At 57.7% G+C, this 49,655-nt stretch carries 44 protein-coding genes, 1 pseudogene and 1 riboswitch (1 of these 46 only partly in view); of the genes and pseudogenes, 16 read left to right on the forward strand and 29 right to left on the reverse strand.

The genetic code is table 11. The annotated features are described in order from the left end of the window. The 3 genes in view from DTF_RS0104900 to DTF_RS0104910 are tightly spaced (each overlapping or abutting the next) and all read left to right on the forward strand, a layout consistent with a single transcriptional unit that may run on beyond the window. A protein-coding gene (locus DTF_RS0104900; RefSeq protein WP_027714411.1) for an ABC transporter substrate-binding protein crosses the window boundary here: on the forward strand, nt 1-1,193 show its 3' portion. 451 nt of this gene lie to the left of the window's left edge; 1,193 of the gene's 1,644 nt are visible here — the last part of the coding sequence; the start codon falls outside the window, past its left edge; the stop codon is at nt 1,191-1,193. After that, a complete protein-coding gene (locus DTF_RS0104905; protein WP_027714412.1) occupies nt 1,190-3,016 on the forward strand; it encodes a HAMP domain-containing histidine kinase in 1,827 nt (608 codons plus the stop codon). The genes DTF_RS0104900 and DTF_RS0104905 overlap by 4 nt, the downstream gene beginning before the upstream one ends. Continuing rightward, on the forward strand, nt 3,013-4,389 hold the full coding sequence (locus tag DTF_RS0104910) for a sigma-54 dependent transcriptional regulator (protein WP_027714413.1): 1,377 nt from the start codon (nt 3,013-3,015) through the stop codon (nt 4,387-4,389). The genes DTF_RS0104905 and DTF_RS0104910 overlap by 4 nt, the downstream gene beginning before the upstream one ends. Nucleotides 4,390-4,853: 464 nt before the next feature. Here the strand turns inward: DTF_RS0104910 and DTF_RS0104920 are convergent, their stop codons facing one another. From DTF_RS0104920 to DTF_RS0104965, 10 genes are all read right to left on the reverse strand, one after another. After that, complete coding sequence (locus DTF_RS0104920) at nt 4,854-5,147, reverse strand: type II toxin-antitoxin system RelE/ParE family toxin (RefSeq protein WP_027714414.1); 294 nt, start codon at nt 5,145-5,147, stop codon at nt 4,854-4,856. Further along, nucleotides 5,147-5,386, reverse strand: a complete 240-nt coding sequence (locus tag DTF_RS0104925; protein WP_027714415.1) for a type II toxin-antitoxin system ParD family antitoxin — start codon at nt 5,384-5,386, stop codon at nt 5,147-5,149. Before DTF_RS0104925 ends, DTF_RS0104920 begins: the two co-directional genes overlap by 1 nt. 195 nt (nt 5,387-5,581) lie before the next feature. After that, nucleotides 5,582-5,983 (reverse strand): thioesterase family protein, encoded by a 402-nt coding sequence (locus tag DTF_RS0104930; RefSeq protein ID WP_027714416.1) that lies wholly within the window; start codon nt 5,981-5,983, stop codon nt 5,582-5,584. A 15-nt stretch (nt 5,984-5,998) separates the two neighbouring features. Continuing rightward, nucleotides 5,999-6,205 (reverse strand): hypothetical protein, encoded by a 207-nt coding sequence (locus DTF_RS0104935; RefSeq protein WP_027714417.1) that lies wholly within the window; start codon nt 6,203-6,205, stop codon nt 5,999-6,001. A gap of 62 nt (nt 6,206-6,267) precedes the next feature. Further along, on the reverse strand, nt 6,268-6,564 hold the full coding sequence (locus DTF_RS0104940; RefSeq protein ID WP_027714418.1) for a hypothetical protein: 297 nt from the start codon (nt 6,562-6,564) through the stop codon (nt 6,268-6,270). Nucleotides 6,565-6,669: 105 nt separating this feature from the next. After that, nucleotides 6,670-9,327, reverse strand: coding sequence for a valine--tRNA ligase (locus tag DTF_RS0104945; protein WP_027714419.1), 2,658 nt, complete (start codon nt 9,325-9,327; stop codon nt 6,670-6,672). A 111-nt stretch (nt 9,328-9,438) separates the two neighbouring features. Then, nucleotides 9,439-10,911 carry a response regulator gene (locus tag DTF_RS0104950; protein ID WP_027714420.1) on the reverse strand — a complete coding sequence of 491 codons (1,473 nt, stop codon included), beginning with the start codon at nt 10,909-10,911 and terminating at the stop codon, nt 9,439-9,441. Then, nucleotides 10,912-11,373, reverse strand: a complete 462-nt coding sequence (locus DTF_RS0104955) for a chemotaxis protein CheW (RefSeq protein ID WP_027714421.1) — start codon at nt 11,371-11,373, stop codon at nt 10,912-10,914. Next, nucleotides 11,363-11,812: a chemotaxis protein CheW gene (locus DTF_RS0104960; RefSeq protein ID WP_027714422.1), complete on the reverse strand. Its 450-nt coding sequence runs from the start codon at nt 11,810-11,812 to the stop codon at nt 11,363-11,365. The genes DTF_RS0104955 and DTF_RS0104960 overlap by 11 nt, the downstream gene beginning before the upstream one ends. A gap of 118 nt (nt 11,813-11,930) precedes the next feature. Further along, complete coding sequence (locus DTF_RS0104965) at nt 11,931-12,965, reverse strand: deoxyguanosinetriphosphate triphosphohydrolase (RefSeq protein ID WP_027714423.1); 1,035 nt, start codon at nt 12,963-12,965, stop codon at nt 11,931-11,933. A gap of 371 nt (nt 12,966-13,336) precedes the next feature. Here DTF_RS0104965 and DTF_RS21975 point away from each other — a divergent pair, with 371 nt between their 5' ends. Together DTF_RS21975 and DTF_RS0104975 are read left to right on the forward strand one after the other, a co-directional pair. Then, nucleotides 13,337-13,777 carry a MucR family transcriptional regulator gene (locus tag DTF_RS21975; protein WP_035055643.1) on the forward strand — a complete coding sequence of 147 codons (441 nt, stop codon included), beginning with the start codon at nt 13,337-13,339 and terminating at the stop codon, nt 13,775-13,777. A gap of 177 nt (nt 13,778-13,954) precedes the next feature. After that, complete coding sequence (locus tag DTF_RS0104975) at nt 13,955-14,767, forward strand: PilZ domain-containing protein (RefSeq protein ID WP_027714424.1); 813 nt, start codon at nt 13,955-13,957, stop codon at nt 14,765-14,767. Nucleotides 14,768-14,778: 11 nt separating this feature from the next. On the opposite strand, the gene DTF_RS0104980 is transcribed toward DTF_RS0104975, so the two are convergent. The 8 genes from DTF_RS0104980 to DTF_RS0105015 all read right to left on the reverse strand — a co-directional run bounded on the left by DTF_RS0104980 (nt 14,779) and on the right by DTF_RS0105015 (nt 24,990). Further along, complete coding sequence (locus tag DTF_RS0104980; protein WP_027714425.1) at nt 14,779-15,954, reverse strand: phosphopentomutase; 1,176 nt, start codon at nt 15,952-15,954, stop codon at nt 14,779-14,781. Continuing rightward, nucleotides 15,951-16,619: a deoxyribose-phosphate aldolase gene (deoC, locus tag DTF_RS0104985; RefSeq protein WP_027714426.1), complete on the reverse strand. Its 669-nt coding sequence runs from the start codon at nt 16,617-16,619 to the stop codon at nt 15,951-15,953. The genes DTF_RS0104980 and deoC overlap by 4 nt, the downstream gene beginning before the upstream one ends. Continuing rightward, entirely contained in the window at nt 16,616-17,797 is a 1,182-nt protein-coding gene (argJ, locus tag DTF_RS0104990; RefSeq protein WP_027714427.1) for a bifunctional glutamate N-acetyltransferase/amino-acid acetyltransferase ArgJ, read from the reverse strand. The genes deoC and argJ overlap by 4 nt, the downstream gene beginning before the upstream one ends. 126 nt (nt 17,798-17,923) lie before the next feature. Next, on the reverse strand, nt 17,924-20,617 hold the full coding sequence (gene secA / locus DTF_RS0104995; RefSeq protein WP_027714428.1) for a preprotein translocase subunit SecA: 2,694 nt from the start codon (nt 20,615-20,617) through the stop codon (nt 17,924-17,926). Nucleotides 20,618-20,813: 196 nt separating this feature from the next. Next, on the reverse strand, nt 20,814-21,683 hold the full coding sequence (locus DTF_RS25195; RefSeq protein ID WP_027714429.1) for a M23 family metallopeptidase: 870 nt from the start codon (nt 21,681-21,683) through the stop codon (nt 20,814-20,816). Between the two features lie 258 nt (nt 21,684-21,941). Then, complete coding sequence (locus DTF_RS0105005) at nt 21,942-22,391, reverse strand: N-acetyltransferase (RefSeq protein ID WP_027714430.1); 450 nt, start codon at nt 22,389-22,391, stop codon at nt 21,942-21,944. After that, nucleotides 22,388-24,076 (reverse strand): DNA repair protein RecN, encoded by a 1,689-nt coding sequence (gene recN, locus DTF_RS0105010; protein WP_027714431.1) that lies wholly within the window; start codon nt 24,074-24,076, stop codon nt 22,388-22,390. Before recN ends, DTF_RS0105005 begins: the two co-directional genes overlap by 4 nt. A 59-nt stretch (nt 24,077-24,135) precedes the next feature. Further along, nucleotides 24,136-24,990 (reverse strand): NAD(+)/NADH kinase, encoded by an 855-nt coding sequence (locus DTF_RS0105015; protein ID WP_027714432.1) that lies wholly within the window; start codon nt 24,988-24,990, stop codon nt 24,136-24,138. A 351-nt stretch (nt 24,991-25,341) separates the two neighbouring features. Between DTF_RS0105015 and DTF_RS21985 the strand changes: the two genes are divergently transcribed. The 4 genes from DTF_RS21985 (at nt 25,342) to DTF_RS0105035 (ending at nt 30,298) form a co-directional block, all read left to right on the forward strand. Further along, nucleotides 25,342-26,685, forward strand: coding sequence for a replication-associated recombination protein A (locus DTF_RS21985; protein WP_051360936.1), 1,344 nt, complete (start codon nt 25,342-25,344; stop codon nt 26,683-26,685). Nucleotides 26,686-26,777: 92 nt separating this feature from the next. After that, entirely contained in the window at nt 26,778-28,751 is a 1,974-nt protein-coding gene (locus tag DTF_RS0105025; RefSeq protein WP_027714433.1) for a monovalent cation:proton antiporter family protein, read from the forward strand. 48 nt (nt 28,752-28,799) lie between these two features. Beyond that, entirely contained in the window at nt 28,800-29,432 is a 633-nt protein-coding gene (locus DTF_RS0105030; RefSeq protein ID WP_162148593.1) for a peptidoglycan-binding protein, read from the forward strand. A gap of 296 nt (nt 29,433-29,728) precedes the next feature. Next, the gene (locus DTF_RS0105035; protein ID WP_027714435.1) at nt 29,729-30,298 is read left to right on the forward strand and encodes a PRC-barrel domain-containing protein; all 570 of its coding nucleotides are present in this window, start codon (nt 29,729-29,731) and stop codon (nt 30,296-30,298) included. Nucleotides 30,299-30,411: 113 nt separating this feature from the next. Here DTF_RS0105035 and DTF_RS0105040 read toward each other — a convergent pair whose 3' ends face one another. After that, complete coding sequence (locus DTF_RS0105040) at nt 30,412-31,314, reverse strand: hypothetical protein (protein ID WP_027714436.1); 903 nt, start codon at nt 31,312-31,314, stop codon at nt 30,412-30,414. Nucleotides 31,315-31,386: 72 nt separating this feature from the next. Further along, nucleotides 31,387-31,474, reverse strand: a riboswitch (cyclic di-GMP riboswitch). 240 nt (nt 31,475-31,714) lie between these two features. Between DTF_RS0105040 and DTF_RS0105045 the strand changes: the two genes are divergently transcribed. Both DTF_RS0105045 and DTF_RS25200 read left to right on the forward strand, forming a co-directional pair. Next, nucleotides 31,715-32,629 (forward strand): lipid kinase, encoded by a 915-nt coding sequence (locus DTF_RS0105045; RefSeq protein WP_027714437.1) that lies wholly within the window; start codon nt 31,715-31,717, stop codon nt 32,627-32,629. Further along, entirely contained in the window at nt 32,616-33,053 is a 438-nt protein-coding gene (locus DTF_RS25200) for a DUF2383 domain-containing protein (protein ID WP_051360914.1), read from the forward strand. The genes DTF_RS0105045 and DTF_RS25200 overlap by 14 nt, the downstream gene beginning before the upstream one ends. Nucleotides 33,054-33,135: 82 nt before the next feature. On the opposite strand, the gene DTF_RS0105055 is transcribed toward DTF_RS25200, so the two are convergent. Both DTF_RS0105055 and DTF_RS0105060 read right to left on the reverse strand, forming a co-directional pair. Then, nucleotides 33,136-34,389, reverse strand: coding sequence for an App1 family protein (locus DTF_RS0105055; RefSeq protein WP_027714438.1), 1,254 nt, complete (start codon nt 34,387-34,389; stop codon nt 33,136-33,138). Nucleotides 34,390-34,580: 191 nt separating this feature from the next. After that, on the reverse strand, nt 34,581-34,817 hold the full coding sequence (locus tag DTF_RS0105060) for a hypothetical protein (RefSeq protein WP_027714439.1): 237 nt from the start codon (nt 34,815-34,817) through the stop codon (nt 34,581-34,583). Nucleotides 34,818-35,050: 233 nt separating this feature from the next. Here DTF_RS0105060 and DTF_RS27735 point away from each other — a divergent pair. After that, nucleotides 35,051-35,134: pseudogene (locus tag DTF_RS27735) on the forward strand (NAD(P)-dependent oxidoreductase); the annotation flags it as partial. A 16-nt stretch (nt 35,135-35,150) separates the two neighbouring features. Further along, nucleotides 35,151-35,411 carry a Rho termination factor N-terminal domain-containing protein gene (locus tag DTF_RS0105070; RefSeq protein WP_027714440.1) on the forward strand — a complete coding sequence of 87 codons (261 nt, stop codon included), beginning with the start codon at nt 35,151-35,153 and terminating at the stop codon, nt 35,409-35,411. A gap of 115 nt (nt 35,412-35,526) precedes the next feature. On the opposite strand, the gene ligD is transcribed toward DTF_RS0105070, so the two are convergent. The 8 genes from ligD to DTF_RS0105110 all read right to left on the reverse strand — a co-directional run bounded on the left by ligD (nt 35,527) and on the right by DTF_RS0105110 (nt 45,899). After that, nucleotides 35,527-38,151, reverse strand: coding sequence for a DNA ligase D (ligD, locus tag DTF_RS0105075; RefSeq protein ID WP_027714441.1), 2,625 nt, complete (start codon nt 38,149-38,151; stop codon nt 35,527-35,529). A gap of 43 nt (nt 38,152-38,194) precedes the next feature. After that, nucleotides 38,195-39,112: a Ku protein gene (locus tag DTF_RS0105080; protein WP_027714442.1), complete on the reverse strand. Its 918-nt coding sequence runs from the start codon at nt 39,110-39,112 to the stop codon at nt 38,195-38,197. A gap of 113 nt (nt 39,113-39,225) precedes the next feature. Continuing rightward, entirely contained in the window at nt 39,226-40,239 is a 1,014-nt protein-coding gene (gene amrS / locus DTF_RS0105085) for an AmmeMemoRadiSam system radical SAM enzyme (protein WP_027714443.1), read from the reverse strand. A gap of 203 nt (nt 40,240-40,442) precedes the next feature. Continuing rightward, a complete protein-coding gene (gene rodA, locus DTF_RS0105090) occupies nt 40,443-41,537 on the reverse strand; it encodes a rod shape-determining protein RodA (RefSeq protein ID WP_027714444.1) in 1,095 nt (364 codons plus the stop codon). 6 nt (nt 41,538-41,543) lie between these two features. Further along, entirely contained in the window at nt 41,544-43,412 is a 1,869-nt protein-coding gene (gene mrdA / locus DTF_RS21995) for a penicillin-binding protein 2 (RefSeq protein ID WP_051360921.1), read from the reverse strand. After that, complete coding sequence (gene mreD / locus DTF_RS25205; protein WP_051360923.1) at nt 43,402-43,938, reverse strand: rod shape-determining protein MreD; 537 nt, start codon at nt 43,936-43,938, stop codon at nt 43,402-43,404. The genes mrdA and mreD overlap by 11 nt, the downstream gene beginning before the upstream one ends. Next, a complete protein-coding gene (gene mreC, locus DTF_RS0105105; protein ID WP_027714445.1) occupies nt 43,935-44,753 on the reverse strand; it encodes a rod shape-determining protein MreC in 819 nt (272 codons plus the stop codon). The genes mreD and mreC overlap by 4 nt, the downstream gene beginning before the upstream one ends. 96 nt (nt 44,754-44,849) lie before the next feature. Beyond that, nucleotides 44,850-45,899: a rod shape-determining protein gene (locus tag DTF_RS0105110; RefSeq protein ID WP_027714446.1), complete on the reverse strand. Its 1,050-nt coding sequence runs from the start codon at nt 45,897-45,899 to the stop codon at nt 44,850-44,852. Nucleotides 45,900-46,092: 193 nt separating this feature from the next. Between DTF_RS0105110 and DTF_RS0105115 the strand changes: the two genes are divergently transcribed. From DTF_RS0105115 to DTF_RS0105125, 3 genes are all read left to right on the forward strand, one after another. Further along, complete coding sequence (locus DTF_RS0105115) at nt 46,093-48,033, forward strand: SurA N-terminal domain-containing protein (protein WP_027714447.1); 1,941 nt, start codon at nt 46,093-46,095, stop codon at nt 48,031-48,033. A 3-nt stretch (nt 48,034-48,036) separates the two neighbouring features. Continuing rightward, a complete protein-coding gene (locus DTF_RS0105120) occupies nt 48,037-48,927 on the forward strand; it encodes a phosphoribosylaminoimidazolesuccinocarboxamide synthase (protein ID WP_027714448.1) in 891 nt (296 codons plus the stop codon). Nucleotides 48,928-49,156: 229 nt separating this feature from the next. Then, entirely contained in the window at nt 49,157-49,606 is a 450-nt protein-coding gene (locus tag DTF_RS0105125; RefSeq protein ID WP_027714449.1) for a hypothetical protein, read from the forward strand. Nucleotides 49,607-49,655 lie beyond the last annotated feature (49 nt).

The raw sequence follows: 49,655 nt of genomic DNA on the forward strand, positions 1-49,655 counted from the left end.
CGGACCTCCGCGCTGAAATCATCGATCCCTATACTGTTGATCTTGTGACGGGCCGGCCCGATGCTCGCCTGCCGTCGACTCTTCCCATGTTTCTGATGATCCTTCCGCCTAAATACCTTACGGATGTAGGCGACGACGGCCTGGAACATCACCCCATCGGGACGGGTCCCTACCGCTATCGTGATCGAAAGCGAGGCCATTGGATTCGTTTGACGGCAAATCCGGATTACTGGCAACCGGATCTTCCTCATATCAAAGATGTGACCTTTCTGTTCGTTCCTCGAAACCAGCAATTTGACGCGCTCATGCAAGGAAAGTCCGATCTAGTGACGAAACTCAGAGGTACGGACTGTCTGCACGTGATGACGGGCCCAAATACCCGCGTTACAAAAAGACATGAAGCCGTAGCTCTTTGGATTTCTCTCAAAAACACGGATGGCCCATTCGCAGACCGGCGGGTGAGGCAAGCCGTGGGATATGCCATCAACAGGGAACATCTCATCGAGTACGTGGACAAGGGGAGTTCCGCAAGCGTATCCATCCCCTCCAATTCGATTGAATACGGCTACAACCCGGACCTTCGGCCTTACCCCTTTGATCTGGATCGAGCCCGTCGACTTCTTTCCGATGCAGGTTACCCGCAGGGCTTCACAGTCCGTGCGTTGGTCTCGGAGGATACGGCAGACATGGTCCGAGCCATACAGGCACAGCTGAAGATGGTGGGAGTGGAAATGGACCTGACCATCGTCCCCTGGGAGAAATTTCTGCGGCTCATTTCCGACACGAAGATCCTGCCGGAACAGACTACCCCCGCTTGGGACATGACCGCCTGGATAACGGCCAATCCGACTCTGCATGCCTTCTTTATGCCCATGGCTCTGTTTTATTCAAAGTCACCCTACGCCATTGTCTCCGATCCCCTATTCGACCGGACCTATCTCTCCTACGTCACCGAAGAGAATCCTGAGTTGCGTCAGGAGTTTTTAAACGATCTCCAGGCCAGGGCATTTAGCGAAGCTTACGGCATTTATATCGCTCAAAGGGTCCAGATCTACGGTCTCCACTGGGATTTGAGAATCGAAAACAGTCCGACGGGAATGTTGACGGGTCGCACGTTAGCTGAGGCTTACTGGATGGATAAGCCGAAATCCCTCTGGGATGAGCGTTCCCAGGCCAAAAGGAATCCAAGATGAAGATTGGGATCACCGGCAAGCTCATAATCATGATCCTTCCCGTTGTCATCGTTCCTTTATTCATCACCGGTCTGATGGCCAATAACCTAACCGAAGAGATTGTTACTGATTTGCTCGACCATGTTCAAATGAACTTGGCCAAGGAAATCGCTGAAAAGACCAACCAGGATTTCAAGACCGCCAAGTCCGATATTCGGATGCTTTCCGCACTTCCTGCTTTGAAAGACTTCTACTATAACAGGTTTTACGGCTTGGAATCCGAAGCGGAAATATCAAGGAAACAGGTAGAAAAATTTTTCCAGAACCTAGCTCAAAAGAACAAACTCTATTCCCGCATATCCTACGTCGACTTTGACGGTCTGGAAGTCGCGTCGGTCTTAAATGGCGAGCCGGCCATACTTCGGGGACAAGGAGTCGACGTATCATTGACAGAAAGCGAGCTGTTGTCTGGCAAGGAGGATCTGAGGGTTTCCAGCGTCATTTCCCTTGAGGACTCTGGGCAGCGTGTCGTGCGCCTCAGTTATTCTCTGTTCGATGTATGGTCCCGACTGGCAGGGGTTGTGATGCTGGAATTAAACTTCGATGAACTGTCCCACCAGGTTTTGTCTCAAAAAGTCAGTCAGCACGGATACGCTCTGGTACTCGACGAGAACGGCAGGGTTGTGATTCACCCTGAAGCCCGTATCCTCGGCAAAGCCCCCGATGAACTTCCCCTTCCGTCCCTGACGAAAGCCACAAAGGAGATGATACAAAGGCGCGAAGGGTCTATCTCCTATCTATATCAGGGTACGCAGGTCGCGGCATTTACCCCGGTCGAGGACAACGGTTGGACAGTGGTCGTCACTTTGCCTCTGAGGGAGTACAAGGCGAAGATGTCGGCCATGCAGAACCGGATTCATATCATCGCCTTCGGTTCAGCCATCCTGGCTATGGGAGCGGGAATCATTTTCTCCTGGCGTTTTGTGAGGCCGATCAAAAGCCTTGCCCAAGCGGCAACGGCCATCTCCAAGGGGCAACTCCCCTCGCTGGTGACTCCGGAGTCCAGCGATGAACTGGGCGCCCTCACCCGCTCCTTCAATGAGATGTCCCAAAACCTCCGCAGCGTTCAGACCGAACTCGTCAAATCGGAAAAACTCGTTTCCTTGGGACGCTTGGCGGCCGGAGTCGCCCATGAGATTCGCAACCCCCTGAATGCAATCAACATGGCTTCCCAGTATCTGCGCTCCAGAATGGCGGACGATCCCGGAGCTCGTGAATCCATCGAATTGATCACGGATGAAATCTGCCATTTAAATAAATTCGTGACCGATTTCCTTAACTATGCCTTGCATCCGCCACTGAACCTGACGCCGATGAACATCAACGAGCTTGTCACCGACGTCCTGGAAACCCATGCGACCCTGACCAGAGAGAAGAAGGTTTTTGTCCAGCGAAGCCTCTACGATCACATGCCCGATATCTTGATGGATGCCTTCCAGATCGAGCGCGTCCTTGTAAACCTGGTGGCGAACGCGATGGATGCCATGCCTGAGGGAGGAGTCCTTCGCGTCGATACATCGTTGCAGCCAGCTGAAAAAGAGGAGTTCACAATAGCGGTTCGGATTCAAGACACCGGGGTGGGCATCAGCGAAGAGAACCTCGAACGAGTCTTCGACCCGTTTTTCTCCACCAAGGAAAACGGCACCGGCATAGGACTCGCTCTGACTCAGAGCATCGTGGAGAATCATGGCGGCAAGCTCTTGGTCGAGTCCGAACTGGACAAGGGGACCGCCATGACCGTATTGCTTTCGAATATTCCGGCCGCGAGCAAGGAGGAAGAATGACAGGCAAAAGAGTGCTCATAGTAGATGATAGTGTCGGCAGTCTGAGGGCGTTGCGACAGGTTTTGGGGGCTGAGGGATACGAGGTGGTCACTGCCTCCCGCGGGCAGGAGGCCCTTCAACTATTCGAAGCAGGCCCCCCTTTCGACGCTGTTCTTGCGGACCTGAAAATGCCGGGCATGGATGGCCTGCAATTATACCGCCACCTGGTCTCGCTCGATCCCATGGTCCAATTCATTGTCATGACCGCCCACGGCACGATCGGGTCAAGCGTGGAGGCGATGAAGGAGGGGGTCTACGACTATCTGGTAAAGCCCCTGAACACGGACGAACTTTCGCTCATCCTGGCGAAGGCGATCCGCGCTCGCCAGCAGATGTCCGAACTTCAAGGACTGCGAGCCGAGGTTTCAGGAAGGTACGACTTCCACAACATCGTGGGTCAGAGTCTGGCCCTGCGAAAACTTTTCGACATGGTTAAAGCCGCAGCGCCCACGGACGCCACGATCCTGATTACTGGGGAAACGGGCACCGGCAAGGAGCTATTCGCAAAAGCCATCCACTTCAACAGCCAGCGCGGGCAGAACACCCTGGTTTCCATCAACTGCGCAGCACTTTCCGAATCACTCCTGGAAGCCGAGCTGTTCGGCCATGTCAAAGGCGCATTCACCGGTGCGGCCTCCAGCCGCGTCGGACGTCTCGAAGCCGCCGACCAAGGTACCCTTTTTCTCGACGAGATCGGGCAGATGAGCCTGAGCCTGCAGGCCAAGCTCCTGCGGTTCCTGCAGGAACGCACGTTCGAGCCTGTTGGTTCGAGCACAACCCGTACCGTCAACACTCGCATCATTGCCGCCACCAACCGCGACATGGAAGATGAGGTCAAAGCCCAACGTTTCCTTCCGGACTTGTATTACCGCCTTCAGGTGATCCAACTGACCATTCCACCACTGCGGGAGCGCAAGGAGGACATTCCGCTGCTCGCGATGCACTTCATCAAGGAAGCGGCTGCCGAGCACGCACAAACGATGAGGGAAATGAGCAACGAAATTATCACGGCCCTGAGGGCCTACTCCTGGCCCGGTAATATACGGGAGTTGAAAAATACGATCGATAGATTGATGATTTTAGGAAAAGGACAGAAGATCCTTCTTAATGAACTGCCCCCCCATATGATCGAGCAGTCAAACCTCTCCCCGGAACCTTCGGACGGGTTGCTCAAGGAACTCCCACCGGGAGGCGTCACTCTGAAGGAAATCCAGAGAGAATTGCTTTACAAAACTCTTCAACTCTTCGATGGCAACCGCACCTTCGCTGCGAAAGCCTTGGGTATTTCCCGCAAGTCCCTCTGGGAAAGGATCGAGCGGTTCGGATTATCATGATTTAGCAATGCGCCTCCAAATCACTGGAAAGGAGCCCCCCTCCTGTCTTTATTTCGACTCCAGTAATCCCAAGAAAAAACCTCTTTCCGGGATTCCGGATTCCGCTTATCGCTCGCTGAGCCTTCACCTTCTAAGCAACCTGCATTCCTAACATATGGGGATTCTGGCAATCACCCAAGCCGGACTCGAACTTCCAAGTCAGCTGAATTTTAACAAGTTTATACAGGTGATTTTTCCAGGGCGAAACACAGAAATAGCAAAGCGGCCGATTTCACCAAGGAAAACGGTCTCCTGATTTGCTGGTCTAAAGTTGGACGAAATTCGAACTTTTTTCACGCTATTTTTCTAATATGTTGTCCTGCATTGTACAGACCCATCTATAAGACCCAAAACAGCGGGTGTCTTGGTTTCCCTGGCTCATGGGAAATTTTGAAGTTTCAGGGAAGAGATTAAGCGCCGGAAGCTCAAAGATGGATTTCCACATCCATTCTTTCGTGCAGCACGCGGACGATCTCGATGGCACCGGTCTCCAGCAAGCGATAGAAAATAACATGTCGGCCTGAAGGGAATTTGCGGTACCCAGTGCGAATCTCGTCGCATCTCTGGCCTTGGCTCGGATTCTCCGCCAAAGCATGGAAATGACAGTCAAGCTGGGAAAGATAGTTGCGTCGCTGATCGCGCCCCCAGCGCTCTTGCGTGTAACGGCCAATCTCGCGAAGATCCTCAAGAGCCCGTTTTGTCAGTGAGAAGGTCGGCATCAGCCGAGGTCCTCATCAAGCTCACGGTTGAGAGCATCCAAGGAGTAATCCACCGTACCGCTCTGCTCACCTTGGACCAATGCCCGGCGAAGAATCCCCAGCTTGGTTTCACGCTCCTCGAGCAGACGCAGGCCGGCGCGGATTGCTTCGCTGGTCGAGCCGTAGCGGCCATCCTCGATTGCCCGTGAAATGAATTTCTCGTAGTGGTCACCCAGGGTGACGCTTGTATTTTTCCCCATGTTCGCCTCCTCTTTGCAAGTAATATCATTTTATAATATTTGTTGGTACTCTTTCAAGGCTTTGAGAAATTCAACTCCAGATCGATAAATTTCCATGATCTCTCCCATTCCCGCGGAATTTTTTTTCAAGCGAAGAAGGAGGTCATCATGGGAATGAGAGTTGGGGGCTTATTTCTCCTCAATCAGAGAAAAGCCTTACCGGCTCAGAATCCTCTGAATCTCCTCCGGCACCCTGGGCCGCCCCCTCTCATTCAGCGCCGTGCCGATGATCTTTCCTGACAGCATCAGCCGGTCATCCGGCTTGCGGAAGATATCCTGGAAAAAACCGAAACGAACCGGGGAGATCTTCTCCAGCCGGGTGCCGATCCAGAATCGGTCCCCGCTGATCAAGGACCCCTTGTAGTCGAGCTCGGCTCGCACCACGACCAGATTGATCCGGCGGCGGGTCAATTCGGCGAAATCGAGTCCGAGCTGCTTGATGAATTCATGCCGGGCGTGCTCAAGGTAGTTCTGGTACACGGAGTTGTTGACCACCCCCTGCATGTCGCATTCGTAATCGCGAACCTCCAGGTCGAGTCTGAAATCGTAATCGGACATTGCTTCCAATTCCCCCTATACCCCTTCCAATGTCTCCGAACAGGCCGTGCAGACAAGTTTCAACTCGGGATTGCCGAATTTTTCGCTCTTCAGGGCCAAAAGCTTCAGGTGGGCGTCACAGGCAATCTTGAAACAGAGAGAACAGGCCTTTCCCGGGCCGGTGGATGATTTCTTTCCGCAGACATGGCAGATCCAAGGGACGCTCTTATCTTCCTCGTTCATTCTTCCCCAGACCCTCTCAGGCACTCAGCCGATTCTCTTTCCCAAAGCCCTATGCACGGGCATCAGTTTTCGTCTTCGGAATAAAACTCCAGACCCGATTCAGATTTTTTCAACATGAATTTCAAGCTGTTGACTTCCTTTATTTCCAGAACATCGATGATCGGTCGATCCACGCCTTCGTACATCACGGATTCCTGGAGAATACGGTGCTGATGAATCCGAATGATGGCAATTTTTGAAGCCTCTTCGGGCGTTTCCGCCTTAACGTACCTCGTGGCGTGAAAACCGAATTTCATCGGCTCGCCATTCAGATCGAGGAGGAAGTTCTTCCCGTTGAGGGTCACTCTGAAGTTTCTCATAAGTTTTATTTTTGCGCCATTAGATCGACAGCCGGATAGAGGGTCCGGACAGCGGGTTCCCGTCGAAAGTGAAAGGCCGGAGCAACCTGCCCCGGCCCTTTGTCCCTACTTCAAGGCCTGTATCTTCTTCAGGCTCTCCTGCAAAATCCCAAGCTTCTCCTCCGCTGCCGCCAGCTTGCCGCGGTCCTTCTCCAGGACCTCCGGAGGGGCATTGGAGACGAACTTCTCGTTGGAGAGTTTTTTGCTGAACATCGCCACATCCTTCTCGACCTTGGCGATCTCCTTCTCCAGCCTTTTCTCCTCCTCGCCGACATCGATCAGCCCGGCCAGGGGGAGCAGAATCTCCACCTCTCCCGCCACTTGCGTGGCCGCCTGGGCTGGACGCTCAACCTCAACGCCGCAGATCAGATCATTCACCCGGGCGAGGGCCTTGACATACCCCTCCCCTTCGCGCATCACGGCTGCGGACGACTCGCTCTTGCAGTCAAGAACGGCGGCGATCTGCCTGCTGGGGGCAACATCCATTTCGCCGCGGATGTTGCGGATGGCCTTGACCACGTCCATGATCCGCTCCATCTTCTCGGCGCCTTCGGCATCGACGGGCAGATCTTCGCCGTTCGGACAGGCGGCGTGCATGATCGATTTTTCGGGGCGCCTCCCGGGCAGGGCCTGCCAGATCTCCTCGGTGATGAAGGGCATGAACGGGTGCAGCAGGCGCAACAGCTGCTCGAGTACGGTGAAAAGGACCGCCTGGGCGCAGGCTTTTGCCTGGGGATCGTCGCCGTAAAGCTCATCCTTGATCAGTTCGATGTACCAGTCGCAGAAGCTGTGCCAGGTGAAGGAATAGAGAGCGTTGGCTGCGTCGTTGAACTTGTAGCCGGTCAGAGCCGTGTCGACCTCCTTGGCGGTCTCGGATAGGCGCGAGAGGATCCAGCGATCGGCGAGGGTCAGCTCGAGTTTGTCCAGGTCGACCTTCTCCGGATTGAAGTCCTCCAGGTTCATCAGTGCGAATCGGCTGGCATTCCACAACTTGTTGGCGAAGTTGCGGTAGCCTGCAATGCGCTCGGTGGAGAGCTTGATGTCGCGCCCCATGGCGGCAAACGCGGCCAGGGTGAAGCGGAAGGCGTCGGTGCCGTACTCCTCGATGACGGTGAGCGGATCGATCACGTTCCCCTTGGACTTGCTCATCTTCTGCCCCTGGGCATCGCGCACCAGGGCATGGATGTAGACCTCCGTGAAGGGGACCTCGCCCATGAACTTGATGCCCATCATCATCATCCGGGCGACCCAGAAGAAGAGGATGTCGAAACCGGTGACCAGGCAGCTGGTCGGGTAGAACTTGGCCAAAGTCTCCGTTTGATCGGGCCAGCCCATCGTGGAGAAGGGCCACAGGGCGCTGGAGAACCAGGTGTCGAGCACATCGGTCTCCTGCCGGATGTCGGCGCTGCCGCATTGGGCGCACTCCGTCGGGTCCTGGCGCGAGACGGTGATCTCGCCGCAGGCGTCGCAGAACCAGGCGGGGATGCGATGCCCCCACCAGATCTGGCGGCTGATGCACCAGTCCTGAATGTTGTACATCCACTCGTAGTAGGTCTTCTCCCATTGCTGAGGGACGATTTTGGTGCGGCCCTCCTCGACGGCGGCGATCGCCTCCTTGGCCAGAGGCTTGACGTCGACGTACCACTGCTTGCTCATGTACGGCTCGATGACCGTCCTGCAGCGGTAGCATTCGCCGACGGCGTTGGCGTAATCGTCGATCTTCTCGATCAGGCCCTGGGCCTCCAGGTCGGCAACGACCTTTCTGCGGGCCTCGTAACGTTCCAGGCCGTCGTAGGGACCTCCGTTCTCGTTGATGTTGCCCGATTCGTCGAGGATGTTGATGAACTCGAGGTCGTGGCGCTTGCCGATCTCGAAGTCGTTGAAGTCGTGGGCCGGGGTGATCTTCACGGCGCCGGAGCCGAATTCCCTATCGACGTATTCATCGGCGATGATCGGGATCTCCCGGTCGACCAGGGGCAGCAGCACCTTCCTGCCGATCAGATCGGCGTAGCGCTCGTCTCCGGGATTGACGGCGACGGCGGTATCGCCGAGCATCGTCTCGGGGCGCGTCGTGGCGACGACAAGGAAGCGATCGGTCCCCTGCACCGGATAACGCAGGTGCCAGAGGTGACCCTTCTTCTCCTCGTGCTCGACTTCCAGGTCGGAGAGGGCCGTATGGCAGCGAGGGCACCAGTTGATCAGGCGATTGTCGCGGTAGATGAGTCCTTCCTCGAAGAGCCGCACGAAGACCTCGCGCACCGCTCTTGAGAGCCCCTCGTCCATGGTAAAGCGCTCGCGCTCCCAGTCGCAGGAGGCGCCGAGCCTTTTGAGCTGATTGATGATCTGCCCGCCCGACTCCTCGCGCCATTGCCAGACCCGTTCAATGAACTTCTCGCGACCCAGTTCATGACGGTCCTTTCCTTCGCCGGCGAGCTGTTTCTCCACCACGTTCTGGGTGGCGATGCCGGCATGGTCCGTCCCCGGCATCCACAGCACTTCGTGGCCGGTCATGCGTTTCCAGCGGCAGAGGATGTCCTGCAGAGTGTTATTCAGGGCATGCCCCATGTGCAGAACGCCGGTGACATTGGGCGGTGGGATGACGATGGAATAATGCGGTTTCGGAGAATTCTCATCGGCGCGGAAAAATCCGGCCTGTTCCCATACCGCATACCATTTTTCTTCAACCTCGCGGGGTTCATACCCCTTGGGGAGCTTCGGTTCCATGGACTTCAAAATCCTTCCGGTCGGTTCTGGTTCAGCGAAGAAAAGGAAATGGGGATTCCGAAATCCCCATTTCTTAAAGCCTTTTTCCTTCTTCCTTTTTCCTTTAACCTTTCAATCTTCTCCCTTGAGCCTGCGCAGTTCATCCCTGATCATGCTCTCGGCGAGATCGGGGATCACCTCCCATGCGATTTTCTCAAGGATGGTGGATGCCAGCCGCTCAATGACTGTTCCGGCCACCTTCTCCACTACCCGGGCGAGTTCTTCATCACTGAGCCCCTGCACCTGCGCTGCCACCGATTCGGGGGAGGCGGAAGCCGGAGCGGGTCGGAAAACCGGTTCCGCGGGCACGCCCTCCTCTTCAAGGGCAAGGGGCTCCTCTTCTTCAAGGTCGGGCTCGGCGATTCCCCACTCGGGCCCTTCCTCGCTTAAGGAGAATTCCTCTTCAGCAGCCTGACCAGCCGCCATCACCGGTCCAGGCGCCGCAAAGATGTCTTCATCCCGGCCTGCCGCAAGTGTCTCTTCGCTCTCTTCCCACTTCAGAGCGACGGAGGCGGTCTCCGCGGTGATGAAAGAATCGATTCCCAGTTCTTCTTCTTCCAGGATATCTGCCTCTTCCAGGATTAGAATTTCTTCCTCCGACTCTTCCCAGGAGGCAGCGGATTCCGGTTCTGTGAGTTCTTCCCAATCGAATTCATCCCCTTTTGCCGAGACTGCGGGTTCCGCAGACTGTTCGCCGGCGGGAGGTTCTTCCATCAGTTCCAGGGGGTCCTCTTCGAAAACGAAGTCCTCCTCTTCGGCCGCCGCGTTCCCCCACTTGTCGTCGGCAGTTTCCTCAGCCAGATCAAGAGGCTCCTCCTCGAAAACAAAGGGTTCTTCCTCCGGGCGCAGTAGTGCTTTCTCGACCGGACTCTCGGCAAGTTCCAGGGGTTCGTCCTCAAAGAGGAAATCTTCCTCTTGAGCGAGCCCGGAGATCTCAGAGGTCGGAAGCTTCAATTCGACAGGCTCCTCCTCTAAAACAAAAGCCTCCTCCTCGAATTCCTCCGGCTCCTCTCCAAGGTCCTCCTCAGCAAAGGATACGGCTCCCCAGAGATCGTCATCCGTGGAAGCCGGCTCCTGACCAGGTTCGAACGTTTCCTCCCACTCGGCCGCGGGCTCCTCCTCCCTGTCGGCAGCCGGCGCCTCCGCAACGGGTTCCGGGGCCGGAGCGGCGGCCGCTCCCTTGGCGAGCAGCTCTTCCACCCGGTCGATGAGCGCCTGCGATTCGAAGGGCTTGGAAATCCAGCCGTCCGCTCCCGAGGTGCGGGCCTTGTCCTCGTCGAAAGGTTCAAAAGTGCCTGCCAGGAGAAGAACCGGAACTCCCTGCAGAAGCGGATCCTGCTTAACGGCAGCGGTGAGTTCGTATCCGTTCTTGCCCGGCATGAATACATCGGAGAGGATCAGGTCAGGACGCTCGGCCCGGGCTCTAACAAGAGCAATTGCGCCATTGTCCACGATAGTGAGGTCATACTCTTCATTGGCGAAGGTGATGCCTATGACCTTCTGAATAGTGATACTGTCGTCAGCCAACAACAGCTTCTTGCTCATTCAAGCCTCCTTGGTTCCCTTCGAGGAGAGCACCGGTGTAGTTTCTTTCGTGGGCAAAACTGCAATCAGTTCTTCAATGTCCAACAGGGGATATTCCGTTTCCGCGTGGATGAAGGTGCGGTCCGTCCCTGGAGACTGCTCCTCGCTGGCAGCATCTTTAAGCCCCCCCTGCTCACGGCAGATGATTCTCGGGGCCTCTCCGGCCGGCAGACCGACGAGTCCTAACTCGGTACTCATGACGGCGGTGAAACGGCTGGCGGAAGGACATATCGTCATTCCGAAGCGTTGCAAGAGATTAAATAATGGGATGATCTCGCCTTGGTAGAGAAAAACACCGCAGAATTCCGATCTAAGCAACGGCAGTGGAAATATCCTGGGAGCGAACAGGATATGCCTTATCCCCTCCACCGGAAGGGCGAAGGATGTGGAGCCCAGGGAGAACAGGGCAACCTTAGCGCTCATGTCCGCCCCAGTAATCTTCCAGCTTTCGCGCATCACAGAGCACCAGGGGCTCATCCCGCCAGAGCTCCAGCCCCGCATAGGGCAGAGAATCCTGCCGGCCGAGAATAATCGGCAGCGGCCGGGATTCGAACTCCGACTCGGGGAAAATCCCCTCGACCCGGTCTGCCGTCATTCCCCACATCCCTGATTCGCCGGCGAGAATGAGAACGATCGGGCTGGTCGACGAGACAGGGAGTTCCAGGCATGTTCCCAAGTCGATCACCGGGATCGCTTCACCGCGAAGCATCAACCGACCGAGCAGCATGGCCCCTGGATCCGCTTCTGAACGATCAAGGACTCCGCCCGGATCTTCTCTTATTTCGATCAGGTCCTGAATAGAAAGGGCGAAGCCGATTTCACCCAGGCGGAACACGAGCTTCATCCGGGCCGTATTTATCATGGCGTCGACCTCTAGCCGGAAAGGCCTTGTTCATGGGCGCAAAGCGCCTTAAAGCTATCACAGCCCTCGGCGGACTGTCAAGCTTCTTGGGGTGGGAAATCCAAGGAGTTATGCGGCTTTAAAGGATTTTCCAGGGTTGAGGCAGGAAGATCTTGTGGTAGAGATTCATGGCATACCGATCGGTCATTCCCGCCACGAAATCCGCCACGGAGACCTCGAGCCGATCACCTGGAAAACGACGCCCTCCATGTTCAACGAGCGCTCCTTCATTGGCGGCGAAGTATATGTAGAGTTCACGAAGAATGCGCGACGCCTTTTCGAAATCCTCACGGACCGTCCTGACCTGATAAACATGTTCGAACAGCCAGTCGCGGAGAGCCATGACGGATTCGGCCACAGGTTCGGACAGCCGGATATCTTCCTCGGCGAATGATTGCTCGATCATGTCACTGACCATTGTGCCGATGCGGCGGGAGTGCGTATCTCCCAAGACGCGGATTATCCGGTCCGGGATCTGATTCGTACGGATCAGGCCGGCCCGAATGGCATCGTCAAGATCATGATTTACATAGGCAATAATATCGGCTATCCGGACGATCCGACCCTCCAGGGTGGAAGCCCTGACTCCGGGTTCATCGCAGATCAGGGATCCTCTTCCTTTTGAATGCTTCCCGATGCCGTCGAGGACCTCAGCGGAGAGGTTCAGACCGACCCCATCCTTCTCCAGGACATCCACCACCCGCAGGCTTTGGCGAACATGGCGAAAACCTCCGGGAACCAGATCATCGAGAACCCGCTCGCCGGCATGTCCGAAGGGGGTATGCCCCAGATCGTGCCCCAGGGCGATGGCTTCAGTCAAATCTTCGTTGAGGGCCAAGGCCCGGGCGACGGTGCGCGCAATCTGTGAGACTTCCAGAGTGTGGGTGAGACGGGTTCGGTAGTGATCGCCCTCAGGAGCAAGGAAGACCTGGGTTTTATACTTGAGCCGCCTGAAAGACTTGCAATGGACGATCCTGTCCCGATCATGCTGAAAGGCCGTACGGACCGGACAGGGGGTTTCTGCGCACCGGCGACCCTCGCTCCGCGAACTGAGGCAGGCGGATGCAGACAGGGTCTGTTTTTCGCGTTCCTCGAGAAGATGCCGTATATTCATGGTGGGTCCGGATGGAGTAAACATGCTTGCATATCTATACCCCAGGCCGTTATTCCATGCAAAGGAAATCATCCAAGAACCTCAAGTGAAAGTTTCATACTCAAGGAACGGGGTGAATTGGCTAAAGCCCTGAACTTTTTCTCCGGTCTTCCGAATTTTTCCAATGACAATCGTTTTCCGGTCATTGGATAATCACTTGATTTTCAAATCGACAATGGAATGATCCAGATAAAAAATCGTTCAAATGTTTCACGTCTTCATCTATATTTAGAATAAGTATTTTTATCTTGATTTTGTCGGAAATTATTGTATTAGTTAAGTCATCTGAAAAACACAAAGACCCATCGATTATTCCCCAAGGAGGAAAAAAAATGGCAACTCTGCTTGAAATGGTCGCTGAAATTGTGGCTTCCCATGCATCCACAACAACCATGACCAAAGAAGAACTGGTCTCGGAACTGGCTGCGGTTCACCAGGCTCTGGCCGCTCTGGAAAAGGGCGAAGCGGTACCGGTCGAAGTCGCAGAGGAAGCCGCTGCAGCACCTGCGATCTCCCGCAAAAAGGCTTTCGGCAAGGACAAAGTCGTCTGCATGCTCTGTGGAAAAGAGATGAAGACCCTCGCCCGGCACCTGAAAACCGCACATGGAATGAGCCCCGGCGAATACCGTAAGCAGTTCGACATACCCCGCACTCAACCTCTTGCAGCTCGTGCCTACTCGGAAAGCCGCCGGCAGATGGCGGTCGACAGGGGTCTAGGCGATAACCTGGCCAAAGCTCGCGCAGCCCGGGGCAAGGGAAAGAAGAAAAAATAATCTATTCCGTCCGACCATAAGGAAAAAGCACCCTGCAACGGGTGCTTTTTCCTTTATAGTATTTTCACTTCTTGGAATAATTCGGTTTACACCTGATTTTCCTTGACCGGAACTGCAAAATTCCTTTACCTTTTCATTAACTTTAAGCATGAAGGTCTAAGGGTGTACAGTGTTGTGATGAAACGTTTGCTCGTCGGCGATTTACGGGAAGAACTTCTTTCGACTCTAGAAGTCATTCTCAAGCACTGGGGCTACCGGGTCGTACTTTCCTCCCGCCCGGAGCAGCTCACTGAGTTTCTGCAGGAAACCTCACCGGATCTACTCATCATGGGTTCAAGACTCCTCGCCGACCAGGCTTCGCCATTATTTCAAGCGGTGGAATCCAGACTGACGGACGGAACAACCCCTCTGATCATCCTGCGAGATCGGGAGGCCGAAGACTCCCTGTCCGCCCCTCATGAAGTCCTTGAGGTCCCGGTGGACATTTTCGCCCTCTTCGCTCTGATTCAGAAGTACATAGAGCAACACCCCCGCAAAAACCTGCGTCTGACGGTCAAACTTCCCGGCATGTTCTGCTCCGGGGACAGGTGTCAGTTCGCCGAGGTGTTGAGCCTCAGTACCCAGGGCCTTTTTATCAAAACGGGGGTCCCGCTGGTGCTGGGAGATCGGCTCAGCGTGATCGTTCCCCTCATGGGCATGAAGCAGGAACTCGAACTCGAAACCAGGGTAATCTACAGGGTCGAACCAAGTCCTGAAAATAATTATCTGCAGGGGGCGGGAATCGAATTCATCCCCATGGGCGAAGAGGCTGGAAAGGCTCTGAAGCGCTTCATTGAATACTGTTTCCTGGGCGAACTCTCGGCCAGCCAGAGGGGCTCTGAAGGGCTGGATCCCTCGCACCTGTATAATATTGCCCCCGAACTCACCCTCCGCTTGTCGAAAACGATTGACGGCTCGTCACCGCCATTGTCGGTTTACTCGCCGAAGTAGGCCCGTAGCTCTTAAAGTTCCGGCAGCACACTCCTTCCGACCGAAAACTCAATCTCGAAAAGCTCAGCGATCGTCGCGGCCACGTCGGCGAAACTGTCCCGTTCACCCAAATCCGAACCTCGTCGCAGCCGGGGATGCCACGCCAGCAGGGGAACGTACTCGCGGGTGTGGTCCGTTCCGGGAGTCGTGGGGTCGCAACCGTGATCGGCCGTTATCAGGAGGAGATCTGAGGGCCGGAGTCTCTCCAGAAGCCGGGGTAGCCAGCCGTCGAATTCCTCCAGGGCGCGGCCGAAGCCCAACGGATCGAGGCGATGGCCGAAAAGCATATCGAAATCGACCAGGTTGGTGAAGACCATCCCTTTTTCCACTTTTTCAAGAGCCTCCAGAGTCCGCGCCATCCCCTCGGCATTGCTTCCCGTATAGACAAAATCCGTGACGCCTCGTCCGGCAAAAATATCCCGGATCTTCCCCACTCCGTAAACCCTGAGCCCCGCCCGTTGAAGGCTCTCCAGGATTGTCTCGGCAGTGGGCGGGAGGGAGAAGTCATGCCGTCGGGAGGTGCGGCGGAAATCGGCGGCACAGCTGCCGATGAAGGGGCGGGCGATCACCCTGCCGACCCGATATGGATTGAGGATTCGGCGGGCGATCCTGCAGATCTCGTAGAGGCGGTCGACGGGAAAAATATCCTCATGCGCCGCGATCTGGAATACGGAATCGGCGCTGGTATAAACGATCGGCCGGCCGCTGCGCAGGTGCTCCTCGCCCAGATGGCGGAGGATGTCGGTACCGCTTGCGGCCACATTGCCAAGGGGCGAGCAGCCGGTTTCTCCGGCGAACGACTCAATGATCTCCCGTGGAAACCCTGCGGGATAGGTCGGAAACGGTTCGGCCTGGATGACACCGGCCAGTTCCCAATGACCCGTCGTGGTGTCCTTGCCGGCTGACAGCTCCCGCATTCTTCCGAATGCCGCTGCGGGAGAGGCCGCGGGAGAAACGCCCGGAAGAGGCAGAATATTTCCGAGGCCCAGCCGTTCCAGAGTCGGCAGTTGCAGACCGCCGCAGCACTGTACTACGTGCTTTAGGGTGTTAGCTCCGGCATCACCGTACCGGTCGGCATCAGGCAGTTCTCCCACTCCCACGCCATCCAGGGTGATCAGAACCACCCGGCGCCATTCATGGCATTTCATTTTATCCCGTCCCGATCCTGCCATTGCTCTAATATCTTCACCCCGGCGCTGGTCCCGACCCGGGAGGCTCCGGCTTCGATCATGGCATGGCACCCTTCCCAGTCCCGTATTCCCCCCGCGGCCTTGACGCCGATCCGCCCCTTTGCAGCCCCGGCCAGCAATCGCACGTCAGCGACGGTGGCCCCCCCTGCCGCGAAACCGGTGGAGGTCTTGACATATCCGCCCCCCCCCCGCACCACGCACTCAACGAGAGCCTCCTTCAGGGGCAATGGGAGACAGCAGCATTCAATGATCACCTTGACCAAGGCTCCCCGGGCCGCCTCGACCACCTGCCGGATCTCCCCTTCAACCTCTTCCAGACGGCCGCTCAGGACGGCACCGAGGTGGATCACCATGTCGAGTTCCGTCGCTCCTGCGGCGACCGCGCGGGAAGACTCGAAGGCCTTTACGGCCGTAGGAACATAGCCGAAGGGAAACCCGACCACGGTCCCAGTGGCTATTTCTGAACCGTACAGCAGATCGGCGGCCAGAGGAACAAAGACGGGCGGCACGCACACGCTGGCGAAGCCGAACTCCACCGCCTCTTCGCAAAGAGCACGAATCTGGTCTGCGGTGGTTTCCGGCTTAAGAAGGGTATGGTCGATGTATGGGGCGGGGGAAGTCACGTTCTATACGCCGCGTTGCATTTGACATAATCGTAGGTCAGATCGGAGGTGTAGTAGAAGGCCTCACCCTCGCCGAGATGCAGATCGACCGTGACGGCGAATTCGGGCTTTTTGAGAACCTCGGTCGCCCGGGTTTCCGTCTCCTTGCCGGTGCCAAGGCCGCCCTGAACCACCAGGACGTCGTCAAAGAAGATTTCGATCCGGTCCGGGTCGACCTGGGCTCCCGAATAGCCGACGGCGGCTATGATCCGGCCCCAGTTGGCGTCTTCCCCGAAAAAGGCCGTTTTCACCAGACTGGAAGTGGCGATGCTGCGTGCGGCGAGACGGCCTTCGCTGTCGCTGGCGGCTCCCCGGACCAACACATGAACCACTTTGGTTGCCCCTTCCCCGTCGCGGACGATCATTTTGGCCAGGTCGAGCAAAACTCCTTCGAGGCCCCGGCTGAAATCGTCGCCCGCCGCTGTGCCGCCGCGGATCTCCTCATTGTCAGCCAGTCCGTTAGCCAGGACCAGAACCATGTCGTTGGTGGACGTATCGCCGTCCACCGTAATGCTGTTGAAGGACCGGTCCGCTCCCCGCTTCAAGGTTTCGGCGAGAAATCCCGGCTCAACGCGGGCATCGGTCAGAATGAAGGCGAGCATGGTGGCCATGTCGGGATGGATCATTCCAGCCCCTTTGGCCAAGCCCAGCACTCGGTAGGAGACATCCCCCACCCTGCCCTCGGCAACGGAAACCTTGGGAAAGGCGTCGGTGGTCATGATCGCCTCGGCCACCGCCGCAGCCCTGTCAGCCTGAAGATCGGCAGCCAGCAGGGGAACGTGGCGCTCGAATTTCTCCATCGGCAGGTTCACTCCGATCACTCCAGTGGAGGAAACCGCCACCAGGTCCTCCGACACGCCCAGGGCGTGTGCCGCCAGTTCGCCGGTGCGCAGGGCATCCCTGAGCCCCTGCTCTCCGGTACAGGCGTTGGCGTTGCCGCTGTTGACAATCACCGCCTGACAGCTTCCATGGCGTATGCGGGGAGCGGAAACCACCACCGGCGCCGCTACGACCTTGTTGGTTGTAAAAACCCCGGCACAACAGGCCGGAACCTCGGAATAAATCATCGCCATGTCGGGCTTGCCGGATTTCTTGATCCCCGCCGACCGGGCGGAGAATTTGAACCCGCGAACCTTGATGCTTTCCTGTTTAGACATATACCACCCCAACCAGAACAATGGTCCCGGATCCCCGGATCCCGAGTCCAAAAATCTCACACCCTTTTATTGGATCTTAGGCCTTGGACCCGAGACCTTGGCCTGCCTTTATCTGCCGCAGCATTTCTTGTATTTTTGACCGCTGCCGCAGGGACAGGGATCATTGCGTCCGACTTTCTCCTCATCCCTGGTCATCGGCTTTTTCGTTTGATCTTCTCCTCCCCCGACCCGGTTGAGGACAAGGCGCCGCCGGCGCTGCTCGGCCTCCATGCGGGCGACGTCATCCTCCTTGGCCAACTGAATACGGAAGAGCTTCTGGATGACCTCCTGGCGGATCCGGCCCATCATTTCCATGAAAAGTCCGAAGGCCTCCTTCTTGTACTCTTGTTTGGGATTGCGCTGCCCATAGCCGCGCAGGCCGATCCCTTCCTTTAGATGATCGATGGAGAGGAGATGATCCTTCCATTGAGAGTCGATGGTCTGCAGGAGCAGCACCTTCATCAGATGGTCCATCACCGGTGTGGTGAATTCCTCTTCCTTCTCGGCCAGGCGTGCAGCAACCTGTTCCTTGAGAATTTCTTCCAGCGCCTCCGGCTTGCCAATGCTTGAGAGATCCTCCGGAAACCGGGGCTGGATATTAAACTGGTTGTAGAAATCCTCGGCCAGACTGCCCCAGTTCCAATCGGTGGGAGGGGTCTTTTCGGGACAGAAGGTGGCGACCATGTCCTCGGCGGTTTCGGCGATGATTCCTTCGATGGTCTCGCGGATGTTTTTCCCGGCCAGAACCTCCTTGCGCTGAGTGTAAATGACCTCGCGCTGTTTATTCATGACATCGTCGTATTCGATGAGATGCTTGCGGATCTCGAAGTTGTGCCCTTCGACCTTCTTCTGGGCATTCTCGATGGCCTTGGATATCATGCCGTGCTCGATCGGCTCGCCTTCGGGAATCTTGAGCTTATCCATCACGTAAGCCACCCTCTGGGAACCGAAGATCCGCAGCAGATCGTCTTCGAGGCTCATATAGAACCGACTCGCCCCGGGGTCACCCTGACGGCCGGCGCGGCCTCGCAACTGGTTGTCTATGCGGCGCGACTCATGGCGTTCGGTGCCCAGGATGTACAGTCCGCCCGTCTCGATGACCTCGGCCTTTTCCGCCTCGCAGATCCGATGATACTTCTCCAGTGCCTGATCGTATGCGGCCTCGGGGTCATCGGACGTTGCCGACTCTCTGGTCGCCAGCATCTCAGCGTTGCCGCCAAGAACAATGTCGGTGCCTCGGCCGGCCATATTGGTTGCGATGGTCACGGCCCCCTTGCGCCCGGCCTGCGCCACGATCTCCGCCTCTTTTTCGTGATGCTTCGCATTGAGGACCGTGTGGGGGATCCCGCGCTTGCGCAGCATCTCCGAAAGGGTCTCCGAATGTTCGATGGAGATGGTCCCTACCAGAACAGGCTGTCCACTCTTGTGGGTTTCCAGGATATCCTCGATGACCGCCTTGAACTTCTCCTTCTCGGTCTTGTAGATCACGTCGGCGCGGTCAATGCGAATCATCGGTCGGTTGGTGGGGATGATCATGACTTCCAGCTTGTAGATTTCGCTGAATTCGGCCGCCTCGGTATCGGCGGTCCCGGTCATGCCGGAGAGCTTCTCGTACATGCGGAAGTAATTCTGGAAGGTGATGGTGGCCAGGGTCTGGTTTTCGCTCTCGATTTTGACCCCTTCCTTGGCCTCCACCGCCTGATGCAAACCGTCGCTCCAGCGCCGTCCCGGCATCAGACGACCGGTAAACTCATCGACGATCATCACCTCGCCGTCCTTGACCACGTAGTCCACGTCCCGCCTGAACAGGGCATGAGCCTTCAGAGCCTGGTTGACGTGATGAAGGATCTCGATATTGCTGGGCTCGTAGAGGTTTTCCACGCCCATCAGTTTTTCGACCTTTGCCACACCCTCTTCCGTGAGAGTGGCGCTCCTGGCCTTTTCGTCGACAGTAAAATCTCCGGTGTATTCCTTGACCGTCTGACCGATTTTACCATCGCGGTGCTCGATCAATTCCCCCTTCTTGAGCATGGGAATTACCCGGTTCACCGCATAATAGAGTTCGCTGGATGCTTCGCTCGGACCGGAGATGATCAGCGGCGTACGGGCCTCGTCGATAAGAATAGAGTCGACTTCGTCGACGATGGAGAAGTGGTGTTCCCGCTGCACATAGTCCGCGAGATCAAATTTCATGTTGTCGCGCAGGTAATCGAATCCGAATTCATTGTTGGTGCCATAGGTGATATCGCAGCCGTAAGCTTCCTTGCGCTGCTTGTCGGTGAGCCCGTGCACGATGACGCCGACCGTGAGCCCCAAAAACCGGTGGATCTGTCCCATCCATTCCGAATCGCGCTGGGCCAGATAGTCGTTGACGGTGATGACATGCACCCCTCTGCCGGTCAGTGCATTCAGATAGGAAGGGAGAGTCGCCATGAGCGTTTTACCTTCGCCGGTTCTCATTTCAGCGATCTTGCCGGCGTGAAGAACCATGCCCCCGATGAGCTGGACATCGAAATGGCGCATCCCCAGCACCCGCCTGGCGGCCTCGCGAACAACCGCAAAGGCTTCGGGGAGGAGGCTGTCCAGGGACTCTCCCTCTTTCAGGCGACGACGGAATTCGATTGTCTTTTCCTGAAGGGCCTGATCGGAAAGAGATTCGATCTGCGCCTCCAGGGCGTTAATCCTGTCGACCTGCGGCTGCAAGCGCTTGAGTTCCCGATCATTTTTACTTCCTAAAACTTTTTTCAGCAAAGGGCCGATCATCAATAGGGCTCCTGAAGTTTTTTGGGGAAAAACAGCAGACAAAGGTCTGAAAGGGGGTGATGTACCTGCTTCAAAGGGTGGAATTTTACCACAAGAAATGTGAGGCCCACAAGGATAAAGACGGATGGCGCCGGGCGCTTCCCAAAAGCAAAAGCCCCGGATTAACCGGGGCTTTGAAAAGATTCCTGTTTACGATTCAGAGATATTTTCTCGGATTGAGCGGCACGCCGTTGCGCCGCACTTCGTAATGAAGATGTGAACCGGTGGAACTGCCGGTATTCCCCACGGCGGCGATCTTGTCCCCCCTCTTGATCCGCTGGCCGACTTTCACGAAAATCTTGGAATTATGGGCGAAGTAGGTCTTGTATCCGTAACCGTGGTCGATGATGACAAGCTTGCCGTAACCCGGAGCGGTCTCAGCCTTGCTGATGATTCCGTCAGCGGTGGCAAAGACGGGAGTTCCCGTCCGGGCAGCCACATCGAGACCTTCGTGCATCTTTCGCTTGCCGGTGAAGGGAGAATTGCGCATGCCGAAATCGGAGGTCACCCACCCCTTGATCGGCCAACCCTGTGGCTTGGCGGCAAGGAGGGAACGCTGATCGTTGAGAACGCCGCGAATTTCCTCCTGGCTTTCCCGCCGCAGATCGATGGCCTGGCGGATCTCATCGATACGCTGCTGGAGATCGGAAAAACGGGAAGCCGCATCCTCTTCCGCGGGTCCGCCAATCCCTGCGAGGGCCTCCGCCCTGGGAGGAGAGAGCTGCGCCATGACCCGGACCTTGGCGTCGTTCTGGGCGAGCACCACCATCTCCTTACGCAAGCCGTCGAGACTGGCTGCTAAGCTTTGCACCTCCTGCTGCTGTGCATTGCTCTGGGCCTGCAGACGATGTAGCTCCTGTCGATCGATATTCGTTCGGATGTAATCGACAAGCAGCAACGAGACCGCAAGGAGCAGAATGCTTCCAGCGGTAATCACTCCCTGAAGAGCGCCTCTTTTGATGCTGAAGCGCCGGACCCGGTGGGAGCCCTCAGGGATAATGAGAACGGTAAACTTCTTGGCGGCCAAAACGACCCTCCCGTCAAAACACACAAAAAAAAACAAATCCTCGAGCGGACCTTTAAACTAATAAAGGATAGAGTATTTATCTGTCAAGTTTTTTGACCACGATTTTATTGTACGAAATAGAACAAAAAAACTCTTTTATTCAAAAGACAGGCATGCGAAATGCGGCCTTTTCCAAGCCTTGTGAAGTAAAAACGACGAAGAAAATGCGGACCAATCCTCGGATTTTTCGTAATGAAAGCAAGCACATGACCAGATCTTCTATAAATTGAGGATCATGGCAATCTCGTCGCACTCGGGAAACTTGACGCACTTCATGCAGTCGCCCCAGATCTTTTGCGGCAGCTCTGATTTTTCGATTTCGTGGAATCCGAATTTTTCGAAAAAACCGGGTTTGTAGGTCAGTGCGAATACTCTTTTGAGACCAAGCTGCCGGGCTTCCTCAAGACAGGTCTCCACAAGCCGGCGGCCGACTCCCCGTCCCTCCTCCCCTGCGGCCACCGCGAGGGAACGTACTTCGGCCAGATCTTCCCAGCAGATATGCAGGCAGACCGTCCCGATAACCGAACCGTTCGATTCAAAGACATGAAAATCGCGAATCGCTTCATAGATTTCCGAAAGGGAGCGGGAGAGCATCAGACCCTCCCGCGCATAGGTTATGAGCAGCTTGTGGATGGCCTTGGCATCGTGAATTCCGGCTCTGCGGATCATGGTATTTCCCCTTGGGCAATGGTGCGACCGGAGAGGTCGATCAGTTCGCGGGCGTGTTCCAGGGTGCGCTCGGTGACGCGGGCACCGCCGAGCATCCTGGCCATCTCCCGGGTCCGCTCCTCCCCCGACAGCAGGGTCAGAGCAGTGATGGTGCGCCCATCTTCCTCCCGCTTCTCCACCCGGTAATGCCTATCGGCAAAGGCAGCCACCTGGGGAAGATGGGTAATGCAGAGGACCTGCCGGCCGGAGGCCACGTCGCGCAATTTCTCACCTACGGCTGTGGCGGCGACGCCGCCGATGCCGGCATCGACTTCGTCAAAGATCAGAGTCGAAACAGTATCGCCTTCCGGAGCGGCCCGCTTGAGGGCCAGCATGATACGTGACAATTCGCCCCCCGAAGCGATTCGGGCAAGTGGCTTGGGCTCTTCGCCCGGATTGGGAGCGAGAAAGAATTCGCCCTGTTCGAGACCGCGGGAGCCCGGTTCGGAAAGGGGTGTGAGACGCACCTCGAAGCGGGCTCTTGGCATGGCCAGATCCTTGAGCTCCGCTTCCACCCTGCGGCACAGTTCCCCTCCCCCTTCCCGGCGCAGGCGGGAGAGGACGGTTCCGCTCTCGACCAGTTTCGCCCGTACCTCCTCTAATTTTTTCCGCACCCCGGTTCTGGCGGCATCGAGATCGCTGAGATCCTCGATCTCCCGGTCGATGGAACTCTGGTATTCGATGATTCCTTCCAGGGTCGGGGCGTATTTGCGCTTCAATCGGGCAAGCAGAGCCAGCCGCTCCTCCACCTCGTTCTGGCGCCCCGGTTCGAAAGCGAGCCTGCCGGCGTAATCCCGCAGCTGCATCGCCACATCCTCCAGGGCATACAGAGAGCTGCGGGTCGTCTCGGCCAGCTGTCCCAGCAGAGGCTCGACGGCAGCCACCCCCTCCAGACCGGCGGCGACAGCCTCCACGCGTTCGTTGACCGCGCCCTCCTCCCCGTAGAGGATGTCATACCCTCCCCGGGCGGCGGCGGCGAGACGTTCGACATTCTGAAGTCGCAGGCGCTCGGCCGTCAGTTCCTCATCTTCGCCGGACCGCAGAGCAGACTCAGCGATCTCCCGGCTCTGATAGGTCAGCAGGTCAAGGCGCTGCTGCCGCTCACGTTCGGCCTCTTCCAACTGCTTCAGCCTCTCTGTCAGCTGCCTGGCTTCCCGGTAATGCCTCCGATAGGTCTCGAGAACCTCTTCCAGACCCGCAAATCGGTCCAGAAGGAACAGGTGGGTATCGGGCCGCTGGAGACTCTGATGCTCGTGCTGCCCATAGATGTTCATCAGCCTGCCGGCCCAGCCCTGGAGCTGAGCAAGGGTAGCCAGAGAACCATTGAGATAGATGCGGTTTTTTCCCGAACGGCTGACCACCCTCTTGATTACCATCTCGTCACCCTCTTCGAACCCGGCCTCCGCCAGTTCCCGGCGCAGCCCGGACTGATGAGAGATGTCCAACAGCGCCTCGACGGTCGCTGTCTCCTCGCCGGTCCGGATGAGGTCCGGCCGGGCCCGGTCTCCGAGAAGAAGCCCCACGGCATCGATGATGATCGATTTCCCCGCGCCCGTTTCCCCGGTCAGGATGTTGAATCCCGAGCCGAACGTGACATGAAGCCGGTCGATGATGGCGAAATTGGTGATGATGAGATCGGTCAGCATAAAATCCTAGCTGTAGGCTGAAAGCAAGCTGTAAACTGCAAGCTGTCTGTCTTCCGGCCCTATCTCTCGCCCCACCGGAGCTTGGTGCGCAGCACCTGAAAGTAGTCCTTGAAAGGACTTCTGACAAGTTGTGTGCTGTTTTCGGACTTGCGGACCTCCACCACGTCTCCCCCATGCAGAGGCATCCCCACCTGACCGTCGGCGGTAAAGACCACGTCTTCATCCTGGAATTTGACCTCGATCCGGATGACCGCTCCGCCGGAGACGATGATGGGGCGATGGGTCAGAGTATGGGGACAGATGGGGGAAATCACGAGGCACTGAAGACCGGGATAGATGATGGGGCCGCCGGCGGCCAGGTTATACGCCGTCGATCCGGTGGGAGAGGCGATGATTAGACCGTCGGCCTTGAACGTCGTCAGATAATTCTCGTCCACCCAGGCTTCCATGTCGATGATCCGGGCGAGGGCCCCCTTGTTGATCACCACGTCATTGAGCACCTGATAGCGGTTGATTTCCTCCCCCCCTCGCCGGACAATCGCCTCGAGCATCATCCGGCTGGTTGTGGTGAATTCTCTCCGCACCACCTGTTCGAGCACGGGGTAGAGCTCATCCAGGGTGACCTCGGTAAGAAAACCGAGGCTGCCGAGATTGACCCCCAGGATCGGGGTTTTCAGATTTCCGACCTGTCGGGCAACGGAAATCAGAGTTCCGTCGCCTCCGAGCACGATGATCAGATCGACCATGGCCGGAATCGACTTGCCGGGATATCCCCGGACCCCTTCCATGTTAGCGGCCAGATCCGCTTCGGGAAAGACCTCCATCCCTTTCGACTCCAGCCAGGAGGTAATTTCACCGGCCAGGGCGATCGCATCCGGGTGGTTCTTTTTGGCATAAATGCCGATACGTTTCATAAGAACCCTCTTTGATGCTTTCGCAAGAAAGCAAAATAGCAGATGGCTAAGGAAAAAGCGCCAAATGCAAGGCGCGCGATTGTCGAGCAATGAGAAGTACTTACGTACGTCGAAGCAGCGAGAGCAATTGCAGCAACGCAGCAGTTGGTGAGTTTTTGCGACGCCATCCTCTTTCATTGCAGGCAATGCGCAGAATGGTAGCATAGCGTCGCTTCAAAGTCCATGGTCTTCGGACACTTACGCAGCAGTCGCGGCTTGTCGCCGCGGACGAGGTGTGCTAAAGTCTTCCGGCACCAGGAGGGTGTCATGGATAGTCCGACACCCTCCTACCTTGCGGAGAAGATGCAATTCATGGACCTTTTCGAACAGAGCTCGTCCCCCCGGGAAGACGCCCCCCTCGCGGAACGCATGAGACCGCGCACCCTCGATGAGGTCGTCGGCCAGCGACATCTCCTCGGAGAGGGGAAGCTGCTGCGCCGCCTCATCGAGACCGATCAGCTCTCCTCGGTCATCTTCTGGGGGCCGCCCGGAACGGGCAAGACGACCCTGGCGCAGGTCATCGCCGCCTCGACCCGAAGCCGCTTCGTTTCCTTCTCGGCGGTCATGCAGGGGGTCAAGGAGATCCGCGAGATGGTCGCCAAGGCCCGGGAAGAGAGAGCCTTCCATGGCCGCAAGACCCTCCTTTTCGTCGATGAGATTCACCGCTTCAACAAAGCCCAGCAGGATGCCTTTCTTCCCCATGTTGAGAGGGGCGACATCATCCTGATCGGCGCCACCACGGAGAACCCCTCTTTCGAGGTCAACTCCGCCCTCCTCTCCCGCTCCCGGGTTTTCGTTCTGCACCCCCTCGAGGCTGCGGATATCCGGATTCTCCTCGAGAGGGCGATGAATCATCCCAGCGGCCTGGGCGGCCGCGGCCTTGAGGTGGACGACGAGGCCATCGACCGTCTCTCCGCCCAATCCGACGGCGATGCGCGCATCGCCCTCAACACTCTTGAGATAGCGGCCGCCACGGTCGAAGGAAAGACGATTGGCGTGGAAACGGTCCAGGAAGCGCTTCAGAAAAAGGCGCTGCTTTACGACAAGGGAGCCGAGGAGCATTACAACGTCATCAGCGCCTTCATCAAGAGCATGCGAGGCTCCGACCCTGACGGCGCGCTGTACTGGCTGGCGCGGATGATCGAGGCCGGCGAAGATCCCCTGTTCATCGCGCGGCGAATGGTCATTTTCGCCTCCGAGGACGTGGGCAACGCCGATCCCCGGGCCCTGCAGATCGCGGTCGCCGTCCAGCAGGCGGTTCATTTCGTCGGCCTGCCCGAAGGCCGCATCAGCCTCGCCCAGGCGGTCACCTATCTCGCCACCGCCCCCAAGAGCAACGCTTCCTACCTGGGAATCGACGAAGCTCTAAGGGAAGTGCGCAAAAGCGGTGCCTTGCCGGTCCCGCTTCATATCCGCAATGCTCCCACTCGACTGATGAAGGATCTGGGCTACGGAAAGGACTACCGCTACGCCCACGACTACGACGAAGGTTATGTGCCACAGCTCCACCTGCCTGAACGACTGAGGGGCCGGCGCTTCTATCGTCCCACCTCGCACGGTTACGAAAAGATGATCGGCGAGCGTCAGCGCCTCCGGGAAGAGCGGCGCCAGGAAGTGCCCGGCGGCGGCCGTGAACCGGCGGGAGAAGACACGTAAGCCGCATTCTGAGCCAGGGCCCTGCTCTGCTATAGTATTGGCGAACCCCCTTTGCCTTAACCGGTTCTCATCCCTTCAGCCATTGGAATCTTATGCCCGAGTTCGCCTTTCTCCAGGACCTCCTGCTGCTCCTCATCATGGCTCTGGCCAATGCCTGGCTGTTCAGCCGTCTGCGACAGTCGCCGATCATCGGCTATCTGGCCACCGGAATGCTGGTCGGCCCCTACGGCCTGCATCTCGTCCAGGGGATCCACCAAGTCGAGGCCATGGCCGAGATCGGCGTCATCCTCCTTCTCTTTACCATCGGCCTCGAATTCCCCTTTTCACGCATTCTCAAATTAAAGCGGCCGATGCTCATCGGCGGCACGACTCAAGTAGCGGTGAGCGCACTGCTGGTCTATGGCTTCTCCCGGCTGATGGGGATGTCGAACAGCGCCGCCAGTGCGCTTGCCATGGCCCTGGCCCTCTCGTCCACAGCCATCGTCCTCAAACTGCTTCTTGAGCGGGGAGAAATGGACACGGCACAGGGGAAATTGTCCCTGGCCATCCTCCTGTTTCAGGATCTTTGCGTCGTCTTTTTCCTGGTGTTCCTCCCACTTCTGGGCGGTCATGCGGACGGCTTTTCCTGGCTGGCCATTTTTCAGGCGGCTGGACTCATGGCTGGATTGTCACTGTTCGCACGCTTCCTTCTGGAGCCTCTGTTGCGGGGTGTTCTGCGGGTCCGATCTCCCGAGCTCTTTCGTCTCACCCTTCTGGCTCTCGTCCTCGGGACGGCCTGGATCACCTCCCATGCCGGTCTTTCCCTGGCACTGGGGGCCTTTCTTGCCGGGCTGTTTCTCGCCGAGTCGGACTATTCCCACCAGGCCCTTGCCGACATCCTCCCCTTTCGCGACACCTTCCTGGCACTCTTCTTCGTCTCCATGGGGATGCTGGTCGATGTCCGCATCCTGGCCCAGAACTGGCACCTGGTCCTTGGATTCTTTCTCCTTCTTTCTCTGCTGAAGGTCGGAGCCGGCACGGCCGCCGCCCTGCTTGCCGGCAATCCTCTGCGAATCGCCCTTCTGGCCGGTCTGATCCTTTTTCAAGTCGGGGAATTCTCTTTCGTTCTCCTCAAACAGGCACTTGGGCTGGGACTGATCGCTACGGCGCCCTATCAGCTGGCCCTCTCCGTGATCGCCCTTTCGATGGTCGCCACTCCTTTGCTGATGCCGCGGGCTCCTGCGCTGGCCGCCGGCATTGCCGGCTTCCTTGGCCGCCGAACTACGGATCTGGAAGCAGAGACGAAGGAGCGCACGGCGAACCTCGAAGGCCACGTGATCATTGCCGGCTACGGACTTTCGGGGCGCAATGTCGGAAGGGTTCTGCGAGAAATGCAGATCCCCTATCTGTTTATCGAGCTCAACAGCGATTCGGTGCAGACCGGGCGCAAGGCGGGTGAATTTATCGTCTACGGCGATGCCACAGCGGCTGCGGTGCTGGAGGAACTCGGAATCAAAAAGGCCCGGGCAATGGTTCTGGCCATCAACGATCCCGCCGCATTGACCCGGGCTATCCGCATCGGCCGGGAACTCAACCCGGACCTCTACATTCTGGCCCGCACTCGTTATATCGCTGAAATGGACTACTTGCGGGAACTGGGCGCGGATGAAATCATACCGGATGAACTCGAATCAAGCCTGCAACTCTCGGCCTACCTGCTGCAGCGTTTCGGAATCGCCGAGGGGAAAATCATGCTGCACCTGGCGCAATTGCGTCGCGAACATTACAGCCGGCTTCGTCCGGATGGGCTCGGTGAAGATGAAGCTCGACCGCTCTCTGTCCTGGAGGGAGGGCACATCGAATTCCAGGCCGTGCCCGACAACTCTCCCTGCCTGGGACGAAGCCTTGCCGAACTGGCCTTCCGCAGCAGAACCGGAGCCATGGTCATGGGAGTGATCCGCAGCGAGCGGACTCTCTATAACGTACCACCCGATCTCTGCCTGGAGCGGGGGGACACCCTGATGCTGCTCGGCAACGCCGAGGAGATCCGGAGGGCTCGAAACCTTCTGCACGGAGAAATGACCTGAAATCACATCCGAAATCAATTTCTTTATTTTTCAGCCATTTAGGCCTATTTGACAAACCCATTCCCGGTGTTAAAAGTAAGGACGAGCGATGAAAAACATTTCGCCCCTTCGGGGGTGTCGGGTGGTCAAATATTCCTTAAGAAAGGAGCAAAACTAATGAGATATATCCTTCTGACAACAGCCATGACCTTTATCGGGGGGCTCTTTACCGCGGGTCTGGTGCTGGGGGCCGGCGAGGCCCAATATGGCAGCGGTTCACAGATGGAAAAAGAGCATAAGCAGCAGCAGTACGGCGCGCAGGAAGGGCAGCAGCAGCAGCAGCGGATGGCGGGCCAGCAAATTGATAAGAAACAGGTTCAGGAACTGCAGAAGAAGCTGAACGAGGAAGGCTTCAGTGCTGGACCGGTGGATGGCATCATTGGTCCCAAGACCCGAAGCGCCCTCCAGGAATTCCAGAGAGAAGAAGGTCTGGCCGCCTCCGGTCAACCCGACCAGGAAACCCTCGAGGCTCTTGACATCGAGCAGGAGGAATTCTTCGGAGTTTCGCCGGAATTCGGCGAAGAGAAAGAGCAGCAACGTTCAGAGGAACAGATGCAACAGCAGCGCCAACTGGAGCAACAGCAGGAGGAACCATTTCAACAAGAGCGTCAGCCGGGTTCCGGAACCATGGAAAACAAATAACCCGTAACAGCAGGACCACCCTTAAATTTTGCCAGGACGAAAATGTCCTGGCTTTTTTGTGCCCGCCGCCCGACGTCAACCCGTGCAGATCGCCTTTACTCGAAGACCCCGCAATCATGCAATTTTCTAGTGACTCAAAATTTTTATTTCTATTTCAATAACTTAGGACCTGCGTATTTTTCTCTCGCTCTATTGACATCTCTTCGGGCACGGCTAAAGTGATGCCAAAGCGAACCGAGAACAAGCATGGCATTGGGAAGCCGCGGGGCGGTCGCTTTCTGAAAGGAGCTCGACACATGAAAAGATCAGCACTGATAAGCATGGTCGTTGCCATGACCCTTCTAGCCTCCGGAGCTGTATTCGGGATGTCCCACGAGAAGGAAGAGGGAATGGGAGCAACCACCGGAATGCAGCAGTCACAAGTCTCTCAGCAGTCGGACCTGGCTCCCATGGATCAGCTCAGCAATTTCCAGGTCCAGAGCCTCCAGGGTGAAAACCTGGGGCAGGTTCAGGACGTCATCGTCGACCTGAATGAGGGTCGGATCGGGTATGTGGTGATCGGTTCCGGGGAACTGGCGGAGACCCAGAAGTACATCGTTCCCTGGAAAGCTCTGCAGCCGTCAATGGAGCAGAACGCACTGACCCTGACGGTGGATAAGGCGCAACTCATGTCCGCTCCGGAGGGGGATATCCAACAGGCCCTGACACGACAGGAAGGCCAGGAAATTCACCAGTTCTATGGTGTGGCCCCCTACTGGGAGGAAGGAGGAATGGAAGAAGTACATCCCGATCCGTCCCTTCAGCCGCAGCAAGAGCTTCAGCAGCAGGAAATTCCGCGACAGGAACGGCAACAGTTGCCGAAGTGAACCCTCAAGCAGGAAAACATCCGCGCTCCGCCCCGCAACTTGACTGAACGAACAATGGCCGGGCTGTCATCAGCCCGGCCATTATTTTACTCGCTACTCGGATTCCGGTCGCCTCAGCGGGCCCTCAGATCCGACTCAAGCTTAGCCATATGCATCATCTCCCGATCATCGAGAATGGCCCGGGGAACAATCACCGTCACTCCGACCCCTTTCGCCAGCAACTCCAATGCTTCGCTATAAGCCTCGAAGCCGCTTGCGCCGATTGGCGGGGCGGGAATCTCTATTTTCCCCAGTTCGAGAAACTTGATAATCTCATCCAGGTGGGCCATGCCGATGGTCAGAATCGCCCGGGGTTGCGCAATGTTTCCCTGACGGTACTCGCTGTCGATAGCGGCAGGGATGCTCTGCAGAATGGCAGCGGAGCGGCGCTCCTGCAGGTATTCGAGTTCCAGACCAAAAGATTCGAGCAGGTCGCCGCCGTTCTGCAAACCGGTATGAAGGTATTCCCTGACATTCCGATACATCTCTCTGTCTTCGACCTGTTGCAGACCGACGCCGTAATTCCTGTGCAGAAGCAGGTCGGCGTTTACGAAGGTCGACGTGTCGGCCAGGGTTTCTTCCAGCGCCGGGCCGTCGAGTCGGACTGCCGCATCGAGGATTCCCGCTCTGCCCTTCCGGCCGAAGAAGCCCTCTGGAAGAAGGAGTTCGACATGATGCTGCCGGATGAGCCATTCCCCAATCCGGTAGGTCTGTACCTGGGATGGGACGGTATTGACGCCGTTGTTTCCGGTGGAGGAACTGCGATGGCTGTTGCCGATGATATAAACCTGAATGGGGCGCTCAGGATTCTTCTGATAGATGACCTCCCCGAATTCGCTGGGAAGACCGGCATCTGTCAACTCTTGCCGGGCGTCCAGCGACGATGAGGCCGCGAGGGAGGTTCCGCCCCCTGCAATCGTGGCAAGGAGAATCAGGATGAAAGGAAAAATCGGAGATTTTTTGAGGGAAATTGTCATATCTGCAACTCTCTCAGGTTAGGGTTCGGCCATAGAGAGCTGCAGATTCTTTTGGAGATATTGCAGATCATCTCTGGCAATCCCGCTGTCATGGGGGTGTCAACCCTTTAGACCGGTGATTTTGCGCCTCCACCTTTCGATGGATTTGCCTTTTTCAGATTTTGCTCAGGGGTTTTATCCCGTGAACGTCTTAGACAATGTGCCATAAAACTCCTTTCCGAGTCAATGCCTACCAAAGTTATTTTTCTCTATTTTTCAGCACCTTAGAATTAATGTAGGCTCTTTCACGAAACACTGACTGCCGATCCGGAATAAGACTTTTATTCCGGGAGGAGGTAAAATAGGACAGATCCGGAAACTGCCGCAGCCGTTTCTTGCGTGTGGAGCCGATCCGAAAATCATGAACGGAAAAGATATCCTCCTGATCGCCAACCCCGGGGCAAAGGCGGGGGATTCAGACCTCAGCAAAGCCGTTGAGTTTATGCGCGGTCGCGGTTTCGTCGTTCATCGGGAATTCATCGATGATCCCCGGCAAATCACAGAATTGATCGAAAGATTCGCCGGCGAGGTCGACGGGGTGGTGCTCGGAGGAGGCGACGGAACGTTCAACAGAGCAGCGGCGGCGCTATTGAAGTGCGGGAAACCGCTGGGCATTCTGCCCATGGGAACGGCCAATGATCTTGCCCGCACGCTAGGGATCCCCCTCGACCTCGTTTCAGCGGCAGGAATCATTGCCGAAGGGCATACCCGCCGCATTGATCTGGGCTGCGTGAACGATGACGTATGGTTTTTCAATGTCGCGCACATCGGGCTGGGGACCCTGGTCACCCGGCGCCTTTCGGCGGACAAGAAACGGCAGTGGGGAAAGCTCAGCTATCTGCGCACCTTGCTGGAGGCCTGGCGGTCCGCTCGCCCTTTCGGGGTCGAACTGAATTGCGACGGCCACCGCGAACATTTTCGTTCAATCGAAGTGGCCGTGGGAAACGGTCGCAGCTACGGAGGCGGAATGACCATCGCTTCGGAGGCTCAAATGGACGATCAGGTGCTCCATCTATTCAGTCTCGACCCGCAGAGTGTTTTTCGCCTGGCGGCACTTTTCCCGGCGCTGTTCACAGGCAATTACGGGGAAAAAACGAAGGTGAGATTCCGACGCGGACGCACTATAAGCGTGCGCACGGTCAAACCTCTCAAGGTGGTCGCCGATGGGGAAGAGAGAACCAAGACGCCGGCACGCTTTACGATCAGGCAGAATGCCCTGAGCGTCTTCGTTCCGGCCGAATCGAAAGACCAGGAGAGAAAAGATGCTGCGAACTGACCAGGAACTCGCTCTTGACGATGTAACCGAGGCAAGCAAATACGCCGTCGATCAATTTGAGAAGCTGGCCGAGATGCCTCAGGAACCGACGCTCTGCGACCTGATCAAGGATTTCGGAAACGCCCATCGCCGGCATGTCTCACGTCTCGAGGAGACAGTTCGCCGCATGGGCAATCTGCCGTCTGCGCCCGATCCCGACCGGGAAGCCTTCAGCCGGCTGGCGACGCGGGTGAAAGCCGCTCTCGCCGAAGACCGGGACCGGGTCGTGGCGGAGAGCTGCAGCGAAATCGAAACCCGCATCATCGACGCTGTCCATCAGGCGCGAAAGAAAGACCTTTCGGACGATATCCGCTCCCTTCTGGCCGATATCGGCGAGGACTGCGGAAAGATGCTCCAACGGCTGGAAGACTACCTGCAATCCTGAACCGCTCTGGCATACCTTCGCCCGAAGGAGTTTTCTGTCCAGGTTTGGGAGAAGAGTGACATGGGGTGGACTCTGGAGGGGATCAGACCTGAGGGGAGATGTCCTTCTGCCGGTCCGCGTTGTTGCCTTCGAGTTTCTCCGCCAGGCTCCCTTGTTCCACGGCTTCATGGGCCGCCGCGGGAGTGGGCCGCCAGATCGACCTGGTCGCCCGGAGCTCCGGTTCGCCCTCCCTCATGCGCTCGGCCAGGACTCCGGAAAGGGCTCTCGGCGAGATGAAACCCTTATCGGCGGCATGCTTTGCCATGGCGAAGCTGTCGGCAGCCAGCAGGAGAATGCTGCCAGCTGCGGCGACATCCTCCGCCAGAACTCCTATGGCCCGGCGACGCATCGGGTTGGCTTCGATGTTGCGGATATAGACGGCCAGGATCCTTCCCGGATTTTCCCGGACCACCCGGCTGTAGATTTCCGGATCGTGTTGGCCGCTGTCGCCGATAAGAACAAAGGGCAGATTATTGTAAATAGAAAGCATTTCCCGTATCAGTGCGAGCTTATGCCCTCGCGCGCCCCGGGGAAGGGGATGGCGCAGGGAAAGGTTCCATTTTCGCAGGAAGAGGATGGGTCCGACGGGAATGCCATGGATGTTGAAAAACTCGTCCAGGACCTCGTAGAGGCTCCAGGGACCGCGTGAAACATAGAGCAGCGGGTTCATCTCATCCCCGCCGGCTCCGCCATGAAGAGCCCTGTAGAAGGCGGCGACTCCGGGAAAGGCGATTCTGCTCCGAGGCCCCTGGGTGAACAGACGCCAGAGCATCATAATCTTGTTGGCGACGCCTGTGAATATCACCGTGTCATCGATGTCGCTGATGACCACAAAACGAGATTCATCCCTCGGAATGAACAGGTCGGCCTCGGCTCGAACATTGGATCCTGCGGGAGAAATCAACTCCAATTCCATGCAGTGCCAGTACCGGTCCGCCGGCGGCGGCTGAACCGGCTTAAGAAGGACACGGAAGTAGCCGTCCCGGTCGGTGACCACCTTTTTCTCGGCCCCGCAGAATCGGGCCGCCAGAACGGCGTTGGCGCATCCACGCCGCACAAGTCTCCGGCCGATATCGAGGATATCGCGACCTACATTTTCCTCAAATCCCCCGGAACCGGAACCCTGCCCCCTGAACACCCGTCCCATGAGGAAAACACCTGCATGGGAGCCGTATCCCCTGTACGCCTGAATGACAAGTCCCCCTCGGCCGCGAGCATGCCTTACCGGGCGGGCAAGCACCTTCAGGGCTCGTCGGAGTCCTTTACGGATTCTTCTGATCGCATCAAGGATGACCATTGATCTTACTCATTGCCGTGATTGACGTGCTAGTGTCCCGATTGGTTAATACCGTCCATTAAATTCTGGTCCCTTTGGCCGCTTGCTGCGTTGCGTCTCCTCGGCTTAGCTCAGGCTAGGCCTGCGGCGACGCGCCTTGCCTGCAACCAAAATGCCTCAGAATTATCTGAATGGACTAACCAAACGGGACACTAGCGTCCGGAAAACCTCTCGTCCGGTCCCTGTTTTTTCTCCCGGGTCCTGCGATCCACTTCCGGCGGCACCTGGAGGTATACGTCTTCCTTGGTCCACTCGTGCTGCTGTCCGCATTTTGAGCACACGATGGTGCGGTAATCGAATTCGGCCTTTTCGAAGGTATCGGCATCAACGGAAATCCCCAGTGAAAGTTCCTGTCCGGTGACCGGACATCGATAGAGCAGTTCGGGCATGATCTTTCTCCTCGGCTTGTTTGACCTGAAAACGCCCTTTCTTCATGAGGTGGTTCCGGATGAAACTTGGCGGACCAAAACAGCCATTACTTTTAACACGATATCACCACTGATTTTTTCGGCAAGGGGTTCACGGATCCCACGGTCGCTTCGACGGCTTCGCTGATTTGACATCGCCCTTCTTGCTGATATGCAGGGTAGTAGACGATCCGGAGGCACACCTGGACAGTTTTTACGTCTTTCTCACCTCCGAAGACGCCTCCTACATGACCGGGCAGGTCCTGCACCCGAACGGAGGCGATTTCATATCCACCTGAAAGAGAGGAGTCAGACATGCCCAAGGGTAAGGATCACGGACCGACCATCAAGGATGACGAGCGGTACGAAAAACTGCGCGAGAAGGGGATGAGCAAGGAAAAAGCCGCCCGCATCGCCAATACGCCTCGCAAGGAGGCCGGCAAGAGAGGTGGCAAGTCCCCGAAATATGAGGAATGGAACAAGGATGACCTGTATGAGAAAGCCAGAGAGGTCGGCATCGAGGGACGCTCGAAAATGGATAAGAGCGAGCTGATCGATGCCCTGAGACATCACTGAAGGTTCCCTTTGAGCCTGCCTCCGCTGTGCAGAGGTTTCGGGCCGTGAGCCTGAGAGAAGCGAATGTGAATGGGCCGAAACATCTGCACGGCGGGGAGGACTGCTCAGACCGGAATTACTCGAGGTTCAATGTATTTTTCATCCCTTTCGTCAGTGACTGACGCACTTCGAAGAATCCTTCCCAGGGATCGGCTCCGATCCGTGCCAGACGCCGCGGCAGGTTTTCGATCGTGTAATGGTCAGGGCGGATCGCCGGGATAAGTTCCTCCCACCGCAGGGGTGTCGATACCGTCGCACCGGACCGGGCCCGCGTCGAGTAGGCCGCCACGGCGGTAGCCCCACGGCTGTTGCGGAAGTGGTCGATGAAGATCCTCCCCTGTCGCTTGCTTTTGCTCATGGTGGCCACATACTTCCGCGGTGATTCCTCGATGAGACGTTCCGCCACCGCCCGGGAGAAGGCCTTCACCTCCTCCCATGAAGAGCGGCGCAGGAGAGGAACCACCACGTGAAGCCCCTTGCCGCCAGTGGTCTTGAGAAAACTTCGCAGCCCCAATTCCCCTAGAAGGTCGCGCACTGCAAACGCACCCTCGATAACCTTTTCCCAGGAAATACCCGGATCGGGATCGAGGTCGAAGACCATGCGGTCCGGCTGCTCCAGGCGGTCCTCCCGGCTGGCCCATGGATGAAATTCCAGCACCCCGAGCTGCACCAGGGAGATCACCCCCGCCAGATCGTCCACGACGAGGTAATCACGCTCCTCTTGCTTTTCCCGGATGGGGACGATGCGGGTGTGTTCGGGGCTGCCATCGGCGAAATGCTTCTGGAAGAAGCACTCCTTGTGCCGGCCCTGGGGGCAACGAAACAGGGAAAGGGGACGGCCGGCAAGATGCGGCACGACGAAATTTGCGATCCGCTCGTAGAATTCGGCCAGCGCCCTCTTGGTCACCCCCTGGTCGGGGTATAGAATGCGCTCCGGATTACTCAGCCGCACCCCGGCAACCATCGGGACCGCTTGCCGGGGGGCACGTTTCGAAGTTCCGGTGCTCGCGGGTTCATTTTCAGCCGGGGCAGACAACCTGTCCGGATCTTCGACCGCCTCCTCAAGCCGGATCTCCGTCGCCGCCTTATCCTCTCTGAGCCCTTTATAGGAGGGATGGCGCAGCCGCCCGTCCTGGGTCCAGGAGGTGAATTCGACCTCCGCCACCAGCTCGGGGCGCACCCAGTGGACTCCGCGCGCTTCGGCGCCCGCGGGGGGATTGACGAAGGGGGGCGACGCCCTTTCGAGAGGCTCCAGCCGCCGGCGCAGCTCCCTCAGCACCTCCTCGCTGAAACCGGTGCCGACCTTGCCGGAAAAGACCAGCTTCCGAGGCGTCTCGTAATATCCCAGGAGCAGAGCGCCCAATCCGCTGCGTCCGCCGCCGGGATCGGAAAAGCCGCCGATGACGAACTCCTGGCGGTTCAGACATTTGACTTTGCGCCATTGGCTGGAGCGTTTCTGGAGGTAGGTGCTCTGCGCCCGCTTGGAGATGATCCCCTCCAGGGCGAAACGACAGGCATGCTGAAAGACCTGCTCCCCCCTTCCGGTAAAATGATCGCTATAGCGGAGAGTGCCCCCCTTCTCCGGGGGAGGAAGAAGCCGACGCAGCAGCTCCTTGCGCTCGGCAAGGGGCACCCGGGTGAGATCGTATCCCTCGTAGTGGAGGATATCGAACAGGAAATAGGTGAGCTCCCCTTTCTGCCGGTTGCGCAGGAAATTCTGCAGAGCCTGGAAATCGGAAATGCCTTTCTCATCCAGGACCACCATCTCGCCGTCCAGGATCGCCTGCGTGAGCGGAAGAGAGGCCGCTGCGGACGCCGCTTTGCTGAATTTCTCCGTCCAGTCCTGCCCCCGACGGGTTAGGAGTCGAACATTGCCCCGGTCGATAAAGCAAAGAAGGCGGTAACCGTCGTATTTGATCTCATGCAGCCATTGCTCCCCCGGGGGAGCTTCCTGAACCGCAATGGCGAGCTGCGGCTTGACCTTCTTCGGCATGGGGGCCTTTCTGACCCCGGGCAGACCGGCGGGCTCGATCGAAATCACCGCGGGGGCGACTTCAGGCCGGGATTTATCATCCTCTCCGGATACGGCTCTCCCCTCTTTCCAGACGCTGTCCGCCGCCCCGGCGATCCCCTCCATGCTCCGGCCGCTGGCGATGCTGGTCAGCTCTTCACGGGTAGCGGAGTATTCGCCTTCGACACGCGCCATCTCGTCGCGCTTTTTGATCAACAGCCAGTTCTTCTCCTCCGGGTCGGCTTTCCCCCCCAGACGCGCCAGGGTCCAGCTCCCCTGAAGTCTCTTTCCGTGCAGCCGGAAGGACAGGTGCCCCTTGCGAAGCCCCGCTTCGGGGTCGCCGATCGATTCCCACTCCCCCTGGTCCCAGAGCATGACGGTCCCGCCGCCGTACTCCCCGGCGGGGATGATCCCTTCGAAGGAGCCGTACTCCACCGGATGGTCCTCCACCTGGACGGCGAGCCGCTTTTCCTCCGGATCGAGGCTCGGCCCCTTGGGGAGCGCCCAACTCTTGAGCACCCCTCCGAGTTCCAGGCGCAGATCGTAGTGGAGGCGTCTGGCAGCGTGCTTCTGAATAAGATAAAGACGCCCGGAAGGGCTTTCCGCGAGCTTTCCCTCCGGCTCTGCAGTCCGGGAAAAATCGCGTTTACGCTGGTAGGTATCGAGTTCCGTGGATTGCCTGTCCGTCATGGGAGGCCAATCAGAATTAACGGCTTCATTCATCTATTTAGAGTCATTTTTCTCCGGTCTTCCGTTTCTTCTCGCTCTCCTTCCGTGAGGTACCAGCCGGTTTTCCGGATCCTTTTCTTTTGGGGGCTTCCCCCTTCTCTTCGGCTTTCCTTTTCCGGCCCCCCTCCCCCTTCCCTTCAAGGCTTTTCTTCAGCAGGGCCATCATATCGATGACTTTTCCGCCTTCGGCCTCGGCTTCAGCCTTTTCTTCGGGCAGAGCCTCGGTCTTCCCTTCCCGGGCCTTCTTCTCGATCCAGGCCATCAGGGCGTCGTGGTATTCATCGTGATACTTCTCCGGCTCCCATTCGGCCGCCATGGATTCGACCAGGGTTTCAGCCAGGTCGAGTTCCTTGCGGGTCACCTTGAACTCTTCGAGATCGCCGTGGGGGATCGCATATTCGCCGAGATCCCGCAGCTGCTGATGATAACGAAGCAGATCGAGGACCAGGGCATCCCCTTCGGGAATCAGAGCGGCCAGGTATTCTTTCGTCCGGATGACCACCCGGGCGATGCCGACCTTCCCCTTGCGGCGCAGCGCCTCGCGCAGAAGGACGTATCCCTTTTCACCTCCCTTGCCCGGGACGAGGTAATAGGGTTTGTCGAAATAGGCGTAATCGATCGCCCGGAGGTCGACAAAATCCTCGATTTCGATGGTTTTGGTGGCTTCGCGATCGGCCTGTTTGAAATCCTCGTCACTCAGCAGGATATAATTTCCATCCTCGAATTCGTATCCCTTGACGATCTCGTTCCACGGCACCTCCTCCTCGGTGACCTCGTTGACCCGCTTGTACCTCACCCGGGCGTGATTGCGGCTGTCGATCATCTGAAAATGCAGATCGGACTGACTTTCAGCCGGGAAGAGGGTGATCGGAATATTGACCAGACCGAAGGAGATGCTTCCTTTCCAGATGGGACGGGGCATTGCGAACCTCCTGCTCCGAAGGCTTGAATCCAGTCGGCGTCTTTGTCAACCATAGCCTCCTTGAATCCTACTTTATATCCGTAGCGCCTTCTGTCAACCTTGGACACAGTGCTCTAAAGCCCTATTCCTTCGATCTTTTCTCCGCAAAAACCGCATTTCCCACCCTCGGTACGGACCTGCCCGAGGCGGAATCCGCAACGCTCGATGACCACCTTCCCACAGGCGGGACAGAAGGTGTTCTCCCCTCCCTCCCCGGGGATGTTTCCCTCGTAGACATATCGAAGGCCCGCATCGATGCCTATTTGCCTGGCTTTGCGCAGGGTGGCGGCCGGCGTGGGGGGACTGGCTATCATCTTATAGGTGGGATAGAAGGCGGTGACGTGCCAGGGGACGTGGGCGCCCAGCTCGTCGGCGATGAAACGGGCGATCCCCTTGAGATCGGCCTCGCCGTCGTTGTGGCCGGGAATGATCAGGGTGGTGACCTCGATCCAGATCCCCAGCCGCCGGTACTCCTTCAGGGAGTCGAGCACCCCCTGAAGGGTGGCGCCGGCGACCTCCCGATAGAACTTCTCCGAGAACCCCTTGAGGTCGACATTCGCCGCATCGAGGAAGGGGGCGACAGCTTCCAGCGCCTCGGGAGTGATGTAGCCGTTGGTGACAAAGACGTTGCCGATCCCCTCCCTGGAGGCGAGGGCCGCGGTATCATAGGCGTATTCGAGGAAGATGGTCGGCTCGGTGTAGGTGTAGGCGATGCTGCGGCACCCTGCCGCCTTGGCCCGGCGGACGATCTCCGCAGGCGGCAGATCGTGGCCGGCTATGGGGCGTCCGGTGTGCGGCCACTGGGAGATGTCGGCGTTCTGGCAATGGAGACAGCGGAAATTGCACCCCACGGTGGCGATGGAGAAGCTTTTGGAGCCGGGATGATAGTGAAAGAGGGGTTTCTTTTCAATGGGATCGACGTTCTCCGCGATGCTCCTGCCGTAAACCAGGGTATAGAGGACTCCCTCCCGGTTCTCCCGCACCCCGCAGACCCCTCGTTGACCTTCGGCGATGAGACAGCGGAACCGGCACAGGGAACATTTGACTTTCCCTTCGGCGGCTTTGTCCCAGAAACGGGCCTCATGCAGCTTCTCCATGGCTCCTCCTTTCCGTTAGGAGGAAGTATATCAGAAGGAGCGGGGGACGGGGGACGGGGGGGGGAAGGGAGGCTGATCAAAAATGCCCAGATGCAAGGCGCCCGATATCCTGAGGAATAAGGCGTACCGTAAGGTACGTCGTTGACGAAGGATGAGGGCAACGCCGCAGATGGGCGTTTTTCATCAGCCGCTGACTAGAACATGAACCGCCGCATGCTGATATTGAGCAGCAGCCCCACGCCGATCATGGTGGTGATCATGCTCGTTCCTCCGTAGGAGAATAGGGGCAGAGGCACTCCAACCACCGGCAGAAGGCCGATCACCATCCCGAGGTTGACCACCATATGCCAGAAGAGCATGGCCACCACGCCGAGGGCCAGATACATCCCGAAGCGGTCACTGGAGCGGCGGGCGATGTAGATCCCCCAGAGAATCACCAGAAGGTAGAGCAGGAGCAGGACCAGGCACCCGGCAAACCCCCATTCCTCGGCAAACACGGAGAAGGCGAAGTCCGTGTGCCGCTCGGGAAGAAAGGAAAGCTGGGACTGGGTCCCCTCCATGAATCCCTTGCCGAAAAAGCCGCCGCTGCCGACGGCGATCTTCGACTGGATGATGTGATAGCCGGAGCCGAGGGGATCTCTTTCGGGATTGAGAAAGGTGCGGATGCGCTCTTTCTGATAGTCGTGAAGCAGAAACCAGCCGCCGACGGCGGCGGCTGTTCCAAGCACCGAGAGGACCGCCAGCGTGCCCCTGCGGATGCCGGCGAACAGGGCCATGGTGCCGCCGATGAAGAGGACCAGCATGGCGGTGCCGAGGTCGGGCTGCTTCATGATCAGCAGGGCGGGAAATCCGAGAAGCAGAAAAGGAGGCAGCAGCTCAGAAAACGTATGCCCCCGGAGATTCCCCCTATCGCCGAAATAGCGGGCCAGGGTGATGATGATCACGATTTTCATGATCTCGCTGGGCTGCAATTGGAAAAACCCCAGGTCGATCCAGCGAGTGGCGCCCATGCTCGTCTTGCCGAAGAAAAGAACGAAGAGGAGCAGCAGGATGTTGATCCCGTAAAACAGGAATCCGAGGTACTCCAGATGGCGGTAATCGAATATGCAGATTGCGAAAGCGATCAGCAGGCCGATCCCCAGCCAGGAGATCTGCTTCAGATAAACGGGGGTCGCCGCGGACCATGAGGCGGTGGCGCTGTAAAGATTGAGGATGCCGACGCAGGCGATCAGACCGATCATCAGCAGCAGCACCCAGTCGAAATGGGTCAGAAGTCGCCGGTCAAACATGGCTTTTCAATCTCCGGCATCGCCCGGTTCTCCGACCGGGGTTTGAGTTCCGAGACCGAAATAGGTCTCGAGAATGTTCCGTGCGATGGGAGCCGCGGCACTGCCGCCGTGCTCCCCGTGCTCCACCACTACCGACACGGCGATTTCGGGAGCCGCAGCCGGAGCATATGCGACGAAGAGGGCGTGGTCGCGAAAACGATAAGGCTCCTCTTTTTCATCCTTCTCCTTCTCCTTCTCCTCATCGCTCTTGAGACGCACCACCTGGGCCGTACCGGTCTTTCCGGCCACCTTGACGCCGTCCAGCCGGGAAGCCCACCCGGTGCCGTGCGGCGCATTCACAACGGCCTCCAGCCCCCGGCGCACAGCCGCCAGGTTTCCAGGCCGCAGTTGGACCGTATTGGATATCATCCGCTCCGAGGGAAGCAGCTCCTTCCCCTGCCAATCTTCGACCCTTTTAATCAGGGTCGGCTGCAGGACCGTGCCGCCGTTGGCGACCGCCGCCGTCATCACCGCCAGTTGGAGCGGGGTGGTCAGGACGTAACCCTGGCCGATGGCCGCGATGACCGTCTCTCCGTTATACCAGGGAGCGCGGAAGCGCTTTCTTTTCCATTGTTTGGTAGGGATGAGCCCGTCCTTTTCCCCGTCCAGGGGAAAACCCGTGCGTGCGCCAAGCCCCAGGGCAAAGGCCATTTCGGAGAGGCGATCTATTCCCGTCTCAAGGCCGGCCTTGTAAAACCAGACGTCGCAGCTCTCCCGAAGGGCTTTCTCCAGGTCCGTCCGGCCATGCCCCCTTTTCTTCCAACAGCGGAATTTGCTGTCTCCAAGGGTCATGCTTCCTTCGCAGTCATAGCTGGTCGACGGAGTCACGACGCCGGCTTCGAGCGCCGCCAGCGCGGTAACGATCTTGAAGGTCGATCCGGGCGGGTATTGTCCTTTGATCGCCTTGTCCTGCAACGGGTGACGGGGATCCTGCAGCAGTGCGATCCATTCAGGCCCGGTGATGCCGCGAGCGAACAGCTCAGGGTTGAAGGCCGGACGGCTCACCAGAGCGAGGATCTCGCCGGTACGCACATCCAGAACGACGGCGCTTCCGGCCTGGTCGCCGAACGCCGTCTCGGCGGCCAGCTGCAGGTCGTGTCTCAGACTCAGATACACCCGGTTTCCCGGCATCGGTTCGCGAACGATGAGCTGTCTCAGTTCCTTGCCCTTGACATCCACCTCCAGGCGGCGCTGCCCTTCGCTGCCGCGCAGGTAGGGTTCCAGAAGGTTTTCCACTCCGCTCTTGCCGACGAAATCCCCCCCCCGGTATCCCTCCCCTCCCCGAGTCTGCAGCTCCCGTTCGGTGATTTCCCCCAGATAGCCGAAAATGTGGGCAGCGAAATCCGCATAAGGATAAGCCCTGATGGAGCGGACCTCGGTAAGGACTCCGGGGAGATCGACAGAATTCTCCTGAATGCGCTCCATGGCGTCCCGTCCCACATCTTCCGCCAGCGGCACTGGCCTGTAGGCCGGAAACCCGACGCCGGATTTCCAGTTCCTGCCCAGCGTTTCCGTATCCGCATCGAGATAATACGCCAGGCGCTCCAGCAGCAGATCCTTATCATCCATATCCTGGCGCATGATCGCAACGTCGAAGGAAGGGCGGGTGTCCACCAGCAGCTTTCCGTCACGGTCGAAGATCGGTCCGCGCGCGGCGGAAATGGGAAGATAGCGTATGCGGTTCTTTTCCGATAGTTCGGAATAACGCTCGGTATTGATGATCTGCAGATACCAGAGCCGGCACAGAAGGAGGAGAAAGATAGCGACAGCAGCCAGGGAAATCAGCAGAAAGCGGTTTTTGAGGCCGGGAATCGCCCATTCCGAGTCAATACTCATAGCGACTGTCCAGACGCTGCAGTCCCGGGATCCGGGTGCGCGGGAAAAAACGTTTTTGCAGCCGGGTGATACCCATGATCAGGAGATAGGCCGTCGTCAGGTTAAGCAGAACCTGTGAAAGCAGGTGGCCGAGAATGATCGACCAGAGGGGTCCGGCATCGGCGAAAAAACCGAGGGGGAAGATCAGTATCCCCCCGTGAAAGAGGGTACCGCAGAAAACCATGAACAGCAGCAGCACGGAACTCTCGGTGTTGAGCTGGCTGGCGACGCCCCGCACCGCCAGAAAGGTGACCAGAAAGGCCGTTCCATAGAGCCCCGGAGAGCTGCCGGCGAAGACGTCGAAAAAACAGCCGAGGAGATAGCTGAGTCCGGCACCCTGAAGATATCTCTCGTGCAGACCCAGGTAGACGATGAGGATCAGGAGTAGATCCGGTTTGGTTTCAAAGGGGAGAATCCGGGGAAGCAGAGCGGACTGGAGGAGGAGGAAACCGAGACCTGCGAGGAAATAGGCAAAAACCCGGGTCATGGATTCTCCTTCAGCAGAACCAGAACCTCTTCGAGTCGGGCGAAATCGACGACGGGGGCGACCGTCACCGTCTGAAACAGGCCGTACTGTTCGCGGGCCGCGCGGGTCACCTCCCCGATCACCAGGCCCTTGGGGAAGACCCCACCGGTTCCCGAAGTGACGATCCGGTCGCCGACTTCGATGTCCTTCTGCCGCAAGGCGAAGTCGAGAGTCAGAATGTCTCCCTGTCCGCGCACCACGCCGCGGGTCCGATTGCGCTGAACCAACGAAGCGACGGCGGAAGAAGCATCGGTGAGCAACAGAACCCGTGATTCGCGGGGCGCGCTGCGGATGATCCTTCCGACGACACCTTCGGCCGCCACCACCGGCATTCCTTCCCGGACTCCGTCCGTGTTCCCTTTATCGATGACGACCGTCCTGAACCAGCTCGAAGCGTCTACGGCGATCACCTGGGCCGGAAGGGCCGGGAGATCGACCGAGTCCCTGAACTCGAGGAGACGGCGCAGGCGTTCGTTGGCCAGGCGAATTTCCTCGACATTGTTGAGTTCGGCCGCAAGCCGACGATTCTCCGACTGCAGGCGGACATTCTCCTGTTCCGTATCCATAAGCCATAGATACCGGTTCCACCCTCCGACCAGAGATTCCGAAACCGCATCCACTCCCTTGAATAAAGGAGAGGTGATCTGCAGAACCGTTTTTTCGAAAAGGGTGGTCCTCCCCCGCTGCCGCAGATTGGCGGAATAAATCAGCAATGCCGTCAGAACAAGGAAGCCCGCTCCCAGAGGTGTGCGGTATTTTCTGAACAACTCCAGCATGCAATCATTCTCAACAAGAAAAAGGAGGGCCGCTAGAGGGCCCTCCCTGACCGCGTGGCGCCGCGGCTATAATCCAGCTCCGCAGACGCCCGGCTCTCAGGAGGTGACGGTCACCCGTTTGAGCAGATCGAGCTCATCCAGCACCTTGCCGGAACCGAGGACCACACAGGACAGGGGGTCTTCGGCGATGACCACCGGCAATCCGGTTTGATCCCGCAGCAGGGCATCCAGATTGCGCAGGAGGGCTCCGCCTCCGGCAAGCACGATTCCCTTGTCCACAATATCCGCGGCCAGTTCGGGGGGAGTCCGCTCCAGGGCGATGCGCACCGCCTCGACGATGGCATTGACCGTCTCGCCGAGTGCTTCCTGGATTTCAATGGAATTGATCTCCAGCGTCTTGGGGATGCCGCTGACCAGATCCCGCCCCTTGACTTCCATCTTTCGCACTTCCTCATCGGCGTCGGGGTAGGCGCTGCCGATCTCTATCTTGATCTGCTCCGCGGTCCGCTCCCCGATGAGGAGATTGTACTTGCGTTTCATGTACTGGACGAGAGCCTCATCCAGCTTGTCGCCGCCGACACGGACGCTTTTGGCGTAAACGATCCCGGCCAGCGAGATGACGGCCACCTCCGTGGTACCTCCGCCGATATCGACAATCATGTTTCCCGACGCCTCGGTGATGGGAAGTCCGGCTCCGATCGCTGCGGCCATCGGCTCCTCGATCAGATAGACTTCACGGGCACCGGCCGATTCCGCCGATTCCTTGACCGCCCTCTTCTCCACCTGGGTGATCCCCGACGGAACGCAGATAACGATCCGGGGGCGCACCAGTGTCTTGCGGTTATGGACCTTCTGGATGAAATAGCGAAGCATTTCCTCGGTGATATCGAAGTCGGCGATGACGCCGTCCTTCATGGGACGAATGGCGACGATGCTTCCCGGAGTGCGGCCGAGCATCTTCTTGGCCTCCATTCCCACGGCCAGAACCTTCCTCTGGCCCATGGAGTCCTTCTGCACGGCCACCACCGAGGGTTCACTGACGACGACTCCCTTGCCCTTAAGATAAACCAGGGTGTTGGCAGTCCCGAGATCGATGGCAAGATCGTTGGAAAACACCCCCCAGATCGCGTTGAAGAGGTTGAACATGTTTCGATTATCTCCTTTCGGACGGTCGCAAGAGGATGTTTTCTTCCCCCCTAAGATGCCGTTCACACTAACAAAAACGCCGCTTATTTTCAAGGTGTAAAAGGGAAAAAGTTATTGCAATTGAGCCCCTGATTGTCTAACATGCCTCCCTGTTGCAAAATGGCGCATAAGCCGAAAAAAGGAGTGCTCATAGATGCTGGATCTGATCCGGAAAAAAAAGAAATCAGTCATTGTCAAGGTCGTGTTCTGGACGATCATCGCCGCTTTCGTCGGAACGATCTTTCTGGTCTGGGGCAAGGGAAGCGACCAAGGGGGCCAGGGCGTCTCGGTGGCGGTCACGGTCAACGAGACCAGGATAAGCTTCGAGGACTACCAGAGAGCATACAGCAATCTTTATCGTCTTTACCAGAATATTTACCGCGACCAGTTCACGCCGGCCATGGAAAAGCAGCTGCGGCTGAGGCAGCAGGCTCTCGATTCCCTCATTGACGAAACCTTGCTCCTGCAGGAAGCCGGCGACGAGGGTCTCGAAATATCCAAAAAAGAGCTGGTCGATTCGATCGCGCAGATTCCCGCATTTCAGGAAAATGGCGTTTTCAGCAAGGACCGCTACCTGCAGGTTCTGAGTTACCAGCGCCTCACCCCCGAGGATTTCGAGGCGATGCAGCAGCGTCAGCTTCTGATTGAAAAGATGGGGGAAAATCTTCAGAGCGGCATCGCGGTCACCGACGAAGATATCGAGCAGGAGTACCGCAACCAGAATGAAAAGGTGAATCTCTCCTTTGTCAAACTGCCCCCGGCCCTTTTCGAAAGCCGCGTCAAGGTGTCCGAAGAAGAGCTGCAGAACTATTTTGCCGATCACCGCGAGGAATTCCGCATCCCGGAATCCGTCGCCCTGCGCTACCTGCAGTTCGAACCGGACCGCTATGCGGATCAGGTCACCTTCGATGAGGAGGAATTGAATAAGTACTACCGGCGGCACCTGGATCAGTTCGAAATCGAAGAGCAGGTGAAGGCCTCTCACATTCTCCTTCGCGTCGATGAGAATGCCGACGAAGCCGTCCGGGCAAAAAAGAGGGAACTGGCGGAGAAAATCCTCAAGGACGCACGCGCCGGCAAGGATTTCGACAAACTGGCCCGTACCCATTCCGACGATGCCGGCAGCGCCTCCCAGGGAGGAGATCTCGGTTACTTTAGCCGGGGCGCCATGGTCGCTCCATTCGAAAAGGCGGCCTTTGCATTGAACCCCGGGGAGATCAGCGAAATCGTCGAAACCCCTTTCGGCTACCACATCATAAAAGCCGAGGAGTATATCGAAGCGGGGGTCAAACCTCTTGCCGACGTCCTGGATAAGGTCAAGGAAAGTCTCAGAGAGGAAAAAGCCCGCCAGCTGGCTTTCGAGAAGGCGATGGATGCCTATAACATCAATCGCAGGACCGGCGATCTCGAATCGGCCGCCGCCGCCAACAATCTTGGGATTAAGGAAACCGGTTCTTTCAGCCGCGGAGAGCCCATTGACGGCATCGACAATGCCGAGGAAATATCCTCCGTCGTCTTCAACCTGAAGGAGGGCGAGCTGCACCAACCGGTCAATCTTCCGCAGGGGATCTTCCTCTTCAAGGTGAAGGAACGACGGGAGAGCCGCCTCCCTGAACTCGACGAGGTGCGCTCCCGGGTCGAGCAGGCCTTCCGCAGCGAGAAGAGCAAGGAACTGGCCGGACAGGCCGCCGAGGAAATCCTGGCCGGACTCAAAGAAGGCAAAACACTGAAGGCGCTGGCCGGCAAATTCGGCGTCAAGGCCGAGGAAACCGACTTCTTCACCCGCTCTTACGGAGCCTTCGTGCCGCGCCTCGGCAGTGCCGAGGACCTTGCATCCGCCGCATTCACCCTCACCCAAGAAGAACCCGTGGCGGACGAGGTTTTCACCGTGGACGGTAAATTCGTGGTGGCCAGGCTCAAAGAAGTCCAGCCCGCCGACATGAACGTCCTCGACCAGACCAAACGGGAGGAGATCAAGGGAACCCTTCTCTCCCGCAAACAGGAAGAAGCGCTCAACAGTAAACTTCAGGAACTCAGGGAAGCGTCCAAGATCGTCATCGCTCCCAACCTGCAGACCTCTTTCGAAAGAGAATAAGCGATGTCCATGATCGTAAAAGAGACCGATTTTCCAGACCTTCAACTGGTAAACCGAGGCAAGGTGCGCGACATCTACGACCTCGGCGAGCATCTGCTGATCGTCACTTCCGACCGCATTTCCGCCTTCGACGTCGTCATGAACGAAGGCATTCCGCACAAGGGCTTTGTCCTTACTCAGATCTCGAAATACTGGTTCGAGCAGATGACGGACATCATTCCGAACCATATCGTCGCCACCGAGGTGAATGACTTTCCGCAGGCGGCGCTCAAATACCGGGACCACCTCGAAGGGCGCAGCATGCTGGTAAAAAAGGCCGCTCCGCTGCCCGTCGAATGCATCGTCCGCGGCTACGTCTCCGGCTCGGGATGGAAAGAATACCGCCAGAAAGGCAGCATCTGCGGAATCGACCTGCCGTCCGGACTTGTCGAAAGCCAGCAACTGCCGGAGCCGATCTTCACTCCTTCCACCAAGGCTGAACTCGGCGAACACGACGAGAACATCACCTTTGCCCAGGCCGTGGAACTCTGCGGCGAGGCCTTGGCGGAGGAAGCGCGGCGGGCGACCGTGGACATCTACAAGAAGGCTCGCGGCATTGCCGACGCCAAGGGAATTATCATCGCCGACACCAAGTTCGAGTTCGGGATGTACGAGGACAAGCTGATCTGGATCGACGAGGCCCTCACCCCGGACTCCTCGCGCTTCTGGCCCAAGGACCAATACCGCCCCGGCGGACCGCAGCCCAGCTTCGACAAGCAGTTCCTGCGCGACTACCTCGAGACCCTGGACTGGGGGAAGAAGGCTCCCGCCCCTCCGCTTCCGGAGGAGATCGTGCGCAAGACCTCGGAGAAATATGTCGAGGCGATGACCCGGTTGACGGGGCTCACGCTGTAAGGCTTGAAAGATGACATCATTAAAAAGGCCGGAGAGTTCGTCTCTCCGGCCTTTTTCGTTTACATCCCCTCGCCGTCTTTTCCGCCGACGGCTCAGTCACCCCCCTTATGACAGTCTAATTTGCCCTCCCCTTTCGCACGAAGATCTCCCGGGGGGGAGCCAGCAAGGCACTCTGCCGAAATCCACCTGGCGCTATACTATGGGTACGATGCAGGGAAAGGATAAATCGATGAAAACATTGATCATGCTTGCACTTGTCAGCCTGTCAAGCCTAAGTGGAGCCTATGCAAGTTCATCAGGCTTCGGCTCGGAGAGTTTTCTCATCGATCTGAAAACGACCCTCAGCGATCTCGACCTCGAGGTTTCGAAGCATCAGACAGGCCGAACCGCCATTGTGGCCATACAGAACAACACCCCCCAAACGGGTCATTGTCGGGCCAGGTTTCACATCGGGCCTGAGCTTCCGAGATGGAGGGAGGGCAGTGTTGCAGGATCGGAACATCTCATCCTGGCTCACACGGCAAAACGACCGGTCATCCGCATGGAGGTTTGCTGGAGTGCTCCCCTTTGCGCTGACCCAGGCGTCCCTTCCGATTCTGGAAAGTTTACTGCCACCCCGACCACTGGAGAAGTCGGCCCGTTCAAGGTAGGTGTTAAGTGCCATAACATCGTGGACTAAAAAATGTGCCACGACATCGTGGACAAAAGTTCTCTGACAATCGAATAGC

Source organism: Desulfuromonas sp. TF (assembly GCF_000472285.1).
In the GTDB taxonomy this organism is placed as follows: domain Bacteria; phylum Desulfobacterota; class Desulfuromonadia; order Desulfuromonadales; family ATBO01; genus ATBO01.

Excerpts from the sequence above, each read along its gene's own strand:
- DTF_RS0104905 (WP_027714412.1), top strand. The coding sequence starts at position 1,190 with ATGAAGATTGGGATCACCGGCAAGCTCATAATCATGATCCTTCCCGTT.
- DTF_RS0104910 (WP_027714413.1), top strand. The coding sequence starts at position 3,013 with ATGACAGGCAAAAGAGTGCTCATAGTAGATGATAGTGTCGGCAGTCTG.
- DTF_RS0104920 (WP_027714414.1), bottom strand. The coding sequence starts at position 5,147 with ATGCCGACCTTCTCACTGACAAAACGGGCTCTTGAGGATCTTCGCGAG.
- DTF_RS0104925 (WP_027714415.1), bottom strand. The coding sequence starts at position 5,386 with ATGGGGAAAAATACAAGCGTCACCCTGGGTGACCACTACGAGAAATTC.
- DTF_RS0104930 (WP_027714416.1), bottom strand. The coding sequence starts at position 5,983 with ATGTCCGATTACGATTTCAGACTCGACCTGGAGGTTCGCGATTACGAA.
- DTF_RS0104935 (WP_027714417.1), bottom strand. The coding sequence starts at position 6,205 with ATGAACGAGGAAGATAAGAGCGTCCCTTGGATCTGCCATGTCTGCGGA.
- DTF_RS0104940 (WP_027714418.1), bottom strand. The coding sequence starts at position 6,564 with ATGAGAAACTTCAGAGTGACCCTCAACGGGAAGAACTTCCTCCTCGAT.
- DTF_RS0104945 (WP_027714419.1), bottom strand. The coding sequence starts at position 9,327 with ATGGAACCGAAGCTCCCCAAGGGGTATGAACCCCGCGAGGTTGAAGAA.
- DTF_RS0104950 (WP_027714420.1), bottom strand. The coding sequence starts at position 10,911 with ATGAGCAAGAAGCTGTTGTTGGCTGACGACAGTATCACTATTCAGAAG.
- DTF_RS0104955 (WP_027714421.1), bottom strand. The coding sequence starts at position 11,373 with ATGAGCGCTAAGGTTGCCCTGTTCTCCCTGGGCTCCACATCCTTCGCC.
- DTF_RS0104960 (WP_027714422.1), bottom strand. The coding sequence starts at position 11,812 with ATGATAAATACGGCCCGGATGAAGCTCGTGTTCCGCCTGGGTGAAATC.
- DTF_RS0104965 (WP_027714423.1), bottom strand. The coding sequence starts at position 12,965 with ATGAATATACGGCATCTTCTCGAGGAACGCGAAAAACAGACCCTGTCT.
- DTF_RS21975 (WP_035055643.1), top strand. The coding sequence starts at position 13,337 with ATGGCAACTCTGCTTGAAATGGTCGCTGAAATTGTGGCTTCCCATGCA.
- DTF_RS0104975 (WP_027714424.1), top strand. The coding sequence starts at position 13,955 with ATGAAACGTTTGCTCGTCGGCGATTTACGGGAAGAACTTCTTTCGACT.
- DTF_RS0104980 (WP_027714425.1), bottom strand. The coding sequence starts at position 15,954 with ATGAAATGCCATGAATGGCGCCGGGTGGTTCTGATCACCCTGGATGGC.
- secA (WP_027714428.1), bottom strand. The coding sequence starts at position 20,617 with ATGATCGGCCCTTTGCTGAAAAAAGTTTTAGGAAGTAAAAATGATCGG.
- DTF_RS0105005 (WP_027714430.1), bottom strand. The coding sequence starts at position 22,391 with ATGATCCGCAGAGCCGGAATTCACGATGCCAAGGCCATCCACAAGCTG.
- recN (WP_027714431.1), bottom strand. The coding sequence starts at position 24,076 with ATGCTGACCGATCTCATCATCACCAATTTCGCCATCATCGACCGGCTT.
- DTF_RS0105015 (WP_027714432.1), bottom strand. The coding sequence starts at position 24,990 with ATGAAACGTATCGGCATTTATGCCAAAAAGAACCACCCGGATGCGATC.
- DTF_RS21985 (WP_051360936.1), top strand. The coding sequence starts at position 25,342 with ATGGACCTTTTCGAACAGAGCTCGTCCCCCCGGGAAGACGCCCCCCTC.
- DTF_RS0105025 (WP_027714433.1), top strand. The coding sequence starts at position 26,778 with ATGCCCGAGTTCGCCTTTCTCCAGGACCTCCTGCTGCTCCTCATCATG.
- DTF_RS0105035 (WP_027714435.1), top strand. The coding sequence starts at position 29,729 with ATGAAAAGATCAGCACTGATAAGCATGGTCGTTGCCATGACCCTTCTA.
- DTF_RS0105040 (WP_027714436.1), bottom strand. The coding sequence starts at position 31,314 with ATGACAATTTCCCTCAAAAAATCTCCGATTTTTCCTTTCATCCTGATT.
- DTF_RS0105045 (WP_027714437.1), top strand. The coding sequence starts at position 31,715 with ATGAACGGAAAAGATATCCTCCTGATCGCCAACCCCGGGGCAAAGGCG.
- DTF_RS25200 (WP_051360914.1), top strand. The coding sequence starts at position 32,616 with ATGCTGCGAACTGACCAGGAACTCGCTCTTGACGATGTAACCGAGGCA.
- DTF_RS0105055 (WP_027714438.1), bottom strand. The coding sequence starts at position 34,389 with ATGGTCATCCTTGATGCGATCAGAAGAATCCGTAAAGGACTCCGACGA.
- DTF_RS0105060 (WP_027714439.1), bottom strand. The coding sequence starts at position 34,817 with ATGCCCGAACTGCTCTATCGATGTCCGGTCACCGGACAGGAACTTTCA.
- DTF_RS0105070 (WP_027714440.1), top strand. The coding sequence starts at position 35,151 with ATGCCCAAGGGTAAGGATCACGGACCGACCATCAAGGATGACGAGCGG.
- ligD (WP_027714441.1), bottom strand. The coding sequence starts at position 38,151 with ATGACGGACAGGCAATCCACGGAACTCGATACCTACCAGCGTAAACGC.
- DTF_RS0105080 (WP_027714442.1), bottom strand. The coding sequence starts at position 39,112 with ATGCCCCGTCCCATCTGGAAAGGAAGCATCTCCTTCGGTCTGGTCAAT.
- rodA (WP_027714444.1), bottom strand. The coding sequence starts at position 41,537 with ATGTTTGACCGGCGACTTCTGACCCATTTCGACTGGGTGCTGCTGCTG.
- mrdA (WP_051360921.1), bottom strand. The coding sequence starts at position 43,412 with ATGAGTATTGACTCGGAATGGGCGATTCCCGGCCTCAAAAACCGCTTT.
- mreD (WP_051360923.1), bottom strand. The coding sequence starts at position 43,938 with ATGACCCGGGTTTTTGCCTATTTCCTCGCAGGTCTCGGTTTCCTCCTC.
- mreC (WP_027714445.1), bottom strand. The coding sequence starts at position 44,753 with ATGCTGGAGTTGTTCAGAAAATACCGCACACCTCTGGGAGCGGGCTTC.
- DTF_RS0105110 (WP_027714446.1), bottom strand. The coding sequence starts at position 45,899 with ATGTTCAACCTCTTCAACGCGATCTGGGGGGTGTTTTCCAACGATCTT.
- DTF_RS0105115 (WP_027714447.1), top strand. The coding sequence starts at position 46,093 with ATGCTGGATCTGATCCGGAAAAAAAAGAAATCAGTCATTGTCAAGGTC.
- DTF_RS0105120 (WP_027714448.1), top strand. The coding sequence starts at position 48,037 with ATGTCCATGATCGTAAAAGAGACCGATTTTCCAGACCTTCAACTGGTA.
- DTF_RS0105125 (WP_027714449.1), top strand. The coding sequence starts at position 49,157 with ATGAAAACATTGATCATGCTTGCACTTGTCAGCCTGTCAAGCCTAAGT.